58 protein-coding genes and 1 pseudogene (2 of these 59 only partly in view) are annotated in these 57511 nt (G+C 51.9%); 31 read left to right on the forward strand and 28 right to left on the reverse strand.

Annotated elements, in window-relative coordinates; genetic code table 11:
• Nucleotides 1–84 carry the 5' portion of a 6-phosphofructokinase gene (gene pfkA, locus OGV85_RS00785; protein ID WP_003028778.1) on the reverse strand. The gene continues 879 nt to the left of window position 1, outside the view, so only the first 84 of its 963 coding nucleotides appear in the window; the start codon lies at nt 82–84; its stop codon lies off the left edge, out of view.
• 183 nt (nt 85–267) lie between these two features.
• The gene (gene fieF / locus OGV85_RS00790; RefSeq protein WP_003028775.1) at nt 268–1170 is read right to left on the reverse strand and encodes a CDF family cation-efflux transporter FieF; all 903 of its coding nucleotides are present in this window, start codon (nt 1168–1170) and stop codon (nt 268–270) included.
• Between the two features lie 327 nt (nt 1171–1497).
• Between fieF and OGV85_RS00795 the strand changes: the two genes are divergently transcribed.
• Together OGV85_RS00795 and OGV85_RS00800 are read left to right on the forward strand one after the other, a co-directional pair.
• Entirely contained in the window at nt 1498–2061 is a 564-nt protein-coding gene (locus OGV85_RS00795) for a type IV secretion protein Rhs (protein ID WP_181522675.1), read from the forward strand.
• Complete coding sequence (locus OGV85_RS00800; RefSeq protein WP_032950704.1) at nt 2058–2417, forward strand: putative T6SS immunity periplasmic lipoprotein; 360 nt, start codon at nt 2058–2060, stop codon at nt 2415–2417. Before OGV85_RS00795 ends, OGV85_RS00800 begins: the two co-directional genes overlap by 4 nt.
• A 206-nt stretch (nt 2418–2623) precedes the next feature.
• On the opposite strand, the gene cpxP is transcribed toward OGV85_RS00800, so the two are convergent.
• On the reverse strand, nt 2624–3124 hold the full coding sequence (cpxP, locus tag OGV85_RS00805; protein WP_003028767.1) for a cell-envelope stress modulator CpxP: 501 nt from the start codon (nt 3122–3124) through the stop codon (nt 2624–2626).
• Nucleotides 3125–3274: 150 nt separating this feature from the next.
• Between cpxP and cpxR the strand changes: the two genes are divergently transcribed.
• Together cpxR and cpxA are read left to right on the forward strand one after the other, a co-directional pair.
• Complete coding sequence (cpxR, locus tag OGV85_RS00810; protein ID WP_003028763.1) at nt 3275–3973, forward strand: envelope stress response regulator transcription factor CpxR; 699 nt, start codon at nt 3275–3277, stop codon at nt 3971–3973.
• On the forward strand, nt 3970–5343 hold the full coding sequence (cpxA, locus tag OGV85_RS00815; RefSeq protein ID WP_003028758.1) for an envelope stress sensor histidine kinase CpxA: 1374 nt from the start codon (nt 3970–3972) through the stop codon (nt 5341–5343). Before cpxR ends, cpxA begins: the two co-directional genes overlap by 4 nt.
• A 43-nt stretch (nt 5344–5386) precedes the next feature.
• Here the strand turns inward: cpxA and OGV85_RS00820 are convergent, their stop codons facing one another.
• The 4 genes from OGV85_RS00820 to yiiM all read right to left on the reverse strand — a co-directional run bounded on the left by OGV85_RS00820 (nt 5387) and on the right by yiiM (nt 9327).
• The gene (locus tag OGV85_RS00820; protein WP_156485350.1) at nt 5387–6637 is read right to left on the reverse strand and encodes an MFS transporter; all 1251 of its coding nucleotides are present in this window, start codon (nt 6635–6637) and stop codon (nt 5387–5389) included.
• 117 nt (nt 6638–6754) lie between these two features.
• Complete coding sequence (locus OGV85_RS00825) at nt 6755–7711, reverse strand: sugar phosphate isomerase/epimerase family protein (protein WP_061548026.1); 957 nt, start codon at nt 7709–7711, stop codon at nt 6755–6757.
• Between the two features lie 8 nt (nt 7712–7719).
• On the reverse strand, nt 7720–8424 hold the full coding sequence (locus tag OGV85_RS00830) for a GntR family transcriptional regulator (RefSeq protein ID WP_003028751.1): 705 nt from the start codon (nt 8422–8424) through the stop codon (nt 7720–7722).
• 228 nt (nt 8425–8652) lie between these two features.
• Nucleotides 8653–9327: a 6-hydroxyaminopurine reductase gene (yiiM, locus tag OGV85_RS00835; RefSeq protein WP_046671344.1), complete on the reverse strand. Its 675-nt coding sequence runs from the start codon at nt 9325–9327 to the stop codon at nt 8653–8655.
• A gap of 152 nt (nt 9328–9479) precedes the next feature.
• Here yiiM and OGV85_RS00840 point away from each other — a divergent pair, with 152 nt between their 5' ends.
• Nucleotides 9480–10376 carry a dihydrodipicolinate synthase family protein gene (locus tag OGV85_RS00840; RefSeq protein ID WP_003028746.1) on the forward strand — a complete coding sequence of 299 codons (897 nt, stop codon included), beginning with the start codon at nt 9480–9482 and terminating at the stop codon, nt 10374–10376.
• A 41-nt stretch (nt 10377–10417) separates the two neighbouring features.
• Here OGV85_RS00840 and kdgT read toward each other — a convergent pair whose 3' ends face one another.
• Together kdgT and sodA are read right to left on the reverse strand one after the other, a co-directional pair.
• A complete protein-coding gene (gene kdgT / locus OGV85_RS00845; protein WP_003028743.1) occupies nt 10418–11401 on the reverse strand; it encodes a 2-keto-3-deoxygluconate transporter in 984 nt (327 codons plus the stop codon).
• A gap of 233 nt (nt 11402–11634) precedes the next feature.
• Nucleotides 11635–12255: a superoxide dismutase [Mn] gene (gene sodA / locus OGV85_RS00850; protein WP_003840480.1), complete on the reverse strand. Its 621-nt coding sequence runs from the start codon at nt 12253–12255 to the stop codon at nt 11635–11637.
• Between the two features lie 289 nt (nt 12256–12544).
• Here sodA and rhaT point away from each other — a divergent pair, with 289 nt between their 5' ends.
• Complete coding sequence (gene rhaT / locus OGV85_RS00855) at nt 12545–13579, forward strand: L-rhamnose/proton symporter RhaT (RefSeq protein WP_003840477.1); 1035 nt, start codon at nt 12545–12547, stop codon at nt 13577–13579.
• 89 nt (nt 13580–13668) lie between these two features.
• Here the strand turns inward: rhaT and OGV85_RS00860 are convergent, their stop codons facing one another.
• The 4 genes from OGV85_RS00860 to rhaS form a co-directional block, all read right to left on the reverse strand.
• Nucleotides 13669–14148, reverse strand: a complete 480-nt coding sequence (locus OGV85_RS00860) for an Hcp family type VI secretion system effector (protein ID WP_061548027.1) — start codon at nt 14146–14148, stop codon at nt 13669–13671.
• 186 nt (nt 14149–14334) lie between these two features.
• Entirely contained in the window at nt 14335–15048 is a 714-nt protein-coding gene (locus tag OGV85_RS00865) for a hypothetical protein (RefSeq protein ID WP_181522676.1), read from the reverse strand.
• A 182-nt stretch (nt 15049–15230) separates the two neighbouring features.
• On the reverse strand, nt 15231–16070 hold the full coding sequence (rhaR, locus tag OGV85_RS00870; protein WP_061548029.1) for an HTH-type transcriptional activator RhaR: 840 nt from the start codon (nt 16068–16070) through the stop codon (nt 15231–15233).
• 157 nt (nt 16071–16227) lie between these two features.
• Nucleotides 16228–17076 carry an HTH-type transcriptional activator RhaS gene (gene rhaS, locus OGV85_RS00875; RefSeq protein ID WP_057063173.1) on the reverse strand — a complete coding sequence of 283 codons (849 nt, stop codon included), beginning with the start codon at nt 17074–17076 and terminating at the stop codon, nt 16228–16230.
• A 303-nt stretch (nt 17077–17379) separates the two neighbouring features.
• Here rhaS and rhaB point away from each other — a divergent pair, with 303 nt between their 5' ends.
• The 5 genes from rhaB (at nt 17380) to rhaM (ending at nt 22544) form a co-directional block, all read left to right on the forward strand.
• The gene (rhaB, locus tag OGV85_RS00880) at nt 17380–18849 is read left to right on the forward strand and encodes a rhamnulokinase (RefSeq protein WP_061548030.1); all 1470 of its coding nucleotides are present in this window, start codon (nt 17380–17382) and stop codon (nt 18847–18849) included.
• The gene (rhaA, locus tag OGV85_RS00885) at nt 18846–20105 is read left to right on the forward strand and encodes an L-rhamnose isomerase (RefSeq protein WP_003028731.1); all 1260 of its coding nucleotides are present in this window, start codon (nt 18846–18848) and stop codon (nt 20103–20105) included. The genes rhaB and rhaA overlap by 4 nt, the downstream gene beginning before the upstream one ends.
• Nucleotides 20106–20248: 143 nt before the next feature.
• A complete protein-coding gene (rhaD, locus tag OGV85_RS00890; protein ID WP_046671346.1) occupies nt 20249–21073 on the forward strand; it encodes a rhamnulose-1-phosphate aldolase in 825 nt (274 codons plus the stop codon).
• Between the two features lie 11 nt (nt 21074–21084).
• Nucleotides 21085–22233, forward strand: a complete 1149-nt coding sequence (gene fucO / locus OGV85_RS00895; RefSeq protein WP_032950685.1) for a lactaldehyde reductase — start codon at nt 21085–21087, stop codon at nt 22231–22233.
• A complete protein-coding gene (gene rhaM, locus OGV85_RS00900; protein WP_061548031.1) occupies nt 22230–22544 on the forward strand; it encodes an L-rhamnose mutarotase in 315 nt (104 codons plus the stop codon). Before fucO ends, rhaM begins: the two co-directional genes overlap by 4 nt.
• A 57-nt stretch (nt 22545–22601) precedes the next feature.
• Here the strand turns inward: rhaM and OGV85_RS00905 are convergent, their stop codons facing one another.
• Nucleotides 22602–23150 carry a helix-turn-helix domain-containing protein gene (locus tag OGV85_RS00905; protein WP_003028726.1) on the reverse strand — a complete coding sequence of 183 codons (549 nt, stop codon included), beginning with the start codon at nt 23148–23150 and terminating at the stop codon, nt 22602–22604.
• 101 nt (nt 23151–23251) lie between these two features.
• On the opposite strand from OGV85_RS00905, the gene OGV85_RS00910 reads away from it, so the two are divergent.
• Both OGV85_RS00910 and OGV85_RS00915 read left to right on the forward strand, forming a co-directional pair.
• Nucleotides 23252–23911, forward strand: a complete 660-nt coding sequence (locus tag OGV85_RS00910; RefSeq protein WP_048220089.1) for an AzlC family ABC transporter permease — start codon at nt 23252–23254, stop codon at nt 23909–23911.
• Nucleotides 23911–24234, forward strand: coding sequence for an AzlD domain-containing protein (locus OGV85_RS00915; RefSeq protein ID WP_003028717.1), 324 nt, complete (start codon nt 23911–23913; stop codon nt 24232–24234). Before OGV85_RS00910 ends, OGV85_RS00915 begins: the two co-directional genes overlap by 1 nt.
• Nucleotides 24235–24276: 42 nt before the next feature.
• On the opposite strand, the gene OGV85_RS00920 is transcribed toward OGV85_RS00915, so the two are convergent.
• Complete coding sequence (locus OGV85_RS00920; protein WP_003825262.1) at nt 24277–24489, reverse strand: YdgH/BhsA/McbA family protein; 213 nt, start codon at nt 24487–24489, stop codon at nt 24277–24279.
• Between the two features lie 104 nt (nt 24490–24593).
• Nucleotides 24594–25454: a formate dehydrogenase accessory sulfurtransferase FdhD gene (gene fdhD, locus OGV85_RS00925; RefSeq protein WP_072291313.1), complete on the reverse strand. Its 861-nt coding sequence runs from the start codon at nt 25452–25454 to the stop codon at nt 24594–24596.
• A gap of 192 nt (nt 25455–25646) precedes the next feature.
• Here fdhD and fdnG point away from each other — a divergent pair, with 192 nt between their 5' ends.
• From fdnG to fdhE, 4 genes are read left to right on the forward strand one after another with little or no spacing between them, the layout of a single operon-like run.
• Nucleotides 25647–28697: a formate dehydrogenase-N subunit alpha gene (fdnG, locus tag OGV85_RS00930; protein WP_156485351.1), complete on the forward strand. Its 3051-nt coding sequence runs from the start codon at nt 25647–25649 to the stop codon at nt 28695–28697.
• 12 nt (nt 28698–28709) lie between these two features.
• Nucleotides 28710–29612: a formate dehydrogenase O subunit beta gene (fdoH, locus tag OGV85_RS00935; protein ID WP_003028691.1), complete on the forward strand. Its 903-nt coding sequence runs from the start codon at nt 28710–28712 to the stop codon at nt 29610–29612.
• Nucleotides 29609–30244, forward strand: a complete 636-nt coding sequence (fdoI, locus tag OGV85_RS00940; protein WP_003028686.1) for a formate dehydrogenase cytochrome b556 subunit — start codon at nt 29609–29611, stop codon at nt 30242–30244. Before fdoH ends, fdoI begins: the two co-directional genes overlap by 4 nt.
• Nucleotides 30241–31170: a formate dehydrogenase accessory protein FdhE gene (fdhE, locus tag OGV85_RS00945; RefSeq protein WP_286552912.1), complete on the forward strand. Its 930-nt coding sequence runs from the start codon at nt 30241–30243 to the stop codon at nt 31168–31170. The genes fdoI and fdhE overlap by 4 nt, the downstream gene beginning before the upstream one ends.
• 36 nt (nt 31171–31206) lie before the next feature.
• Here the strand turns inward: fdhE and OGV85_RS00950 are convergent, their stop codons facing one another.
• Nucleotides 31207–31581 carry a type II toxin-antitoxin system VapC family toxin gene (locus OGV85_RS00950; RefSeq protein ID WP_061548034.1) on the reverse strand — a complete coding sequence of 125 codons (375 nt, stop codon included), beginning with the start codon at nt 31579–31581 and terminating at the stop codon, nt 31207–31209.
• Nucleotides 31581–31823: a ribbon-helix-helix domain-containing protein gene (locus OGV85_RS00955; RefSeq protein ID WP_162009218.1), complete on the reverse strand. Its 243-nt coding sequence runs from the start codon at nt 31821–31823 to the stop codon at nt 31581–31583. Before OGV85_RS00955 ends, OGV85_RS00950 begins: the two co-directional genes overlap by 1 nt.
• A 205-nt stretch (nt 31824–32028) precedes the next feature.
• Between OGV85_RS00955 and OGV85_RS00960 the strand changes: the two genes are divergently transcribed.
• Nucleotides 32029–32937, forward strand: a complete 909-nt coding sequence (locus OGV85_RS00960) for an alpha/beta hydrolase (RefSeq protein ID WP_003028676.1) — start codon at nt 32029–32031, stop codon at nt 32935–32937.
• Between the two features lie 150 nt (nt 32938–33087).
• Here OGV85_RS00960 and fabY read toward each other — a convergent pair whose 3' ends face one another.
• From fabY to OGV85_RS00990, 6 genes are all read right to left on the reverse strand, one after another.
• Nucleotides 33088–34029 (reverse strand): fatty acid biosynthesis protein FabY, encoded by a 942-nt coding sequence (gene fabY / locus OGV85_RS00965; protein WP_003825286.1) that lies wholly within the window; start codon nt 34027–34029, stop codon nt 33088–33090.
• Nucleotides 34030–34073: 44 nt separating this feature from the next.
• Complete coding sequence (gene dtd / locus OGV85_RS00970) at nt 34074–34511, reverse strand: D-aminoacyl-tRNA deacylase (protein ID WP_003840439.1); 438 nt, start codon at nt 34509–34511, stop codon at nt 34074–34076.
• Nucleotides 34508–35380 carry a virulence factor BrkB family protein gene (locus OGV85_RS00975; RefSeq protein WP_286552916.1) on the reverse strand — a complete coding sequence of 291 codons (873 nt, stop codon included), beginning with the start codon at nt 35378–35380 and terminating at the stop codon, nt 34508–34510. The genes dtd and OGV85_RS00975 overlap by 4 nt, the downstream gene beginning before the upstream one ends.
• A complete protein-coding gene (gene yihX, locus OGV85_RS00980; protein ID WP_003028663.1) occupies nt 35374–35973 on the reverse strand; it encodes a glucose-1-phosphatase in 600 nt (199 codons plus the stop codon). The genes OGV85_RS00975 and yihX overlap by 7 nt, the downstream gene beginning before the upstream one ends.
• A gap of 105 nt (nt 35974–36078) precedes the next feature.
• Entirely contained in the window at nt 36079–36882 is an 804-nt protein-coding gene (locus OGV85_RS00985; RefSeq protein ID WP_003847907.1) for a DeoR/GlpR family DNA-binding transcription regulator, read from the reverse strand.
• A gap of 33 nt (nt 36883–36915) precedes the next feature.
• Nucleotides 36916–37812, reverse strand: coding sequence for a sugar kinase (locus OGV85_RS00990; protein WP_061548035.1), 897 nt, complete (start codon nt 37810–37812; stop codon nt 36916–36918).
• 166 nt (nt 37813–37978) lie between these two features.
• On the opposite strand from OGV85_RS00990, the gene yihU reads away from it, so the two are divergent.
• The 8 genes from yihU to ompL all read left to right on the forward strand — a co-directional run bounded on the left by yihU (nt 37979) and on the right by ompL (nt 47618).
• On the forward strand, nt 37979–38875 hold the full coding sequence (yihU, locus tag OGV85_RS00995) for a sulfolactaldehyde 3-reductase (protein ID WP_008323155.1): 897 nt from the start codon (nt 37979–37981) through the stop codon (nt 38873–38875).
• Nucleotides 38876–38885: 10 nt separating this feature from the next.
• Nucleotides 38886–39761 carry a sulfofructosephosphate aldolase gene (gene yihT / locus OGV85_RS01000; RefSeq protein WP_003028656.1) on the forward strand — a complete coding sequence of 292 codons (876 nt, stop codon included), beginning with the start codon at nt 38886–38888 and terminating at the stop codon, nt 39759–39761.
• Between the two features lie 14 nt (nt 39762–39775).
• Nucleotides 39776–41017: a sulfoquinovose isomerase gene (gene yihS, locus OGV85_RS01005; protein ID WP_003028654.1), complete on the forward strand. Its 1242-nt coding sequence runs from the start codon at nt 39776–39778 to the stop codon at nt 41015–41017.
• Between the two features lie 18 nt (nt 41018–41035).
• Nucleotides 41036–41878: an aldose-1-epimerase gene (locus OGV85_RS01010; protein WP_061548036.1), complete on the forward strand. Its 843-nt coding sequence runs from the start codon at nt 41036–41038 to the stop codon at nt 41876–41878.
• A gap of 48 nt (nt 41879–41926) precedes the next feature.
• Nucleotides 41927–43963, forward strand: a complete 2037-nt coding sequence (locus OGV85_RS01015; protein ID WP_181522677.1) for an alpha-glucosidase — start codon at nt 41927–41929, stop codon at nt 43961–43963.
• Nucleotides 43964–44008: 45 nt separating this feature from the next.
• Complete coding sequence (locus OGV85_RS01020; protein ID WP_003028647.1) at nt 44009–45391, forward strand: MFS transporter; 1383 nt, start codon at nt 44009–44011, stop codon at nt 45389–45391.
• Between the two features lie 46 nt (nt 45392–45437).
• Entirely contained in the window at nt 45438–46859 is a 1422-nt protein-coding gene (locus OGV85_RS01025) for an MFS transporter (protein WP_003028645.1), read from the forward strand.
• Between the two features lie 66 nt (nt 46860–46925).
• The gene (gene ompL, locus OGV85_RS01030) at nt 46926–47618 is read left to right on the forward strand and encodes a porin OmpL (RefSeq protein ID WP_057064278.1); all 693 of its coding nucleotides are present in this window, start codon (nt 46926–46928) and stop codon (nt 47616–47618) included.
• Between the two features lie 70 nt (nt 47619–47688).
• Here the strand turns inward: ompL and typA are convergent, their stop codons facing one another.
• Complete coding sequence (gene typA, locus OGV85_RS01035) at nt 47689–49512, reverse strand: ribosome-dependent GTPase TypA (protein WP_003028641.1); 1824 nt, start codon at nt 49510–49512, stop codon at nt 47689–47691.
• 380 nt (nt 49513–49892) lie between these two features.
• Here typA and glnA point away from each other — a divergent pair, with 380 nt between their 5' ends.
• The 4 genes from glnA to OGV85_RS01055 all read left to right on the forward strand — a co-directional run bounded on the left by glnA (nt 49893) and on the right by OGV85_RS01055 (nt 54275).
• Entirely contained in the window at nt 49893–51302 is a 1410-nt protein-coding gene (glnA, locus tag OGV85_RS01040) for a glutamate--ammonia ligase (RefSeq protein WP_003028638.1), read from the forward strand.
• 281 nt (nt 51303–51583) lie between these two features.
• Nucleotides 51584–52633: a nitrogen regulation protein NR(II) gene (gene glnL / locus OGV85_RS01045; RefSeq protein WP_003028636.1), complete on the forward strand. Its 1050-nt coding sequence runs from the start codon at nt 51584–51586 to the stop codon at nt 52631–52633.
• Nucleotides 52634–52643: 10 nt separating this feature from the next.
• Nucleotides 52644–54053, forward strand: a complete 1410-nt coding sequence (gene glnG / locus OGV85_RS01050) for a nitrogen regulation protein NR(I) (protein ID WP_003028633.1) — start codon at nt 52644–52646, stop codon at nt 54051–54053.
• Between the two features lie 111 nt (nt 54054–54164).
• Entirely contained in the window at nt 54165–54275 is a 111-nt protein-coding gene (locus tag OGV85_RS01055) for a YshB family small membrane protein (protein WP_003028631.1), read from the forward strand.
• 89 nt (nt 54276–54364) lie between these two features.
• Here the strand turns inward: OGV85_RS01055 and hemN are convergent, their stop codons facing one another.
• The 3 genes and pseudogenes from hemN to OGV85_RS01070 form a co-directional block, all read right to left on the reverse strand.
• Nucleotides 54365–55738, reverse strand: coding sequence for an oxygen-independent coproporphyrinogen III oxidase (hemN, locus tag OGV85_RS01060; protein ID WP_061548037.1), 1374 nt, complete (start codon nt 55736–55738; stop codon nt 54365–54367).
• 188 nt (nt 55739–55926) lie between these two features.
• Nucleotides 55927–56436, reverse strand: a complete 510-nt coding sequence (gene yihI, locus OGV85_RS01065) for a Der GTPase-activating protein YihI (protein ID WP_003028627.1) — start codon at nt 56434–56436, stop codon at nt 55927–55929.
• A 168-nt stretch (nt 56437–56604) separates the two neighbouring features.
• A pseudogene (locus OGV85_RS01070) lies at nt 56605–56790 on the reverse strand (hypothetical protein).
• 209 nt (nt 56791–56999) lie between these two features.
• Here OGV85_RS01070 and yihA point away from each other — a divergent pair.
• Nucleotides 57000–57511, forward strand: partial view of a ribosome biogenesis GTP-binding protein YihA/YsxC gene (gene yihA, locus OGV85_RS01075; protein ID WP_003847926.1) — the 5' portion only. It continues 121 nt past the right edge of the window; 512 of the gene's 633 nt are visible here — the first part of the coding sequence; it begins with the start codon at nt 57000–57002; its stop codon lies beyond the right edge, outside the window.

Consider the following 57511-nt stretch of genomic DNA (forward strand, 5'->3'; position numbering starts at 1 on the left):
CGCTGCACGTACAACACCACGGATTGCTGCGTTCATGCCCGGCGCATCACCGCCGCTTGTCAACACACCGATTTTCTTAATCATGACTACCTCTGAACTTTGGAATGCAAAATGAAATCTGCTGCCGGAAGTCGATTCCGCATATCGAAACGATCCAACGAATATGCAGATAGTATAACAATCACTTCCTGCTGAATTGATTCAGGTCAGGCCAAATGGTGGTAATTTATACACAAAATGCTGGCCCGGTTCACTTTTTACAACGAATTATGAAAGCTCAAACACCTTGCCTTCCTTGGGTACGACTGAACAGGGATCCTGATGAATGATGACATCTGATCCCGGGAAACGCCGTAAAATTGCCTGCTCAACCTGTTCAGCCACTAAATGCGCCTGAACGAGCGGCAGATTATCTTCCATTTCCAAATGAATCTGAATAAAGCGGGTCGGCCCTGACTGCCGCGTGCGAAGATCGTGAGCGCCGCTGACCCCAGGCCATGACGTCACGATATCAATAATTTCCTGACGTTCCTCATCGGGTAAAGCGCGATCCAGCAAAGATTGCACTGCCTCATACCCCATGCGTAATGCGCTATATAAAATATAGATGCCAATCCCGAGCGCAAACAAGGCATCCGCACGATGCCAGCCGTACCATGCCAGCCCGAGCGCAATGAGAATCGCACCGTTCATCATAACATCAGACTGATAATGAAGCATATCTGCCCGAACGGCCTGACTTTGCGTACGCTTCACTACCCAGCGCTGAAACGAGACCAGAATGATTGTACACACTAACGCAATGATGGTGACAACCACCCCAACGCCGGGATCTTTCATCGGCGTCGGTTGGATGAGATGCTGAATCCCGGTCAGGAATAAAAACAGCGCCGAACCGGAAATAAACATGCTTTGCGCCAGCGCCGCCAGTGATTCCGCTTTTCCGTGTCCGAACGTATGTTCATCATCGGCCGGTTGCAGCGAATAGCGCACCACCAACAGGTTGGTTAACGACGCCGCGATGTCCACCAGAGAATCCACCAGTGCAGCCAGAATACTGACCGATCCGGTGTACCACCACGCGAAAATTTTGATCAAAAGTAACAGCGATGCCATCACGGTCGCCGCGATTGCCGCCCGGCTCACCAGCCGCCCATAGGTATGATTCATAAACACTCCAGCCAGAATATGCCGCTAGTATAACGGATGAAGTAAAACAGTCAGGCAATAACCGAGTGACAAATTTTGGCCCCCCCTCACATCATGTGAGGGAAGACAGGGATGGAATGTTGTAGCAATACATAGCAACACTTAAATTAAAAATTTATTCTAATAAAAAATCTACATTACGGCCTATCTTACAGCCGGATCAGCATGACCATACGTCAGCTGAATACGTTTTATTCTGAGTTTTTAAGACCTCTCTATAACTCTTCCAATGCTGATTTACTTTAGGTGTACGATAAACACTCAATCAACATATCTTGAGGGATTAAGATGACGTATTACCCTAATTCTATTGACTGGAAACCGATTCAAGAAGGAGGGCTGCGTAGGTTAAGGCTTGGCGAGATAAATCTTGCAAACTCGCTCTTTGGCTTCAGCATTCTTTACCATCAAGTTTGGGTTCATCTGGAAAGTTATCTTCCTTTTGATAGTCAAAACCCCGGCCAGGCGATGACGCCCAACGGCGAAATGTGGTTTAGAAAAATAAAATACGAAGATGATTTCTCGATGCCAACAAAACAGCAAACTCCAAATGCTCAGCATCTTTTTTTACATGAAATGATGCATGTTTGGCAGCACCAATATGGAATGTGGGTACGAACACGCGGGGCGTTCTCATGGGCAGCTGATTATACATACAGCCTAAATGAAAAAAACTTACTTGATTACGGGCTGGAGCAGCAAGCATCATTAGTCAGCGATTACTGGTTGTTAAAGCATTATGGGTTTGATGGACATAGCGATCTGTATGTTTACCGTGATTATGACCCAGAAGAACCTGAGCTGGAGTTAATACAGAAATATGAAAAGGTATTAGGGTATTTTCCGATATGAAGAAGTCGATCTTTTTTCTTCCTATACTTTTATTTCTGGCCGGATGCCCAGGGAAAGGTAGAGAGGGTGCAGAGTCCGGCGAACGACGGGCGATCTACGTAGATGGCAGTCGCGTTTGCTTTACCATAGATAAAAATGATGTATTAACCCGCTATATTCTATCAACTAATGGTAGAGAATATAAAAAATTATTAGTCGGCGATTTTAAGTATCTCACCTACCCAAGTACCTGCTTTACGGTAAATTTAGAAAAAGGGTTAGTGTATGGCGCAAGCTATACCTTAAATGGAAAAAACCACTACTACACCTTTATCATTACCAATGATGGTACTGTGTTGGATTTAGGAAAAAGCTAAGCATTATTATCAGATTACACGGCTCTACATAAAGGCAGTCAGTTACATTGAGGTCAATCACGCATAACAAAAGCGTTTATAAGCTCCAAATATCTTCTGTAAGTAGCTGCTTATCTTTGGTAATCCGATTTAATATGGGCAAAAAAAACCCCCACATCATGTGGGGGAAGACAGGGATGGTGTCTATGGCAAGGAAAACAGGGTTACTACTGGGAACGTGAGTTGCTACTACTCAATAAATTCAACGATGAGCTTTTTTTCCAGTGCGCTACGTCGCGCAGTTGCTCCATTCGTTGTTCATGTTTCTCATTTAAAACCGCTTGCTGCTCGGGCGTTAACAGGCGATACATCTGGTTGCGGATCCTGGCTATTTCAACCTGGCGGGCAACCTGTTCTTGCGCCATTCTTTCTGCCTGAGCGCGCACTGCGCTTTCATCAAATTTCTCTGCGGTGACAAGGCGATGCATTGTCTCCATTTCGCTAACATTAACAGGAGGCTGTTCGTGTCTTGCCTGCTGCATTAAATCTCGCATCTGTTGACGTTGATGTTCGGTTAAACTGATACCGTCAAACATGTGGCTCTGAACGCTACGTTGCGATGAGCCTTCACCCAGGTGCCAGTGATCGCCTGTGACGACTTCAGCTGCATGGCTAAATGTACTGAGTGCCAGCGTTGAGGCCATGACGGCAGCGCTAACTTTGCCCATCACTTGCTCCCAAAATCTTTTCTGTCGCGATTCAACGAGAGACAGTTTACGATTCGGGCTGCAAACATGCGTCAGGGGGTGTAAAACAACGTAAAGTCATAGATTAGCGACGCCTGATGACGTAATTTCTGCCTCGGAGGTACGTAAACAATGAATAAAATCCTGTTAGTTGATGATGACCGAGAGCTGACTTCCCTGTTAAAGGAGTTGCTCGAAATGGAAGGTTTCGATGTGCTGGTTGCCTATGATGGGGAACAGGCGCTTGAGCTTCTGGATGACAGCATCGATTTACTTTTGCTCGACGTCATGATGCCGAAGAAAAACGGCATTGATACGCTGAAAGCACTTCGTCAGACACACCAGACACCCGTAATCATGCTGACCGCTCGCGGCAGCGAATTGGATCGCGTACTTGGCCTTGAGCTGGGCGCGGACGACTATTTACCCAAACCGTTTAACGACCGTGAACTGGTCGCGCGCATCCGCGCTATTCTGCGTCGCTCACACTGGAGCGAACAGCAGCAGAACAGCGATAACGGCTCGCCGACTCTGGAAGTAGATGCGTTAAGCCTTAATCCGGGTCGCCAGGAAGCCAGCTTTGACGGGCAAATCCTGGAGTTAACCGGCACCGAATTCACCCTGCTTTATTTGCTGGCACAGCATCTCGGTCAGGTGGTTTCGCGTGAGCACCTGAGCCAGGAAGTGCTGGGTAAACGCCTGACACCTTTCGATCGCGCTATCGATATGCATATCTCGAACCTGCGTCGTAAGCTGCCAGAGCGTAAAGACGGACACCCGTGGTTTAAAACCCTGCGTGGTCGCGGCTACCTGATGGTTTCCGCTTCATGATAGGGAGCTTAACCGCGCGCATCTTTGCCATCTTCTGGTTGACGCTGGCACTGGTGTTGATGTTGGTACTGATGTTACCCAAGCTCGACTCACGCCAGATGACCGAGCTACTGGACAGCGAGCAGCGCCAGGGGTTAATGATTGAGCAACACGTTGAAGCTGAACTGGCGAACGATCCACCCAACGATTTGATGTGGTGGCGTCGCTTGTTTCGGGCGATAGACAAGTGGGCGCCGCCAGGACAGCGGTTATTACTTGTTACGACGGAAGGACGCGTGATCGGCGCAGAACGCAATGAAATGCAGATCATTCGTAACTTTATTGGTCAGGCCGATAACGCCGATCATCCGCAAAAGAAAAAATACGGTCGCGTTGAGATGGTCGGGCCTTTCTCCGTCAGAGACGGTGAAGATAACTACCAGCTGTATCTCATTCGACCAGCCAGCAGCTCACAATCTGACTTTATCAACCTGCTGTTTGACCGACCGCTGTTGTTGCTGATCGTCACCATGTTAGTCAGCTCTCCGCTATTGCTCTGGCTTGCCTGGAGTCTGGCGAAACCAGCGCGTAAGTTGAAAAACGCGGCGGATGAAGTGGCCCAGGGCAACCTGCGTCAACATCCGGAGCTGGAAGCCGGTCCGCAGGAGTTTCTGGCGGCAGGTGCCAGCTTTAACCAGATGGTGACGGCGCTGGAACGGATGATGACCACGCAGCAACGTCTGCTGTCGGACATCTCTCACGAGCTGAGAACACCGCTAACGCGTCTGCAACTGGGCACCGCTCTGCTGCGCCGTCGTAGCGGTGAGAGCAAAGAGCTGGAGCGCATTGAAACAGAAGCACACCGACTAGACAGCATGATCAACGACCTGCTGGTGATGTCACGTAATCAGCAGAAAAACGCGCTGGTCAGTGAAACGGTGAAAGCTAATCAGCTTTGGGGCGAAGTGCTGGATAACGCCGCCTTTGAAGCTGAGCAGATGGGTAAATCGCTCACGGTGAATTTCCCGCCGGGTCCGTGGCCGCTGTACGGTAACCCAAATGCGTTGGAAAGTGCGCTGGAAAACATTGTGCGCAATGCCCTGCGCTATTCACATACGAAGATTGAAGTTGGCTTCGCGGTGGATATCGACGGGATTACCATCACCGTGGACGACGATGGCCCAGGTGTAAGCCCCGAAGACAGAGAACAGATTTTCCGTCCGTTCTATCGTACCGATGAGGCGCGCGATCGCGAGTCTGGCGGAACAGGTCTGGGTCTGGCGATTGTTGAAACCGCAATCCAGCAGCATCGTGGCTGGGTGAAGGCCGAAGACAGCCCGCTGGGTGGTTTACGGCTGGTAATTTGGTTACCGCTGTATAAACGCGCTTAACAGGCTTCCCCGGTACGACATGATTACCGGGGAAGCATTCACGTTATGCCGCCGCAGCTGCAGCCGCTAGCTTTTGATTTTTAATTCGCTTCACCAGAATGGTCGAGCAGATAAAGCCCATTAAGCTGAACGCAATCATCACGCTAAAGACATAGTTGTAGCCAGTGATGCCGCTATTGGTATCCAGCAAATAGCCGTACAAGGTGTACGCAAACATCGCTGGCATATAACCGATGATGCAACCAAATGCCATTGCCGAGCCCGCATACTCACGTGGGGTACCGATCTCATCCATCGGCGCGAAGAAAATGGCGCGCTGTGAGAAGATAATAGCTCCGAACCCTAATGTCGCCGCCATACCGATATACACGTTCATTGTTTGATGCGGTAACTGCATGAACACAAGCATCGCAACAGCAGAGATCAGGAACGTCCACTTCAGATACACTGTCGGTGATTTAGCAACTTTATCTGCCAACATTCCACCAATCGGCCCACCTACCATTTTTAACGCATACTGGTTGATGATGCCGTACGCACCAACGAGTGCTACCGGCAGCATATAGATATCTTTTAAGAACGGAATAAAGTAAGTCAGTCCACAGTACGCGGCGTAAACGAAGAAAATACCCAAAGAAGCCAGCCAAACGTTAGGGCAGGATAAAACATGTTTGATACCCTTTAACACTTCCATGTTGGCACTGGTTTTCTCGCCGCCTTTAACTTCGTCATTATCGACAATAAAGTAGGTCACAATACCTGCCGCAATGGTGATGAGCGTATAAAACAGCAGCCCCGCCTGCATGCCCGCTTTCCCCTCACCAAAATGGACGAAGACAAACAGGGCACCAGAAGCGACAATGACGTCTACCACACCGCGTCCAGCCTCCAAAAAGCCAAACATGCGCCCTTGTTCTTCTTTCGTTCCCAGCAGACGTACGGCTTTCAGTAATACCGGCCAATAAACCACATCGGCAAAGAAAGCCATCGCGGCAAAGCAAATGAGATAGCCGGTAAATGACGGTAGCGTTGCCAGATATAAGCCACATAACCCAACACCAATCAGACCTAACGGTAATAATATTTTCTTGGAGTAACGATCTGCGATATAGAGCGAAAGAAAAAGCCCGGTTGTCTGAACAATCGTATAAACCGTAAAACTCAAGCCAATTTGCGTATTGGTTAAACCCCAGTCATTTTGCATTGGCACATAGAAGACATCTTTCATACTTGAAAGCTTGAATATCGTGCCGCCGCCTAAAATTAAAAAGCAGAGCCTTGCCCATTTATTCATGAACATAATTAAACCCTCATTGCTTGTTGAGAGAAATATTTAATTAAAATATTTAATCAATAAAACATATAGACTATTTGCATAGTCATTCTTACATTTAATAATATTTAAAGAAATTTATTGATTAGTTATAAATTTATCGCATAAATCGCGAATATATTTTATTTGCGCAAGAGCATGCTCTTTTTCCTGCGCCAGTCGCGCATCAATCATGTTACTGTCAGGCAGCGGCGTATAACTTGCATCGCGCCATGGGATCCATGGATTATCACCCTCATCGTCGAAGCGAAATGCAGGGGCATAATATTCAACTTCTTCTTCCAGACCAAAAGCATGTACTTGCGGTTTATCTTCACCTAAAAGTAATAATGCCTTGAGCATCTCTTCCATGGGTAAATCGCCGTGTCCTGAACGACAAGCCTCATGCCCCCAGCCTTTACCTTCTTTAATAATTTTGGCGTCTTTGATATGTACCTGAGTGATTAATGGAGACATAACCTCTAACGCAGAAAGCGGCTGTTCATTAGCATTAATCATGTTGCCAAAATCAAACAGAATAGAGAGATTTTTCATCCCGCTATTGTTAACCAGCGTCACCAGCTCATGGCCTTGCAGATCTTCATGCTGTTCGATAGTAAAGCTTAGTCCGCAATCGTCATACTGAGACAGCCACGCAATATCATTGGCAATCTTCGCCATAACATCGTTCAGATGTCCTTCATAACGCGGGTAGAAACGCACTGAAGTTGCACCAGTAGCAACAGCAATACGGATTGCATCCGTCAATGTCGCCTTATCCGATGCGCTCGTTTCGATATGCACATCCAGATTATATTTTTTGGCCTTCTCTTTAAAATCGTGTAGCTGCTGATCGTTTAGTTTCTGCAGTGATTGGGACTCACCATCCTCAACATGTAATTTTACACCCTTCAATTTTTGCTGATACGCAATATCCAGAAGATCCCCCGGCAGGACTCTCTCGTAGCGCATATTCAGATGAAAAGCATAAGCATGTAGGTACAGCGGTATATTTCTCGCGCGTTCGGCAAGAAGTTCTTTGTTATATTTTCCCATTATTTTTCTCATTCATCACGAATAACAAGTTCCACTGATTCAAGTCGCCAGTATTCGAAATCAACCTGAACCACTTTTTTATCTTGGGTAGCCCGATGTTTTTCTACTAAAATTCCATACGTATTAGGCGCAACTCCCAGCTCTTTGCAGGCCACTTCTGGCATATTGACCGGTTTAAAAATCATTTCTTTGATATTTAAAACATAGCCAAATGCATCTTCCCAGACGCTGGCAAAAGACTGATTGCCCAATTTATTAATGAATCCTGGCGCAACATCGGCATCAATATAGGATTCATGGTAAAACACTTTATGTGAATCAAGACCGCACCAGCCAGTAACTAAATAGCGATCGCCGGAGGAGAGAAAAACATCATCAACATGATGCGGGGCTGTTTCAATGGTTTCTTTGGTTAAATAATCCCAAAAAGGTTCACGTCCCTGAGCACAGGCTTCAGCATTGAAGCTGGAAAGTGATTTAGGGTTATAAATAAATCGCTTCGACGAAATAAACCAACCACTGCGGTTCTTGCGGAAAATACGCGCATCGATCTCGAGCTCAATCAAAACCTGACGTAAGGTCATACGCTTTGCATCCAGAAGCTCACATAACTCCCTCTCCGAAGGCAGTTTGGACCCCGCTGGTAAATTCTTCTCGTTTAACCAGCTTTCAAAGCGCTCTCTGAGCACATCAACATTGTTTTTCTTTTTCATTTCGCTCATCTGGTTTAAACCAATTTAAAGCTAAGATATTTGAGTGCAGGAAATACTCAAGTTTTTTTTCAACGCAGAGTTTCTTTTTGTGGACCAGGTATCAAGAATGGCTTTGAAGCAAACCGTGACCGGCAGGTTTTTGCCCGGTTTTGTATGCAGGGAAATGAACCGCGGGGGAGAGGTAAATCAGGTGTCGCCACCTGATTTAATTGCAGAGACTGAGGTGGGCTATTTCCCCCACAAACGGCGGGAATTGTCTTCGATCTTGCCGCTTAAACGACGCTTTTGCATCGTTCTGGTCCAACTTTTTGATAACCCTGCAGCCGACAGTAAACGGTGATATTGCGAATCATCAAACGGCATATGCCAGGCAATGGCAATCGCCTCCCGCACGCTGACGTCGCTCACGCGTGACGCCAGGATCAACGGCGCATCTGCAGATACCAGCCCTGCCGCGATGACGCTGCACAGCCAGCCCGTCTTACCTGCATCCTGCATCTGGCAGGCCATATCGCTGATGCCAAAATGGAAATTCAACTTAAAGCACGGCGAGCGCGGCTGTGTGACCTGAATCAACGCCTCTCCCCACTGGAAAATGTCACCAATATACACATTCTCTTCAGTCAGCCCCTCAGTAGAGAGGTTCTCACCAAACGCGGGCGCGACAAATAGCTCCGCCTGCTCCGGAAACGCTTGTCTCCAGTGCTGATAGTGTTCACGCGGATAGTGACACAGCGCGCGATCCGGCCCGCCATGAATTTTCGCTTCCGCCTGTTCATCTCCCGTCAGCCCCAGTTCGGTCAGCATCAGCTCGCCGTCAATCTGGACTTTAGCAATCGCGCTGGGACGGCTTCCCGTGTAGTCCCGAACTTTGCCCGTAAAAACATCGACCGGATATCGCATCTGTTCCCTCTCCCGATAAATTTCCCCCATTACACCACATTTATTTTACCCCAGTCGCTCAAAATGAGAGCACGGTTCACATGAAACTTAGGGACACATGCTATCAATGTAAGCTGGTTTTGAAACATCATTTCAAATAAGGAGTCGACAACGTGACTGATCAATCGCAATTTGCTGGCGTCTGGTGTCCTTCCATTACGCCAATGGACAATGACGGTAAGATCGATCTCAACGGTCTAAGCCAGCATCTCAAACGCCTTACCGAGGCCAAAATCGACGTGATTTTGCTGATGGGCAGCATCGGGGAATTTGCTTCCTTTACGCTCGAAGAAAGGCTGCTGCTGATCCGCGAGGCCCGCGCCATGAGCTCGCTGAAGATGGTCGCCAACGTCTCATCCACCTGCCAGAATGATGTATTGTTGATGGCGCAGGAAGCGTATCGCTCAGGTTACGATGCCGTGATGATCCTGCCGCCCTACTACTACGGACAAACGGCGAAACAGCTGCTGAGCTACTTCCGTCAGCTGGGGCAGAAACTCAGCGGCAAATGGTTTGCCTATAACTTCCCGGCACGCACCGGCTGCGATTTAACCCCCGAGCTGGTTGCCTCCCTCGCCGCTGAATTCCCGAATTTCGCTGGTATCAAAGACACCGTCGACTGCCAGTCCCATACCCGCAGTATGATTCAGACCACCCGCGCCGTGCGGGAGGATTTTGCCGTGCTGTCCGGCTACGACGAATACTATATTCCCAACCTGTTGGCAGGTGGCGCAGGGATTATTTCAGGGTTGAACAACGTCATGCCGGAACTGTTTGTCAGCGCGCGGGAAGCGTTTAAACAGGGCGACCTGGCAGCGCTTCGCGATATTCAGGACCAGATTGGCACCTATATGTCCATCTATGCCATCGGCGAAGATTTTGTCACCACCATCAAAACCGTGGTATCGCGTAAGTTTGGCTATTGCTCCGGCGTGTCACGTAATGCCGGTGGAGAGTTGAACGAGAGTGAGTGTAGAACAATCGATGAGGTGTTTGTCGTCAAAGGGTAAATAATTAAGCCGGATGGTGCAGACCATCCGGCTTAAGAGACTTACTTCACGGTGCCACGAAGATCAATTTCTGCCGCCCTTGCTTTGGCCCTTTTCGACCAGATAGACGTGATAATCGGCACCAGAATGGAGGTCACAATCACCGACGTGGCGACCAGAGAAGTTGCTGCCGGTGCCATCGGTTTAAATGCCGGAACCATTTCAGCAATCAGCACAGGCGTAGCAACCGCTGCCCCCGCAGAACTGGAAGCCGCAATCCCCGCCGTACCATCGCCACCACCAATCAGTTTATCGGCGATAATCAATGGAATACCAGTGATGATAATCACTGCCACGCCCAGCAAAATACCCAGCACGCCGGTCTGAGCAATCACGCTCAAATCAATAGTGTTACCTAATGCGAAGGCAAAGAACGGGATCAGTGTCTGCACCGCTTTGCTGAAGAACTCCCGCAGTTCAGGGTCCAGATTCCCCAGCGCAAAGCCAATCAGGAACGGCAATACTGCGCCAACAAATACGTGCGGTTCAAACGACGCGATCCCGGCAGTTCCCAGAATCACCATGGTCATCAGCGGGCCAGACTCCAGCGACATAAGGACAAACGCCCCAGCCTCTTCTTTGGTGCCGTACTGCTGCATAATCGAGGCATACAACCCGCCGTTGGTCATATCCATGGCGGCCACCAGCGCCAGCGTAGACAACCCAGCGAAGAATCCGACCTCTACGCCATGTTCCGGCAGAATGCGTGAGGCAATCGCTGCAACCACCCACGCCACCAGAATCTTGGTTATGACTAACGTACCTGATTTACGCAGCACGGTGCCGGTGGCGCTTAGCTTGATCGACGCCCCCATGCAAAAGAACCAGACAGCCAGGATAGGTACCGTACCGGTGATCATACCGTTGGTAAAGGAGCCGAAGTATTTCCCGGCGCCGGGGGAAAAGGTGTGACACAACGCGCCCAGGAAAAGCGGCACCAGCATCATACCGCCTGGGATTTTCTCTATCGTACGTTTGATCTGCATTTCCATCACCTGTAGACATAAAAATGGGGCAATTTTTATGGGCGATTGCATCTTGCTTTGAGATGCGCCCGTCTTGATGAAAAGAAGATAGACATTCATAGAGACTATAAAAGTGATCCCACTCGCATAATAAAACCTTGTTTCAATTTAAGTGGATCATTGTTTTTATATTGAGTTTGATCACAAAAAAACCCCACAAGCATCGCTTGCAGGGCTTCGTTAAAGCATAGAACTTATTTTTTTGCTGCGAAACGCGCGGCAGCTTCGTCCCAGTTCACGACGTTCCAGAACTCTTTGATGTAGTCCGGGCGACGGTTCTGGAATTTCAGGTAGTAAGCGTGTTCCCAAACATCCAGGCCCACGATTGGGAAACCGGAAGCGCCAGAGATAGCTTCACCCATCAGCGGGGAATCCTGGTTGGCGGTGGAAACAACAGCCAGTTTGTCACCTTTCAGCACCAGCCACGCCCAGCCGGAGCCAAAGCGGGTTGCCGCTGCTTTTTCAAATTCAGCTTTGAAGTTGTCAACGGAGCCGAAGTCACGTTCGATAGCCGCTTTCAGGTCACCCTGCAACGTAGTACCGGTTTTCAGGCCTTTCCAGAACAGGCTGTGGTTAGCGTGACCGCCTGCGTTGTTACGCAGTACGGTTTTCTTGTCTGCTGGCAGTTGATCCAGTTTGGTGATCAGCTCTTCAGCGGACAGGCTGGCGAATTCTGGCAGGCTTTCCAGCGCAGCGTTCGCGTTGTTTACGTAAGCCTGGTGGTGTTTGGTATGGTGGATTTCCATCGTCTGCTTATCGAAGTGCGGTTCAAGGGCATCATAAGCGTACGGCAGGGATGGCAGTGTATAACTCATAATCATCTCCAGTATTGTCGGGCGGCCTGTGTTAACGCCGCGTAAGCAGTTGGGTCATTATAGTTAATTAAATGATATTGAAAATGATTATCAATGCCGTACTTTTTACAAGGTTTTAATAGCGCATGTTGATTGCTAAAGATGTGAACCGAATCACCCAGTTAACGTGATGATTGCCAACATGCGCAAAATGGCGGCAATCGTTAAAAGGTTAACACCCTGCGTAATTTTTAAACTCGTTTGGTCGGAGGGGTCATTACCGACGATAAAAAATAACGAGGATTAAGTCATGAGTAACGCGATTACGATGGGTATCTTTTGGCATTTGATAGGCGCAGCCAGTGCCGCCTGTTTCTATGCCCCGTTCAAACAAGTCAAACATTGGTCATGGGAAACGATGTGGTCGGTTGGCGGGATCGTCTCTTGGCTTATCCTGCCATGGACCATTAGCGCCATGTTGCTTCCCAATTTCTGGGCCTATTTCAGCTCCTTCAGCCTTTCCACACTGGCCCCGGTATTTCTTTTCGGCGCGATGTGGGGGATTGGCAATATCAACTATGGTCTGACCATGCGCTATCTCGGTATGTCGATGGGGATCGGCATTGCGATTGGGATTACGTTGATTGTCGGCACGCTGATGACCCCAATTATCAACGGCAACTTTGATGTGCTGATCAATACTTCCGGCGGACGCATGACGCTGCTTGGCGTACTGGTCGCGCTGATTGGCGTCGGTATTGTGACTCGGGCCGGTCAGTTAAAAGAACGCAAAATGGGCATCAAAGCGGAAGAGTTCAACCTGAAAAAAGGGCTGGTTCTGGCGGTCATGTGCGGCATTTTCTCCGCCGGGATGTCATTTGCGATGAACGCCGCTAAACCAATGCACGATGCCGCCGCCGCGCTGGGTGTCGATCCATTGTATGTCGCCCTGCCCAGCTACGTGGTTATCATGGGCGGCGGCGCGTTAGTCAACCTGGGCTTTTGCTTCATTCGTCTGGCAAAAGTGAAAAACTTGTCGATAAAAGCCGACTTCTCGTTAGCCAAACCACTGATTATCACCAACGTGCTGCTGTCTGCGCTTGGTGGCCTGATGTGGTATTTGCAATTCTTCTTCTACGCCTGGGGCCACGCGCGTATTCCGGCTCAATATGATTATGTAAGCTGGATGCTGCACATGAGCTTCTATGTTCTGTGCGGCGGGATTGTCGGGCTGGTGCTGAAAGAGTGGAAAAACGCGGGTCGCCGTCCAGTCAGTGTGCTAAGCCTTGGCTGCGTGGTGATCATTGTCGCGGCAAACATTGTTGGTCTGGGAATGGCCAGTTAATCATGTTGGTTGCTGAGATGACGCCACTGGCTGGGCGTCATCTATCGTTAGTTTGATACACACAAATTTTTATTTGCCAGATTAATTTTTTAATAGGTAGTACGGTGATTCCATTCATCGGTATAGATGATATTACCATCGCAATGCTTCCAGGTGATTTTCTCGTAGCGAAGCAGTACCGTTTCAAGATGTGTACCTGTTGATGAGCCGGGATACAAATCAGGCGTGATGGACGTAAGCTTTACGTTGTGAAGAATGATGTTGAAATATTCCTTTTCAATCCCTGCTTCATTAATTGAGTACATTTTGATCGTCGCTGATTTGAGCGTAGCTCCGGTACTTAATGCTCTGTAAAAAAAAGGTGTAACCCGGTCGAATTCTTTTTGAAACATGATGGGTGCATGAATTCGCGTACCCGTTAGGCGCCTTGTATTACTATCAACCGGGATATTGACGTTGTGAGTCAGTGACTTTATTTCAATAGCTCCGACACATCCGACAACCAGAGAGGAGCCTGACATAGGAGAACCATTTTCATCTGTTAGCCACAAATAAGCTGGGTTAGAAATTTAAACTCCTTTTATTTAAACTTGGTGAACCGTGAAGTCAATCGGGGAAACAACCACATCAGAATAATAAGTGTAATTAATGTTAGCAATAAACAACATTTAGGGAACAGATGAAGCCATAATAAACCAAAGCCTATTAACAGAACTGGAAACACTACACCTTCTAATAAAAGTGTTATCTAACTCTTAAACACTAAAATCCCCCTGTAAAAAATCAGCTAAGTCATCAAGATTTGAGAAGAGTTGAGACTTTGCTCTGCTAATCATTTTGGAAATTGCTGGTTCGACAAAATAATAGAGCATTTCAAGCTTTGCCTGATATAAAATCCAATAATAATCTGAATCCACTGCTTTTAGATGACGGGCAGCAAGCGCACACTTTTGTTGAACGCCGAAAAACTGAAGCACGAATACTGCTTGTGGTAGCTTTGTAGATAGACGTTCAACAATGATTTTAGACATGAAACCAGACTGAGACAACGTAAGAGAAGCCGCGGAAGCAAAAGCGTACCTGGTCCCTCCTGCAATATTCATATGAGAGGCTATTGCTGACATTTTTCTGATTAACTGCCGCGCCGAACCTTCTGGATTACCTTCATCAACATCATCACTTATCATTTTGAAGTACAAATAGAGCATATATGCAATTACATCACGATATCTATATATAGACTCTATGGAATAGAGTGTTCTTATTTCTTCAGTCTTTAACTCCTGACAAACATCATTATATTGCGGTATAAAGCATGATGAATACCAACTAGCTCGCTCCATACCCGAATATATATCTGAAGCAACTCCCCAGGCTGACTGCAAAACTCCACCAACCGCATTCTGAGTGGTTAGCGCCAGCCGCCTGTCATTTTGAAATTTCATTCTTAAATAGTCAGAAGCCTGCATTGTTTAACGCCCAATAATTTCTGGTAAATTATTTCAACATACGCTCATCATTCTCTCCTGATAATGGTCGTCATTCCTATTTTAGGCTTTATTTACAGAAGTGAGCCATCGCGAAATTTTCAATTTTTGGAGGGATCGCGGTCAGATTTTATCATCTTGATATCCGACGTAATCATGGTTACTCACTCAGCCAGATGACGCCACTGGCTCGGCGTCATCCCGGTTTCGCGCGTGAACACCACCGAAAAGTAGTTACTGTCCTCAAAGCCGCAGCGCATGGAAATCTCACTAATCATCAACCGACTATGCTTGAGAAGATACTGCGCATGGCAAACCCGCACCTGGCGGAGATACTGGTTGATGGTCATGCCGGTCTGGCTGCGAAACTGCTGGCGCAAAACGCGCTCGCTGCACCGTTCGCGCTCGCAAAACTTATTCAGTTCGAACGCATGCTCATGGCTACCGGCTAACGCGGTGATCAGTTTATCCAGCAGCGTTTCGCTCGACGTCGCCGGGAGCGTATCCGTGGCATAACGATGCCGCTTAAGGTGGGTCACCAGTTGCCCGAACAGCAGCTCAGCCATGGTAAAAGCCTGCGCATCCCGTTGATTACTTTCATGCTCAAGCTGGCTTATCACCTGTCTGACCTGGCTCATGCCAACGCTACCGAGTCGCCAGTGCGGGTGCCTTGGCGCACCATCAAATCCGGGGATCGCCCCTTGCCAGTCAACATTCAGCGTCAACCGCTCCGGGCAGTAGATGATATTTTGCAAAACAAGGTCGTTTACGGAAGTGTAGGAGTGTTTATCTTCGGCGCGAATGTAAAACAGATCGCCACGGGTTATCCGGTACGGGCGATCGTTAAGGACATGCAGGCCATTACCGCGCCAGACCAGAACCAGCTCGCAAAACTCATGGGTATGCTCAGCAAAGACATCCTGCGGATAACGATCGGCCACGGCGACAGCCTGCTGCTCATGCGCAAAAAAGTCTGATTTCAGAAGGACCAGATGGTTCGCCATCACATCACCTCAACCTGAACGCTTGCCGGATGCGCTGCGCTTATCCGGCCTACCGGGCAGGGCATCTACGTAGGCCGGATAAGGCGCAGCCGCCATCCGGCATGAAAGGGTATGATTATCAGCAAACGGGCGGTAAAAAACGGTGATAGCTTTCGCGTTACTGCAGGCTGCTTCCCGCCATGAGATCGCGCCCCTGACGAATATCGCGTGGCGACCACTTGAACTCACGGCGAAAAAGCGTCGAAAAGTGGTTACTGTCGCCGAATCCGCAGAGATAAGCGATGTCTGTCACGCTATCATCACTGTGACGAAGCAGATGCCGAGCCTTGATCAGCCGCAAGCGGTTAAGGTAGCGCTGCGGCGTCAATCCGGTTTGCTGTTTGAGCTGGCGATGCAGAGTACGCAAAGAGAGGGAAAACTTCTCGGCCAGCGCCTCCCAACATACCTCGTCGGCAAAGTTATCCTCCAGCCACGCCATCAGCAGGTTAAGCCGCGCGTCGTTATCGGTCGCTGCTTCCATCAGGCTGCTTTTACGCAGCAGCACCAGCAGCTGCATAAACAGGATCTCGCGATTTGCCGCCGTTGGTGTATCCATCCCCTCACCGAGCGCTTCCATCTGCCCCACCAGTTGTCGAACCTGCTGCAACACACCCTGATTCACCCGCCAGTGCGAAGGATACTGCCCATTCTGTTCCTGAGGTAAAAGTTGATTCAGCCCAGCCAGAAATTGAAACGCATCCGGGGAGCGATACAACACATTGGTCAGGCACAGATTGTCAGTATGTTCATATAAATGCCGGTCATGATCGCGAACGAAACACACCGTACCGCCGCTGATGGTGTAAGGCTGTCCGTTGAACACATGGATCCCCGTTCCATGTTCGACCACCACAATTTCATGAAAATCATGATGATGTTCTGGAAACGCAGGTTGAGGAAGCCGCGGTTCAATAGCCACTGGCGCTTTACCTGTCGGAAAAAAATCCACGCAATGCAATATCGTCATGATGACATCCTTCCCGATCAAATGAACATGGCTGAATAGTAATTAAGGGTTATCACCCTCACCTTAAATTTTTGACGCCAAAGTGCGTAAACACGGTCAATTCTTCAAGAAATGGCGGGAAAGATCGGGAATTGCGGAAGACGTCACATCCGCTAAAACCGACCCTATTAATAGAAATTGTGAACAGCATCACGTTCACCTTTGCCATGTTGCCAGCCGCTAATTGTGGCTGTCACTGTCAAGAAGGTACGCGTTATCTGGGGTTCTTAGACTGAGTGCAATAAAACTCAGAAGGACCTCGCTATGACTTTTCGCCATTGTGTCGCAGTCGATCTCGGCGCATCCAGTGGGCGCGTAATGCTGGCGCGTTACGACAGTGAACACCGCACCCTGACGCTGCGTGAAATCCACCGCTTCGTGAACTGCCTGCAAAAAACAGACGGTTTTGACACCTGGGACATCGACAGCCTGGAAAACGATATTCGTCTTGGCCTGAAAAAAGTCTGCGATGAAGGCATTCGGATAGACAGCATCGGCATTGATACCTGGGGCGTGGATTACGTTCTGATCGATAACGTCGGTCAACGTGTCGGTCTGCCGGTCTCTTACCGTGACAGCCGCACAACCGGCATTATGGCGCAGGCGATGGCGCAGCCGGGTAAAGGTGAAATTTACCGCCGTAGCGGCATTCAGTTTCTACCCTTTAACACCCTGTATCAGTTGCGTGCGCTGGTTGAACAGCAGCCAGAACTGCTCCCGCAGGTGGCCCATGCCCTGCTGATCCCCGACTACTTCAGCTTTCGCCTGACCGGCAAAATGAACTGGGAATACACCAATGCCACCACCACCCAGTTAGTCAATATTAATACCGACGACTGGGATGACACTCTGCTGGCGTGGACCGGAGCAGACAAAGCCTGGTTTGGTCGTCCGACACATCCGGGGAACGTAATTGGTCACTGGATTTGCCCGCAGAAAAATCAAATTCCGGTCGTAGCCGTCGCCAGTCACGACACGGCCAGCGCGGTCATAGCTTCTCCGCTGGCCGACAAAAACAGCGCCTATCTCTCTTCCGGGACCTGGTCGCTGATGGGCTTTGAGAGCAGAACGCCGTATACCAACGATGCGGCGCTGGCGGCGAATATCACCAACGAAGGCGGCGCGGAAGGGCGCTACCGTGTCCTGAAAAATATTATGGGGCTGTGGCTGCTCCAGCGCGTATTAAAAGAGCGCCAGATTTCCGACCTGCCAACGCTTATCAGCCAAACGCAAGCGCTGCCGGCCTGTCAATTCCTGATAAACCCGAACGACGACCGCTTTATCAACCCCGACGATATGAGTGCAGAAATTCAGGCAGCATGCCGTGAATCAGGCCACCCCGTACCCCTGCAAAACGCCGAACTGGCGCGCTGTATCTTCGACAGCCTGGCGTTGCTGTACGCCGACATCCTGCAAGAGCTGGCACAACTGCGTGGTGCAGCATTTAGCCAACTGCACATTGTCGGTGGCGGCTGCCAGAACACCTTACTGAACCAGTTGTGTGCAGATGCCTGCGGTATTCGCGTGGTATCCGGGCCAATTGAGGCCTCCACGCTCGGCAATATTGGCATCCAGCTGATGACGCTGGACGAGCTGAACAACGTTGATGATTTCCGTCAGGTGGTGCGCGCTAACTACGAACTGACCACCTTCATTCCCAATCCTGAAAGTGAAATTGCCCGCTACCAGGCGCAGTTTCAATCACTACGACAGACAAAGGAGCTTTGCGCATGACCACTCAACTTGAACAAGCCTGGGAACTGGCAAAACTGCGTTTCGCCGCGGTAGGCATTGATGTCGAGGCGGCCTTACGCCAGCTCGATCGTCTGCCGGTCTCCATGCACTGCTGGCAGGGCGATGATGTCGCCGGTTTCGAAAATCCGGAAGGTTCGCTCACTGGCGGTATTCAGGCTACCGGTAACTATCCGGGTAAAGCGCGTAACGCCACCGAACTGCGGGCCGATCTGGAGCAGGCGCTGAGCCTGATTCCGGGTCCAAAACGTCTGAATTTGCACGCGATCTATCTGGAATCTGATACGCCGGTTGCCCGCGACCAAATCAAACCTGAGCACTTTAAAAACTGGGTGGAGTGGGCGAAAGCGAATCAGTTAGGACTGGATTTCAACCCATCCTGCTTCTCACACCCGCTGAGCGCCGACGGTTTCACGCTGGCCCACGCCGATGACACCATTCGCCAGTTCTGGATCGATCACTGCAAAGCCAGCCGTCGCGTCTCGGCGTATTTTGGCGAGCAGTTGGGTACGCCATCAGTGATGAACATCTGGATCCCGGATGGCATGAAAGATATCACCGTTGATCGTTTAGCGCCGCGCCAGCGTCTGCTGGATGCGCTGGACGAAGTGATCAGCGAGAAACTAGACCCGGCGCACCATATCGATGCCGTCGAAAGCAAGCTGTTTGGCATCGGTGCGGAAAGCTACACCGTGGGCTCTAACGAGTTCTACATGGGTTACGCCACCAGTCGCCAGACGGCGCTGTGTCTGGATGCGGGTCACTTCCATCCGACCGAAGTGATTTCCGACAAAATCTCCGCCGCCATGCTGTACGTGCCGCGCCTGCTGCTGCATGTCAGCCGTCCAGTGCGTTGGGACAGCGATCACGTGGTGCTGCTGGATGATGAAACGCAGGCGATTGCCAGCGAGATCGTGCGCCACAACCTGTTTGACCGCGTACACATCGGCCTCGACTTCTTCGACGCCTCCATTAACCGCATCGCCGCGTGGGTGATCGGTACCCGCAATATGAAAAAAGCCCTGCTGCGCGCGCTGTTAGAACCGACCGAGCAACTGCGCCAGCTCGAAGCCAGCGGCGACTACACCGCACGCCTGGCTCTGCTGGAAGAGCAAAAATCGCTGCCGTGGCAGGCCGTCTGGGAGATGTATTGCCAGCGTCACGACACGCCAGCGGGCAGCCAGTGGCTGGACAGCGTGCGCACTTATGAAAAAGAGATTTTGAGCAAACGTAGCTAACCGTGACGCCAGGCTTGTAGGCCGGATAAGACGCCCCGCGTCGCCATCCGGCAATGAATGAAACACGATTGCCGGATGGTGCTTCGCTTATCCGGCCTACGTAAGACCCGATAACGTTCGGGCACTAAACAGGAACACCGAACATGCAAAACATTACTACTTCCTGGTTCGTCCAGGGGATGATAAAAGCCACTTCTGATGCGTGGCTGAAAGGCTGGGACGAGCGTAACGGCGGTAACCTGACGCTGCGTCTTGATGAAGCAGATATCGCGCCATTTAGCGCCGATTTCCACGAAAAACCACGCTATATCGCGCTGAGTCAGCCGATGCCGCTGCTGGCGAATACGCCGTTTATCGTCACCGGTTCGGGGAAATTTTTCCGCAACGTCCAGCTCGATCCAGCAGCCAATTTGGGCGTGGTGAAAATCGACAGCGACGGTGCGGGCTACCACATCCTCTGGGGCCTGACTCACGAGGCTGTACCGACCTCTGAACTGCCGGCTCACTTCCTCTCTCACTGCGAACGCATTAAAGCGACGAACGGTAAAGACCGCGTGATCATGCACTGCCATGCCACCAACCTGATCGCTCTGACCTACGTGCTGGAAAACAACACCGCGCTGATTACCCGCAAGCTGTGGGAAGGCAGCACCGAGTGCCTGGTGGTGTTCCCGGATGGCGTTGGCATTCTGCCGTGGATGGTGCCAGGTACAGATGAAATTGGTCAGGCGACCGCCGAGGAAATGCAGAAACACTCGCTGGTACTGTGGCCATTCCACGGCGTGTTCGGCAGTGGACCCACCCTCGACGAAGCGTTCGGTTTGATCGATACCGCAGAGAAATCTGCAGAAGTTTTAGTCAAAATCTATTCGATGGGCGGTATGAAGCAGACCATTACGCGTGAAGAGCTGATCGCACTTGGCAAACGCTTCGGCGTGACGCCGCTGGCCAGCGCACTGGCATTGTAAGGAGAATAATGATGAGCTTTATGTTGGCACTGCCAAAAATTAGCCTGCATGGCGCCGGCGCGATTGCCGATATGGTGAACCTCGTGGCGAATAAGCAATGGGGTAAAGCGCTGATCGTCACCGATGGTCAACTGGTAAAACTGGGCCTGCTGGATAGCCTGTTTGCCGCGCTGGATGAACATCAGATGTCTTACCACCTGTTTGATGAAGTGTTTCCAAACCCGACGGAAGAGCTGGTGCAGAAAGGTTTCGCGGCGTATCAGGACGCAGAATGTCACTACATTATTGCCTTCGGTGGCGGTAGCCCGATCGATACCGCTAAAGCGGTGAAGATCCTGACCGCCAACCCCGGCCCTTCTACCGCTTACTCCGGCGTAGGCAAAGTGAAAAATGCAGGTGTACCGCTGGTCGCCATCAATACCACCGCCGGAACGGCAGCAGAGATGACCAGCAACGCGGTCATTATCGACTCTGCCCGTAAGGTCAAAGAGGTGATCATCGACCCGAATATCATCCCGGATATCGCCGTGGATGACGCCAGCGTCATGCTGGACATTCCGGCATCCGTCACCGCCGCAACCGGTATGGACGCCTTAACCCACGCGGTGGAAGCCTATGTTTCCGTTGGTGCGCATCCGCTCACCGACGCTAACGCGCTGGAAGCGATTCGCCTGATCAACCTGTGGCTACCAAAAGCGGTCGACGACGGTCATAACCTCGAAGCTCGTGAGCAAATGGCGTTTGGTCAGTATCTGGCGGGGATGGCATTTAATAGCGCTGGCCTGGGTCTGGTACATGCGTTGGCACATCAGCCGGGCGCAACCCATAATCTGCCACACGGCGTCTGCAACGCCATCCTGCTGCCGGTAATCGAAAACTTTAACCGCCCGAACGCCGTGGCGCGCTTTGCCCGCGTGGCGCAGGCGATGGGCGTCGATATCCGTGACATGAGCGATGAAGCGGCAAGTATGGAGGCCATCAACGCGATTCGTGCACTCAGCAAGCGTGTCGGTATTCCTGCGGGCTTTAGTTCACTTGGCGTGACGAAAGAGGATATTGAGGGCTGGCTGGATAAAGCGTTGGCCGATCCGTGTGCGCCGTGCAACCCGCGCACCGCCAGCCGCGACGAGGTCCGCGAGCTGTATCTGGAGGCGTTATGATTCGCAAGGCCTTTATAATGAAGGTGAATGCCGACGCGCACGTTGAGTACCAGCGTCGTCATAACCCCATCTGGCCAGAACTGGAAACAGTGCTGAAAGAACACGGCGCCCATCACTACGCGATTTATCTCGACGAGGAGCGCAATCTGCTGTTCGCCACCGTTGAGATTGAGTCCGAAGAACGCTGGAATGCCGTTGCCAGCACCGACGTTTGCCAACGTTGGTGGAAGCATATGCGTGACGTAATGCCAGCAAACCCAGACAACAGTCCGGTCAGCGCAGAGCTAAAAGAAGTGTTTTATTTGCAGTAGTCTTGTAGGCCGGATAAGGCGCTAACGCGCCGCATCCGGCACAACGCAACATAACAGTTAGTTCTGCTCAGAAACCAGAATCGCCTGGGTGTCAGGCTCCAGCGCTTTAAAGATATGCGCCTGGTCAGCGGGGTAACAAATATAGTCGCCCTCGCCTAACTCCTCCGGTGCTTCCGTCAATCCCACCATCGCCTTACCCTGCGTCACGATGATGTGTTCAACCGATCCCGGCGGATGCGGCTGTGAAATCCGATCCGCGCCCGGCTGCGTCAGCAGCAGATAGATATCCCGCCGTGCCCCCGGTGGGCAGGCGGCCAGTAAAATGGCCTGATAGTGGGCCTGCTCAGCCACGACTTTTGTTCCTTCGCCACGGCGAATCACCTGCGTTTTTTGTTCCTGTGGTTCCAGCAGGCGCGCAAAGGGAATATCCAACGCCACACACAGCGACCAGAGCGTTTCCAGGCTAGGATTGCCATTGCCCGCTTCCAATTGCGAGAGTGTCGATTTTGCAATCCCTGCGCGACGGGCAATCTCTGCCAGTGACAAACCGGTGCGCTGACGTTCACGCACCAGGCTTTTCGCGATCATACTGATGGGCTGGGTCATTCACGACTCCATGTTCTTTATATCGAACGAATCGTTCGACTTGTAATATTGACTGGTCGCGTTCATTATAATGGAAATTCGTTCGATATGGCTAAAATGGTATGCAACATTATTTTTCCAGTCTCAAAAGCGACACAATAAAAGCAATATTTTTAGTCTGTCTGGCCGTCGGCGTAGTCGGCATGTCATACGGCTCGCTGGCAATGGCCTACGGCTTCCCGCTGTGGGTACCGTTTGTGCTCTCTATTACCGTGCTGGCGGGTGCATCCGAGTTTATGTTTATCGGCATCGTCGCCAGCGGCGGTAACCCACTGGCGGCTGCGGCTGCCGGTTTACTGGTCAACGCCCGACACGTCCCGTTTGGCGTCACGGTGCGCGATCTTGTGGGCTCCCGGGCTGCGAGTTTCCTCGGTTGTCATATCATGAACGACGAAAGCGTAGTATTCGGCCTGTCGCAAAAAACGCCCGAACAACGTAAAGCAGCCTATTGGCTGTGCGGTCTGGGCGTCGCGATTTTCTGGCCTGTTGGCACACTGATCGGCGCGGGCGTCGGCAAACTGCTCCCCGCCCCAGAAACCATCGGTCTGGATGCCGTCTTCCCTGCTATTTTATTGGCCTTAGTGGTCCCGGCCTTTAAAAACCGCACCACGCTGATTCGCGCCTGTAGCGGTGCCGGGTTGTCGCTTGCCGCCATCCCCTTTGCGCCGGTCGGTTTACCGGTTTTGCTCTCACTGTTTGGCTTACTGACGAGGAAAAAATAATGGGCAACATGACGCTGTTTATCATCGGTATCGCCATCTTATCTCTGGGAACCTATTTAATGCGTTTAGGCGGAGCGAAGCTTGGGGGTCGTTTAGCGTTCTCGGAACGCTCGCAGGCGCTGCTTTCCGACGCCGCAACGGTATTACTGTTCTCCGTTGCGCTGGCGACCACCTTTTACGAAGGCGAACACTTTGCCGGTATGGCGCGGGTTCTTGGGGTTGGCTTCGCGGTATTTCTCGCCTGGCGCAAGCTGCCGCTAATTGTGGTGATCGTTGCCGCCGCGGTGGTGACCGCATTGCTGAGAATAGCGGGCATAAACTAAAAAAGCGCCTCAAGGGCGCTCTTTCGACAGTACTGAGGTATCTTATTTCAGCAGTTCAGCAGTCATGTGCACGCGGTTGCCGGTGTAAGCCTGAGTGATTTTATAATCGCTGGCGCCTGCACGTTCAGCCTGGGCGGCAATTTTTGCTTCAGCACTTTCCAGCGTAGAACCGGTTGCGGTAACTGTCTGAGCAGCGAAAGAACCGAAAGAAGTAGCCAGAGCGATAACTGCGACAAAAGTTTTGATGCTTTTCATGATATAAACCCTTTAACTTAGTTGTTTGAGTAAGGCACCGTGCCTTGATGTGATAAATAATAGCCCTCACATCGCACAACTAAAAGCGGAAGGATTTGCCAGTCTTATTCAAAATAATTGAATGCTTGTTTTTCAGCTATCAGACGCTCGGGGTGTGTATAAATCGTCGCCCTGCCCGGTTTGCAAAAGCCCACCAGCGTCAGGTTGCAGCGCTCGGCAACTTCTACCGCCAGCGTTGTCGCTGCAGAAACAGCAAACAGGATCTCCACGCCGCACATCGCCGACTTCTGCACCATCTCGTAGCTGGCGCGGCTGGAGACTAATACCGCACCCTGTTGCCAGGTTTCGCCTTCGATTGCGCGTCGCCCCAGCAGTTTATCCAGCGCAACATGACGCCCAACATCTTCATGCCCGCCCGCCAGATGACCTGACGGCTGTACCCAGGCAGCCGCGTGCGTGCAGCCTGTCAGTTGCCCCACGGGTTGAAAATCATTGAGATGTCGTAAAGCGTGATCGAGATTCACCAGATCGAATGTCTGGGTAAACGGCAGCGGCTGGACTGGCTTGCCAATGTCATTGAGCTGCTCCACGCCACAAACGCCGCAACCGGTGCGACCGGCCAGCGCGCGACGACGCTCCTTCAGCCCCATAAATCGACGACTGGACAGCTCAACCTGCACTTCTAATCCGTTACAGGAAGGAACCACTTCCATTGCGTAGATATCCTGTGGGCGCTCAATAATGCCTTCAGAAAGTGAAAAGCCCATCGCAAAGTGCTCAAGATCTTTCGGTGACGCCATCATCACCACGTGCGAAATCCCGTTGTAAACCAGCGCAACCGGTACTTCTTCAGCGACGACATCCGGCTGAGGATGTTGCAAATCCTCGCGTTTCCAGAGGGTCAACTGGCGCGATCCTGTCAAAGTCGTCACATTTTTGATGTTTTCTCGAATAATCTTATTCACTTTCTTTTAACCATATTGGAACACGCATACCAACATTGTGGTATTCTTTACAAACCCCTCCTGGACGGAGGGAAATTCACCCAATTCTGGACCTTTGCGGTCCCGTCCGCAAAGAAAAATAACAACCACTTCCCTCACGCTCGAGTAACGGAAAAGTGAGGGAACGTGACAATGTCGAAAAAGGAGCAAACCATGCAGGTCAGCAGAAGGCAGTTCTTTAAGATCTGCGCTGGCGGTATGGCAGGCACCACGGCAGCGGCACTGGGTTTTGCACCCGGCGTAGCGCTCGCGGAAACACGGCAATATAAACTGCTGCGTACTCGCGAAACCCGTAACACCTGCACTTACTGTTCCGTTGGCTGTGGACTGTTAATGTACAGTCTCGGTGACGGAGCAAAAAACGCCAAAGCATCCATCTTCCATATCGAAGGGGACCCGGATCACCCGGTTAACCGTGGCGCGCTGTGCCCGAAAGGGGCAGGACTTGTGGACTTCATCCACTCCGAAAGTCGCCTGAAATTCCCGGAATACCGCGCACCAGGCTCTGATAAGTGGCAACAGATAAGCTGGGATGAGGCATTTGACCGCATCGCTAAGCTGATGAAAGAAGACCGCGACGCAAACTACGTTGCACAAAACGCCGAAGGCGTAACCGTTAACCGCTGGCTTTCCACTGGGATGCTGTGTGCTTCCGCTTCCAGTAACGAAACCGGCTATTTAACGCAAAAATTCTCCCGCGCGCTCGGTATGCTCGCGGTCGATAACCAGGCACGCGTCTGACACGGACCAACGGTAGCAAGTCTTGCTCCAACATTTGGTCGCGGTGCGATGACCAACCACTGGGTCGACATTAAAAACGCCAACCTCGTTGTGGTGATGGGCGGTAACGCCGCTGAAGCTCACCCGGTCGGATTCCGCTGGGCGATGGAAGCTAAAATTCACAACGGCGCGAAGCTGATTGTGATCGATCCGCGCTTTACGCGAACCGCAGCGGTGGCTGATTTCTATGCGCCGATTCGTTCCGGTACTGACATTGCTTTCCTGTCAGGCGTCTTGCTGTACCTGCTGAACAACGAAAAATTCAACCGCGAATACACTGAGGCCTATACCAACGCCAGCCTGATCGTGCGTGAGGATTACGGTTTCGAAGATGGCCTGTTCACTGGCTACGACGCGGACAAACGCAAGTATGACAAAACCAGCTGGAACTACGAGCTGGATGAAAAAGGCTTCGCCAAACGCGATGTCACCCTGCAACACCCGCGCTGCGTGTGGAACCTGCTGAAACAGCACGTCTCCCGCTACACGCCGGACGTTGTAGAAAATATCTGCGGTACGCCAAAGGCTGACTTCCTGAAGGTCTGTGAGTACATCGCAGAAACCAGTGCCAAAGATAAAACCGCGTCGTTCCTGTACGCCCTTGGCTGGACACAACACTCCGTAGGTGCGCAGAACATCCGTACCATGGCGATGATCCAGTTGCTGCTTGGCAACATGGGGATGGCCGGCGGCGGTGTTAACGCCCTGCGCGGTCACTCCAACATTCAGGGTCTGACCGACTTAGGCCTGCTGTCACAAAGCCTGCCGGGCTATATGACGCTGCCGAGCGAAAAACAGACTGACCTGCAAACCTACCTTGCCGCCAACACGCCAAAACCGTTGCTGGAAGGTCAGGTGAACTACTGGGGCAACTACCCGAAATTCTTCGTCTCAATGATGAAAGCCTTCTTTGGCGATAAAGCGACAGCGGAAAACAGCTGGGGCTTCGACTTGCTGCCGAAGTGGGATAAAGGGTACGACGTGCTGCAGTACTTCGAGATGATGAACCAGGGCAAAGTGAATGGCTATATCTGCCAGGGCTTTAACCCGGTCGCGTCATTCCCGAATAAAAACAAGGTCGTGGCTTCACTGTCCAAACTGAAATTCCTGGTCACCATCGACCCGCTCAACACCGAGACCTCCACCTTCTGGCAGAACCACGGTGAGTCGAACGATGTGGACCCGTCGAAAATCCAGACCGAAGTATTCCGTCTGCCATCCACCTGCTTCGCCGAAGAGAACGGTTCTATCGTTAACTCCGGTCGCTGGTTGCAGTGGCACTGGAAAGGCGCGGACGCCCCGGGGATTGCCGTTACCGATGGTGAAATCCTCGCCGGTATCTTCCTGCGCATGCGCAAGATGTATGCCGAGCAGGGTGGCGCGAACCCGGAACAGGTGCTGAGCATGACCTGGAACTACTCCACACCACACGAACCGGCTTCGGAAGAAGTGGCGATGGAGAGCAACGGTAAAGCGCTGGCCGACATTACCGACCCGGCAACAGGTGCAATCATCGTCAAGAAAGGCCAACAGCTTAGCTCGTTCGCCCAACTGCGTGACGACGGCACCACTTCCAGTGGCTGTTGGATTTTTGCCGGTAGCTGGACGCCGGAAGGCAACCAGATGGCACGTCGCGATAACGCCGACCCATCAGGCCTTGGCAACACGCTGGGCTGGGCATGGGCGTGGCCGCTCAACCGACGCATTCTGTATAACCGCGCTTCCGCTGATCCGCAGGGGAATCCGTGGGATCCAAAACGTCAGATCCTGAAATGGGATGGGGCGAAATGGAGCGGGATGGATATTCCGGACTACAGCGCCGCCGCACCTGGCAGCAACGTTGGTCCGTTCATCATGCAACCGGAAGGGATGGGACGCCTGTTTGCTATCGATAAGATGGCGGAAGGTCCGTTCCCGGAACACTACGAGCCGTTTGAAACGCCGCTGGGGACTAACCCGCTGCACCCGAACGTTATCTCTAACCCTGCCGCGCGCATCTTTAAAGGTGACGCGGAAGCACTGGGTAAAGCAGATAAATTCCCGTACGTCGGTACGACCTATCGTCTGACCGAGCACTTCCACTACTGGACCAAGCATGCGCTGCTCAATGCCATCGCACAGCCGGAACAGTTTGTGGAAATTGGCGAGAAGCTGGCGAATAAGCTCGGTATCTCTCATGGCGATACCGTCAAAGTCTCCTCTAACCGCGGCTACATTAAAGCCAAAGCAGTGGTGACTAAACGTATTTGCACGCTGAAGGCCAACGGTCAGGATATCGACACCATCGGTATTCCGATTCACTGGGGCTACGAAGGTGTGGCGAAAAAAGGCTTTATCGCTAACACGTTAACGCCATTCGTCGGTGATGCGAACACGCAGACGCCGGAATTTAAGTCCTTCCTCGTGAACGTGGAAAAGGTGTAACGGAGACGACCTATGGCTTATCAATCGCAAGACATCATTCGTCGTTCCGCCACTAACGGTTTCACCCCCGCGCCTCAGGCGCGGGACCATCAGGAAGAGGTGGCGAAGCTTATCGACGTCACCACCTGTATCGGCTGTAAAGCGTGTCAGGTGGCGTGTTCAGAATGGAACGACATCCGTGATGAAGTGGGCAACAACGTTGGGGTGTACGACAACCCAGCTGATTTGACCGCTAAATCCTGGACGGTAATGCGCTTCTCAGAAGTGGAACAGAACGACAAACTGGAGTGGCTTATCCGCAAGGATGGCTGTATGCACTGTGCCGATCCGGGCTGCCTGAAGGCGTGTCCGGCTGAAGGCGCAATCATTCAGTATGCCAACGGTATCGTCGACTTCCAGTCCGAGCAGTGTATCGGCTGTGGCTACTGTATCGCAGGCTGTCCGTTCGACGTGCCGCGCCTCAACCCGGAAGACAACCGCGTCTACAAATGTACGCTGTGCGTTGACCGTGTCGTAGTCGGTCAAGAACCGGCCTGCGTGAAAACCTGCCCAACCGGCGCGATTCATTTCGGTACTAAAGAGTCGATGAAAACGCTGGCAGGCGAGCGTGTGGCGGAGCTGAAAACGCGTGGTTACGAAAACGCGGGTCTGTACGATCCGGCAGGCGTTGGCGGTACGCACGTCATGTACGTATTGCACCATGCTGACAAGCCGAATCTGTATCACGGCCTGCCGGAGAACCCGGAAATCAGCGCCACCGTGAAATTCTGGAAAGGCATCTGGAAACCTCTCGCAGCCGTCGGCTTTGCAGCGACATTTGCGGCCAGTATCTTCCACTACGTCGGTGTAGGCCCGAACCGCGCGGAAGAGGAAGAAGACAACCTGCATGAAGAAAAAGACGAGGTGCGCAAATGAAACGACGTGACACCATCGTGCGCTACACGGCGCCGGAACGCATCAACCACTGGATCACTGCCTTCTGCTTCATTCTGGCGGCAGTGAGCGGGATGGGCTTTCTCTTCCCGTCTTTTAACTGGCTGATGCACATCATGGGCACTCCGCAACTGGCGCGAATTGTGCACCCGTTTGTCGGCGTGATCATGTTTGCCTCGTTTATCATCATGTTTTTCCGTTACTGGCACCACAATCTAATCAATCGGGATGATATCTTTTGGGCGAAGAATATTCGTAAGATTGTCGTCAACGAGGAAGTAGGTGACACGGGACGTTATAACTTCGGCCAGAAATGCGTATTCTGGGCGGCGATTATCTTCCTGGTCCTGTTGCTGGTGAGCGGAGTGGTCATCTGGCGTCCGTATTTTGCACCTGCTTTCTCAATCCCGGTGATCCGATTCGCGTTAATGCTGCATTCATTTGCCGCAGTAGCGCTAATTGTGGTTATCATGGTGCACATTTACGCCGCCCTTTGGGTGAAAGGCACCATTACCGCGATGGTGGAAGGATGGGTTACCAGCTCATGGGCGAAGAAACATCACCCGCGCTGGTACCGTGAAGTCCGCCAGAAACAGGAAAAGTCATCTGAATGAGTATTCGCATAATCCCGCAAGATGAGCTGGAGAAGAGCGAGAAACGCACGGCGGATATGATTCCGCCGTTATTATTCCCCAGACTCAAAAATTTGTATAACCGCCGTGCTGAGCGCCTGCGCGAGTTGGCCGAGAACAACCCGCTGGGCGACTACCTGCGCTTTGCCGCGCTGATCGCCCACGCGCAGGAAGTGGTGCTGTACGACCATCCGCTGCAGATGGATCTGACCGCGCGCATCAAAGAAGCGAACGATCAGGGCAAACCGCCGCTGGATATCCACGTCCTGCCACGCGACAAGCACTGGCAAAAGCTGCTGCAGTCGTTGATTGCTGAGCTGAAGCCAGAGATGAGCGGTCCCGCGTTAGCGGTGATCGAGAATCTGGAAAAAGCCTCAGAGCAAGAACTGGAGCTGATGGCCAGCGCGCTGTTTGCCTCTGATTTTGCCTCCGTCAGCAGCGACAAAGCACCGTTCATTTGGGCTGCCCTGTCGCTCTACTGGGCGCAGATGGCAAGCCTGATCCCCGGCAAAGCCCGTGCGGAATACGGTGAACAGCGTCAGTACTGCCCGGTGTGTGGTTCAATGCCGGTCTCCAGCATGGTGCAAATCGGTACCACCCAGGGTCTGCGTTATCTGCACTGCAACCTGTGCGAAACCGAGTGGCACGTGGTGCGCGTGAAGTGCAGCAACTGCGAGCAGAGCCGTGATTTGAACTACTGGTCACTGGATAACGAACAGGCGGCAATCAAAGCTGAAAGCTGCGGCGACTGCGGGACATACCTGAAGATTCTCTATCAGGAAAAAGACCCGAAAGTCGAAACCGTGGCCGACGATCTCGCTTCACTGATGCTGGACGCGCACATGGAGCAAGAGGGCTTTGCCCGCAGCTCCATCAACCCGTTCCTGTTCCCGGGTGAAGGGGAGTAAGTTCTTCGCACTACCGGGCGGCGTAAGTCGCCCGGGTTATAATGTATACGGTGTGACCACACCGGATAGGCCTGCAAAATCCTTAGTATTTCGCGTAACCAGCGTAAGACGATGAATCTGTGCTGTTGCCAAAATAATGGCATCCGGCAATTTCATCCCATATTCCTGTCTGATACTCACGCTTCGTTCAGCAATATCCTGTGAAACGCCGATCACGTTAAAAGCACCTAGCGCAACACGAGTACGGGCTTCCTGATGGTGTTTTTTTGCACCCACCATCACCTCCATCCATGTAATGAGGCTGATTGCATTCTGCGGCGGCCATGTTTCTATCGCTAGTTTTGCTTCATTTCTCCCACTAAACAGATCGATGAGGATGTTGGTATCAAAAAGCGCGGATCCTTTGACCATTACCATTCCTCACGGAGTTTACGCTGGTATTCAACACCATCTTCCTCACAGCCTTGCCACAGCCCAAGAGCACGTGAAATTGTGGTTTCAGCCTGATCCTGTCTCTCAAGATACTGTTCAACGGCCTCCCGTAAAAGTTCTGCTCGCGGCAGGTTGCGCTGCACCTTGAGATCATCAAGACGTTTAATCACTTCATCTGATAAATCGAGTAAAATTCTGCCCATATCCACCCCAGCCATCATACTCATATATACCTCCAGTATATCATCAGCGATTAATTTTCACACAACATACACCTGAAAAAAGCGAGAAAATAGCCTCCACGCGAACGATTTTTACTTTTGCGAGCCGCTTTCCAGATTCATTCCCACCCCTATTTTTCCCATTTTCATTCTTAGTAATCCAGGTTATAAACCTGTATATCCATACAGATAAGAGTATTTAAAAATGGCACTGGAAAGCGGGATTGCGCAGTTAGTTGAGGCATTTATCGCGGCGGGACGCCCTTCTTCCCGTGAGCAAAATATTGATGACCGGAGAGCGGCCTATATTGCCAGTACGGCGCTGGCCGGAGAAACTGAAACCCGCGTACAGGCTGAAGATATTGAACTCGATGCCATGGCATTTCGCGTTATTTCGCCGCGGGACAGCACGGGAAATCTCCCCTGCGTTATCTATTATCACGGCGGCTGCTTTGTCAGCGGTGGATTTGCCACACATGATAACCAGCTAAGGCAACTCGCCTGGTACAGCGGCTGTCGGGTCATTGCGGTGCAGTATCGTCTCGCACCAGAGCATACCTTCCCGGCAGCACATAACGATGCTGAAACCGGGGCCAACATTATCTGGAAGTATGCCCAGAAACTGGGAGTAGACCGGGACAACATTACGCTTGCTGGCGACAGCGCAGGTGGACACCTGGCGCTGGTCACCGCACTACGCCTGAAAGCTACCAGGCAATGGCAACCTACGCAGCTTATGCTGATTTACCCAATGCTGGACGCAACCGCCAGCTTTGCGAGCTATGACCATAATGGACGGGATTACATTATCACTCGCGACACACTGCTTTCGGGCTACGAAATGTATATGCCGAAAACCGATCCATTACATCCCGAAGTCAGCCCACTCTGGCGCAAAGACTTCAACGGTTTACCGCCCACGCACATCATTACTGCTGAATTCGACCCACTGCGAGATGAGGGTGAAGCCCTGTATCAACGGTTCCTGAAGCAAGGCGTGGAGTGCTCTTGCCAACGCTATCTCGGCGTCATCCACGGTTTTTTCCAGTTGGCAGGGGTGAGCCCGGCGGCACGAAATGTGATGCGAGATGTGGCCTGGCGGCTTGGCCAATAAGGATGTTCATGAGTTCTGAAATTAAGGAAGGTACCCGTCAATACAATTATCGACAGCATGCGATTTTTATCAAAATGCGGATTATGGCATTTTCATAATCCGCATTTTACATCAGCAAATGAACCCAACATTACATTTTAGCCAGAGGACCTACTCTTCCTCGTTACCGCCTTCTTCATATGCGCCAAACGGTTTCGCAGGTAGCACAATGTAAGTACCTTCAAACACGACGCCCGGAGTGTCATCGCCAAACACCCCGACCTGCATCTGAACGCGCGCCTTGCGACCTCTTGCCAGGCGGTCAAGGTCACCGCTCAACGACCCCAGATCGGCAATAGCAGTTGGTTTCCCGGTGATCGGCCTGCTGTATCGGATATGCGCGTCGGCCAGGATTATTGTCCCACCCAGATGACGCTCGCGCAGCATCAGCCAGATAAGTCCCCAGCCCGTTAGCGTAGCCAGTGAAAACAGGCTACCGGCAAACAGGGTATGGTGCGGATTCTGATTGCCTGTCTCGGGCATCGTGGTGATAAATTTCTGCCCAGTGTACTGCTGAATGCGTACGCCCATTTTCTCACTCAATGGAATATGTTCGTACCAGGCTTGTTGTAACTGTCCGCACCAGTCACCGCGATGGAGAATATCGTCCAGCGTCGCAATGGGCTTAATCATCAAAAAGTGGCGCACCGGCGTGGTTTGCGGCGTGGTGATTTCCCCCTGGCTCACAAAACCGAGCTTGGCGAAAAATTCGACCGCATCTTCACGGGCACTACAGGTTACGCGTTTGACCCCTTCCTGACGCGCCACAGACTCCAGAGTCATCGCCATCAGCGTGCCCAACCCTTTCTCTTGCACGGAAGGGTCTACGGCCATAAAGCGTATGGAAGCTTCATTATCCGCATTGATATACAGACGCCCTACCGCAACCAGATTCCCCTCTTCGTCCACCACCATCTGGTGATGCGCCATCGCGTCCCAGGCATCCCGTTCGGAGCCTTTTGGCTGGTGCAATGGTTTACGCAGCATCTCCCAGCGAAACTGGTAGTAACGCTCCAATTCTTCTTCTGTTTGCGGTACTCGAAGGTGATACATAGTCGTATTCTCTCTTGTTGTCCGCGGCCATACCGGTAGCTGGTTCATACTTGTAACCAGAACGTCACCGGGCCATCATTAACCAGTGAAACCTGCATATCCGCAGCGAATCGACCGGTTTGCGTATTCATTTCCTGTTGGCGGCAACGCTCAACAAAGTATTCATACAGCGCTTCTGCATGCTCGGGCGCTGCGCCTTTCGAAAACCCCGGGCGCATGCCACGCTCGGTATCTGCCGCCAGCGTAAACTGTGAAACCACCAGCACGCTGCCGCCTGACTGCTGCACGTTGAGGTTCATTTTACCTTCGGCATCGCTAAAGATTCGATAACCGAGTACACGCTCGCACAGGCGATTCGCTTTCTGTTCGTCATCATCCCTTTCGACACCTAACAGGACCAAAAGTCCTGGGCCAATTTCACCCGTCACCTCGCCCTCCACGGTGACGCTGGCACGGGTTACGCGCTGAATTAATGCAATCATGGTTGCTCTGCTTCTTCTTCTTTTGCGGCTTGTTTAAGTTTGCGGTATTCCCCGAGAGTGACAGTTATTTCCGCGCCTAGCAAGACGATACACCAGGTCCAGTATACCCAGACAAATAAAATGGGGATCACCGCCAGAACACCGTAAATGAGCTGATAAGACGGGAACATCGTGATATAGAGCGCAAATCCTTTCTTTCCGGCTTCGAACAACACAGCAGCCACAAAGGCACCAATAACCGCATCACGGTTGGGTACACGCGTAGTCGGTACAATGCTGTAAAGCAGCCAGAACGAGAGCCAGGAAAGCACCAGCGGGAAAATACGCAGGACGTTATCAATCACCGTGTTGAGATCGCTGGCCCAGCGCAATGACAACAGATAAGAGCTGATCGCCAGACTGGCCCCCGCCAACAGCGGCCCCAGCGTTAAAATCATCCAGTAGACGGCGAAAGAGTAAACTTTAGGGCGAGTACGCTTACTGCGCCAGATAGTATTCAACGCATTATCAATGGCATACATCAACAATAACGCTGTGACAATCAGCCCGCATGCCCCGACTGCCGTCATTTTGTTCGAGTTGGCGACAAACTGTTCGATATAACGTTGAATGACGTCTCCCGTCGCCGGGATAAAGTTTGCGAAAATAAAATGACGTAACTGGACACTGACGTCGGAAAACATCGGAAATGCGGCGAAAAGCGCAAATACGACGGCAATAAGCGGCACTAATGAGAGCAATGAAACGTAGGCAAGATTCCCTGCCAGCGTCGTCAAGTTGTCCTCATCAATCCGCTGCCATAGTAGCTTCAGCCAGTCTCGGACAGGACGCGTATGATGCCTGGCTTGCTGCTGAACATTTTTTAGCATAACAACGTCGCGAAATAGTCAGGAATGGTCTTTTTATCGACGACCTGGATACTGGTGATCCCTAACCGGTTAGCCCCTTCAATATTATCGGCGTTATCGTCAAAAAAGACCGCATCGTGCGCAGAAAAACCTTCAGACTGCAGGACGTGCTGGTAAATCCGCGCTTCCGGTTTACGCATGCCCAGTTCCTGGGAAAGGTAAATATGGTCAGCAGCCTGACGGATCTCGGGATATTCATCCGGCCAAAACGTGGTGTGCAGGCGGTTGGTATTCGACAAGACGACCACCCGATGCCCCTGCTCACGCAGCTTTTGCATGATGTCGATGACCTCAGGGCGCAAGGCGACAAAAACGGCCTGCCAGCCGTGAGAGAACTGCTCGTAACTTAGCGGCAGCGCCATCTCATGACATAGCGCCTCGGCAAAGGCTTCATCCGTTATTTCACCTCGCTCGTGCTGGTGAAAAGCCTCCCCCATGGTGAAACTTTGCTTTAGCGAAGCCAACGGTACACGACTTAGATCGCTCCATGTGCCCAACACGCGGTTGAAGTCGATATCGACAATCACATTACCCAAATCAAAGATATAGAGCATGCCCTTCTCCTTATTCGCCGTGGATGAATAACTGTAGCGGGAAAGGAGAAGTTTGACTATGCGAGAGTGATGGCTACGAACTTATCAAGCCATCATTAGAAGGAATTACACGGCCAGAGCATCATCCTGTGAAGGACTCACCTGCACAATTTCAACCTGCTGTGACTGGAGTAAATTGTGTAATGCCGGACCTGGGTATTCATCAGTAAACAACGCAGTCACCTGAGACACGTTACCAATTTCTACCGCGGCAGAAGCCGTATATTTCGTATGATCCGCTGCCAGCAGAATGTGTCTTGAATGGGACATCATCGTTTTCACTACGCTGGCTTCATTGACATCAAACTCCAGCAGCGCGCCATCACTTTCGATCGCACCAACGCTGGTAACCAAGTAGTCGGCCCGAAAATCAGCCACAAATGCTGAAGCAGAAGGGCCAATGATGCCGCTGTTGTGCGGGCGTAACGTTCCACCTGGTACCATAACTTCAAAACGTGGGTTGTTATACAGAATGTGCGCCACGCGTAGGCTGTTGGTAATAATGCGCAAATGATTATGGTTTAACAGCGCGCGGGCCACCTGCTCAACGGTGGTGCCAATGGTAATAAACACCGTTGATCCATCGGGAATGTAGTCAGCCACCGCTTCCGCGATGGCCTTCTTCTCTTCCGTCCAGGAAACTTCACGCTGCTCAAACGCCGTATTCACCACGCTGGAGGCTCTGCCCGCGCCACCATGATGACGCGTAATTAATCCCTGCTCGCTGAGTTTACGAATATCACGACGCACAGTTTGCGTGGACACGTCCAGCAGGCTCGCCAGCTCGTCGATATTCATATAACCGCGCTCGCTAATCAGCATCAACAGCTGATCGTGCCGCGGGTTACCGGTCAGTTCGGTAAGACTCATGAAATTTCCTCGAAAAACCATTGCCCTGGCATTTTATACAAAAAGTGACAGAAAAGATCGGGTTTGATCACAGTCAGGGATTCCGGCCCTTCCTCCCGGGCGAGTGCATTTTAACGCAGCAACCCCACTGGCAAACCTGACGGCCTCTTCTGGAGCATCGCCACCCGCCAGGCTGAATGCGAGCGCACCGTGGAAAACATCCCCAGCTCCCGTAGTATCCACAACATCGACTTTAAATCCAGATTGATGCTGCAACGTATTATTTTTTATCCAGTCACAGCCTTCGCTCCCTCGTGTCACATAGACATGACCATTTGTGAGCGTTTTTGCTTTTTTAAGTCCAGCTTCAGAATCATTTATCCCGGTTAAACGCGCCAGACCCGGTTCAGAGAACGCCGCATGATCGCTCAACGCCACCAGCTCACTGATATCTTGTGGCGTGACGTCACCATCCAGTACCGTCATCACTCCCGCCCGACGCGCCTGCGTGAACGCCTGCCTGGCGCCTTCGTGCCAGCGAACATCCGCCAACACCACATCCCACTGGGAAAAATCGATCTCATTCAGCCAGGCAGCATCCGGCAGTAAATCCGGGCTGGGATAGTTAACGATAATCCGTTCTCCTTGCGCATCAACCATAATTGCCGATTGCGAAGACTTTGCCCCCGCATAGCGCCGGGTGTAGCGGGTGTTTACCCCCAGGGATTCCAGCTCTGCCAGCAGGCTATTTCCGGTGTCGTCATCGCCCACACGGCCAATAAAGTCCACCTGCGCGCCCAGCTTCGCTGCAGCCACTGCGGCCGTTGCAGCAGGCCCGCCGCCCACTTCCGTATAACGCTTCGCCACATACTTACCTCCTTCGGTCGGTAAACCTTCCACGTAATAGATGCGATCCATCACGGCAATACCTACACAAGCAATACGAATCATGGTCATTCCTTAGGCGTTTCAAGATGGGATCATTTTAATTTCACAAAATGTTTAAAAAGTGACGGCTGTCAATTTTTTGACCATAAATTACAAATACGATCAAAAACAGACAAAAACAAACGACCTTAAATGACAAAAAATGACATCCACGTCTCAGGAGAACGTTATGGCAGTTATAGCATTTATCGGATTAGGTCAGATGGGTTCACCCATGGCGAGCAACTTGCTGAAGCAGGGTCATCAACTCAGCGTCTTTGACGTTAACCCGGATGCCGTTCAGCGCCTGGTGGAAAAAGGAGCCCAACCTGCCAGCAGCCCGGCTCAGGCAGTAAAAGGGGCAGAATTTGTCATCACAATGCTGCCAAACGGCGATCTGGTGCGCAGCGTACTGTTCGGCGAGCAGGGTATCTGTGAAAGCCTTTCCCCACAGGCATTAGTGATTGATATGTCGACTATTCACCCACTGCAAACCGACAAACTGATCGCCGATATGCGTGACAAAGGCTTCGACATGATGGATTGCCCGGTTGGACGTACCTCCGATCACGCTATCGCAGGAACGCTGTTGCTGCTGGCAGGTGGAACGGCACAGCAGGTAGAACGCGCCACACCGGTTCTGATGGCGATGGGTAATGAATTGATCAACGCAGGCGGTCCCGGCATGGGCATTCGCGTCAAGCTCATCAACAACTACATGAGCATCGCGTTAAACGCCTTGTCTGCTGAAGCCGCCGTGTTGTGCGAAGCGCTCGGCCTCTCCTTCGATGTGGCCTTGCAAGTCATGAGCGGCACTCCCGCCGGGAAAGGCCACTTCACTACCTCCTGGCCGAACAAAGTGCTGAAAGGCGATCTTTCCCCGGCCTTCATGATCGATTTAGCTCACAAGGATCTTGGCATCGCGCTGGACGTTGCCAACCAACTACATGTGCCGATGCCGCTCGGTGCCGCATCTCGCGAAGTCTATAACCAGGCACGCGCCGCTGGCCGTGGCCGGGAAGACTGGACGGCCATTCTTGAACAGGTTCGCGCATCCGCCGGGCTAAATAAACACACAGATAAGTAAGGACTGAACAATGACGAAGTACACCCTGAAAGATATCACCCGAGCTTCCGGCGGTTTTGCCATGCTGGCGGTCGATCAGCGCGAAGCCATGCGCTTAATGTTTGCCGCTGCGGGTGCAAAATCCCCGGTCAATGACAGCGTGCTGACCGATTTCAAAGTCAATGCGGCAAAGATCCTGTCCCCCTATGCCTCCGCCATTCTGGTCGATCAGCAGTTCTGCTACCGCCAGGTTGTAGAGCAAAACGCGGTAGCCAAAAGCTGCGCCATGATTGTGGCCGCTGATGAGTTTATTCCGGGTAACGGAATTCCGGTCGATAGCGTAGTGATTGATAAAAAAATCAACCCGCAGGCTGTGAAGCAAGATGGTGCTAAGGCTCTCAAACTGCTGGTGCTGTGGCGTAGCGATGAAGATGCCCAACAGCGCCTGGACATGGTGAAAGAATTCAATGAGTTATGCCATTCCAATGGGCTGCTGAGCATCATCGAGCCGGTTGTTCGCCCACCGCGTCGTGGCGATAAGTTCTGCCGTGAACAGGCCATCATCGATGCCGCGAAAGAGCTGGGCGACAGCGGTGCCGATCTCTACAAGGTCGAAATGCCGCTGTACGGCAAAGGAACCCAACAGGAATTGCTTAGCGCCTCTCAGCGCCTGAATGAAAACATCAACATGCCGTGGGTCATTCTCTCCTCTGGTGTGGATGAAAAACTGTTCCCACGCGCGGTCAGCGTAGCAATGACCGCAGGCGCATCCGGCTTCCTGGCCGGGCGTGCGGTCTGGTCATCCGTCGTGGGTCTGCCGGATACCGAACTGATGCTGCGTGATGTTTCCGCACCGAAGTTGCAGCGTCTGGGCGATATCGTCGACGAAATGATGGCCCGCCGCTAATAGAGGATCAAAGCATGAAATGGTTTAACACCCTAAGCCACAACCGCTGGCTGGAACAAGAAACCGATCGCATCTTTAACTTTGGTAAGAACGCGGCGGTGCCCACCGGGTTTGGTTGGTTAGGAAACAGTGGTCAGGTCAGAGCGGATATGGGAACACATCTGTGGATCACCGCCCGCATGCTGCACGTCTATTCCGTTGCCGCCTCCATGGGTCGCCCAGGTGCATATCAACTCGTCGACCACGGCATTAAGGCGCTGAACGGCGCGCTACGCGACACACGCTACGGCGGTTGGTACGCCTGCGTCAATGACGAAGGAGTGATGGATGCCTCCAAGCAGGGTTATCAGCATTTCTTCGTCTTACTTGGCGCGGCAAGCGCGGTCACTACCGGTCATCCACAGGCCAGAAAATTGCTGGATGACGCCATAGAGGTGATTGAGAAGTACTTCTGGAGCGAAGACGAACAAATGTGCCTGGAGTCCTGGGACGAAGCCTTCAGCCAGACAGAAGATTATCGCGGCGGCAACGCTAACATGCACGCGGTCGAGGCTTTCCTGATCGTGTATGACGTGACTCATGACCGTAAATGGCTCGATCGCGCACTGCGTATCGCTTCGGTGATTATTCACGACGTGGCCCGTAGCGGGGAGTACCGCGTCAATGAACACTTCGATTCACAGTGGAATCCAATCCGCGATTACAACAAGGACAACCCAGCTCACCGTTTCCGCGCCTACGGTGGCACGCCGGGTCACTGGATCGAGTGGGGCCGCCTGATGCTGCATCTACATGCCGCGCTGGAAGCTCGCTTCGAAACGCCTCCTGCCTGGCTGCTGGAAGATGCAAAAGGACTTTTCCACGCCACTATCCGCGACGCCTGGGCACCGGACGGCGCAGACGGTTTTGTCTATTCGGTGGATTGGGATGGCAAACCGATCGTTCGCGAAAGAGTGCGCTGGCCGATAGTCGAAGCGATGGGTACCGCCTACGCCCTGTACACCCTCACAGGCGACAGCCAGTACGAAGCCTGGTACCAGAAATGGTGGGATTACTGCATCACCTACCTGATGGATTACGAGACCGGTTCATGGTGGCAGGAGCTGGACACCGATAACAAGGTGACCACCAAAGTCTGGGACGGCAAGCAGGATATTTATCACCTGCTGCACTGCCTGGTGATCCCACGTCTGCCGCTGGCTCCGGGCCTTGCTCCGGCTGTTGCCGCCGGTCTGCTGGATATCAACGCTAAATAAGTAACAAGGTGGGCTGCCATGCATAGCGGTGGAAAAACCATTCATCTTCAGGCCGGACACTACCAGGCGAAAATCGTCACGGTTGGCGCTGGGCTAGCGGAATTGACGCACCGTGGGCGTCATATCGTTATTCCCCACAAACCGGAAGAAATGCCGCTGGCACACTTGGGGAAAGTGTTAATCCCCTGGCCAAACCGCGTTGTAGACGGCAGCTATCACTATAACGGCAAGGATTACCAGCTTGCCGTTAACGACTCGATTTCACATACCGCCATTCATGGGTTACTGGCCTGGCGGGACTGGCAGATTAACCAGCAGTCGGCATCGGAAGTGTCGCTGACGATTTTTCTGCCGCCTTCTTATGGTTATCCCTTTGCGCTGGTTTCAGAGGTGATTTACCGGCTGGAAGCAACCCGTGGACTGCACGTTTTTATCCACACACAGAATGTGGGTGACGAAATCGCGCCGTATGGCGCGGGAGCACATCCCTATTTGACCTGCAATCTGCAACCCATTGATGACTGTGAATTAACACTCCCGGTGAGTGAAGAAACATGTGATGAACGATATTTCACCAAGCCGCAACGCATTGCGCAGACCGCTATCGATCATACGTTCAGAACTATGCCACCTGACGCTGAGTGGGAAGTCAGGATGACCAGCCCATCGCAAAACATGTCCACTTTTTTACGCAGCCACCAGCCCTGGTTGCAAGTGTATACCGGCGAAAAATTAGCACGGCGTGGCCTGGCGGTTGAACCGATGACCTGCCCGCCTGACGCCTTTAACTCCGGAATTAGCCTGATTCATCTCGCGCCCGGAGAACAACATCAGATGCATTTTTTAATCGGCAGTGAATAACAGATTTCCGACAAATTACCGAATTACCCTATTTTTACGGAGACGACAATGAATTCGCTACAACAACGGTCAACCGCCTTAGAACTCAAATCATTACCTGATGGATTTGCTTTAACGTACCACCAACGCCTGATTTTACGCCACAGCACAGAAACGCCCTGCCTGTGGGTCGGTGCTGGCGTTGCCGACATTGACATGTTTCGCGGCAACTTCAGCATTAAAGACAGGCTCAATGAGAAGATTGCTCTAACTGGTGCCACTGTAAGCGAGTCCCCAGACGGCTGGCGGGTGCATTTCAGCCGCGGTGATACCATCAACGCCACGCTGCATATTTCCACCGATGAACAGGGTCGCCTGAAGCTGGATCTGCACAACGGCGATCTCAACCATAACCGCATCTGGCTGCGTCTGGCCGCCAGGGCGGACGATCATATTTACGGCTGCGGCGAACAGTTCTCTTATTTCGACTTACGCGGTAAGCCGTTCCCGCTGTGGACCAGCGAACAGGGCGTGGGCCGAAACAAAAACAGCTATGTCACCTGGCAAGCCGACTGTAAAGAGAACGCCGGTGGCGACTACTACTGGACCTTCTTCCCACAGCCGACCTTCGTCAGCACGCAGAAGTACTACTGCCACGTTGATAACAGTTGCTATATGAATTTCGACTTCAGCGCGCCGGAGTATCACGAACTGGCGCTGTGGGAGGACAAAACCACCCTGCGCTTTGAGTGCGCTGATACCTACATCTCTCTGCTGGAAAAACTGACTGCGCTGTTAGGACGCCAGCCGGAGCTGCCGGACTGGATCTACGATGGCGTCACGCTCGGTATTCAGGGCGGTACTGAGGTTTGCCAGAGCAAACTGGACACCATGCGTAACGCAGGCGTGAAAGTAAATGGCATCTGGGCGCAGGACTGGTCCGGGATCCGCATGACCTCCTTTGGCAAGCGCGTGATGTGGAACTGGAAGTGGAACAGCAACAATTATCCGCAGTTGGATAGCCGTATTAAGCAATGGAAAGAAGAAGGCGTGCAGTTCCTCTCCTACATCAACCCGTATGTTGCCAGCGATAAAGATCTCTGTGCCGAAGCGGCCAAACACGGTTACCTGGCGAAAGATGCCTCCGGCGGCGATTACCTCGTAGAGTTTGGCGAGTTTTACGGCGGCGTGGTCGATCTGACCAACCCGGAAGCCTACGACTGGTTCAAAGAGGTCATCAAGAAAAACATGATCGAACTGGGCTGCGGCGGCTGGATGGCAGATTTTGGCGAATACCTGCCGACAGATACGTATCTGCACAACGGCGTCAGCGCCGAGATCATGCACAACGCCTGGCCCGCACTGTGGGCGAAATGTAACTACGAAGCGCTACAGGAGACCGGCAAACTCGGCGAGATCCTGTTCTTTATGCGTGCGGGTTACACCGGCAGCCAGAAATACTCCACCATGATGTGGGCGGGCGATCAGAACGTGGACTGGAGCCTTGACGACGGTCTGGCTTCCGTCGTTCCTGCGGCGCTGTCGCTGGCGATGACCGGCCACGGTCTGCACCACAGCGATATCGGCGGCTACACCACCCTGTTTGACATGAAACGCAGCAAAGAACTGCTGCTGCGCTGGTGTGACTTCAGCGCCTTCACGCCGATGATGCGTACCCACGAGGGTAACCGCCCAGGCGATAACTGGCAGTTTGATGGTGATGCTGAAACCATCGCCCACTTTGCACGAATGACCACCGTGTTTACCACCCTGAAACCGTATCTCAAACAGGCCGTCGCGCAAAACAGCGCTACCGGTCTGCCGGTGATGCGTCCGCTGTTCCTGCATTACGAAGACGATGCGCGTACCTATACCCTGAAATATCAGTATCTGCTGGGACAAGATCTTTTGGTCGCGCCAGTTCACGAGCAAGGCAAATCCGACTGGACCCTGTATCTGCCGGAAGATAGCTGGATAAATGTCTGGACCGGGGAAACCTATCAGGGCGGTGAAATTACCGTGGATGCGCCGATTGGCAAGCCTCCGGTGTTTTATCGCGCGAAGAGTGAATGGGCGTCACTGTTTGCCACTTTACGCAACATCTAAAACGGCTCGCCCGTGGGGAGACTCACGGGCACATGGAGAATAATAATGAGTCAGACCTCTTCTAATCCGGCAACCCTACGCTTGCCGTTCAAAGAAAAACTCGCCTATGGGATGGGTGATTTAGGTTCCAATATCCTGCTGGACATAGGTACGCTCTATTTACTCAAGTTTTATACCGATGTTCTTGGTTTACCTGGAACTTATGGCGGTATCATTTTCCTTATCGCCAAGTTTTTTACCGCGTTTACCGATATGGGGACTGGGATTATGCTCGACTCGCGCCGCAAAATCGGCCCGAAAGGCAAATTCCGCCCGTTCGTTCTGTATGCCGCATTTCCAGTGACGCTGCTGGCGATTGCGAACTTTGTCGGTACACCATTTGAAGTCACCGGTAAAACGGTGATGGCAACGGTACTGTTTATGCTGTACGGACTGTTCTTCAGTATGATGAACTGCTCTTACGGTGCGATGGTCCCCGCGATCACCAAAAACCCGGACGAACGCGCCTCGCTGGCAGCCTGGCGACAGGGCGGAGCCACTCTTGGCCTGCTGCTGTGCACCGTCGGTTTTGTGCCAGTAATGAACCTGATCGAAGGCAACTCACAGTTGGGTTATATCTTCGCCGCCACCTTATTCTCTCTGTTCGGCTTGCTGTTTATGTGGCTGTGCTATGCCGGGGTTAAAGAACGCTACGTGGAAGTGAAACCCGTTGATGCCGCGCAAAAACCGGGATTGCTGCAATCCTTCCGCGCCATCGCAGGTAACCGCCCGCTGTTTATTCTGTGCGTTGCCAACCTTTGCACACTTGGCGCGTTTAACGTCAAGCTGGCGATTCAGGTCTATTACACCCAGTACGTACTGAACGACCCGATCCTCCTTTCCTGGATGGGCTTTTTCAGCATGGGCTGTATCTTCATCGGTGTCTTCTTGATGCCGGGAATGGTCAGACGTTTCGGCAAGAAAAAGGTCTACATCGGCGGTTTGTTGATTTGGGTCGCGGGCGATCTGCTGAACTACTTCTTTGGCGGCGGTTCCGTCAGCTTTGTCGCTTTCTCGTGCCTGGCGTTCTTCGGCTCAGCATTCGTCAACAGCCTGAACTGGGCACTGGTTTCTGACACGGTGGAATATGGCGAATGGCGTACCGGCGTACGTTCGGAAGGAACGGTATACACCGGCTTCACCTTCTTTCGTAAAGTGTCACAAGCGCTGGCAGGATTCTTCCCCGGCTGGATGCTGACGCAAATCGGCTATGTCCCCAACGTGGTGCAATCTGCCAGTACGGTCGAAGGATTGCGTCAGCTGATCTTTATTTATCCCTGCGCGTTGGCGGTGATCACCATTGTAGCTATGGGCTGTTTCTACAACCTTAACGAGAAGATGTATGTCCGCATCGTTGAAGAGATAGAAGCGCGTAAACAAACCGTTTGATAATAATAATGAATAGCGCTCTACGGGGCGCTATTGAGGAGCGATTATGTCTTTTCATGATCCGCTAACGCTAAAACTGAGCCTGCGTGAAAAATTCGCCTACGGAGTGGGTGACTTCGGCTCAAATTTGATGCTGTGTATCGGCACGCTGTATCTGCTTAAATTTTATACCGATGAACTAGGGATGCCGGCCTGGTACGGTGGGATTATCTTTTTAGTAGCGAAGTTCTTCACCGCCTTCACCGATATTCTGACCGGCGTGTTGCTGGACTCAAGGCGTAATATTGGCGCAAAGGGGAAATTCAGACCCTTTATTTTGTATGCGTCATTTCCTGTCGCCGTCGTCGCCAGCGCGCAGTTTTTAGCGACAGGATTTACGCTAACAGTGAAAACGGGACTGGCAACGGTGTTGTTCATGCTGTTCGGCCTGTTCTATAGCCTGATGAACTGTTCCTACGGCGCGATGGTGCCTGCAATTACTAAAAATCCACATGAACGCGCTCAGCTCGCCGCCTGGCGTCAGGGCGGCGCTACCGTAGGCCTGTTACTGTGTACCGTTGGCTTTATGCCAATTCAGGCGCTATTTGTCAGTTCGCCTTCGCTGGGTTATCTGATTGCCGCACTGCTCTTCTCTGTCTGCGGACTGTTCAGTATGTGGTGGTGCTTTAGCGGTGTGAAGGAACGCTATATCGAAATCGTACCGGATCACCATAAACCCAGTATTCTCAAATCGTTCTGCGCCATTTTCCGTAACCCTCCACTATTGGTGCTATGTGTTGCCAACTTGTGCACGCTGGCGGCATTCAACATTAAGCTGGCGATTCAGGTGTATTACACCCAGTACGTGCTGAACGATATACATCTGCTGTCGTGGATGGGTTTCTTCAGCATGGGATGCATTCTGGTTGGGGTACTGCTGGTTCCCACAGCTGTAAAACGCTTCGGTAAAAAACAGGTTTACCTCGGCGGTCTGGCGCTATGGGCAATCGGCGATGTGCTGAACTTTTTCTGGGGCAGCACGTCATTTTTATTCGTGATGTTTTCTTGCATGGCCTTCTTCGGAACCGCTTTTGTTAACAGCCTGAACTGGGCGCTGGTTCCGGATACGGTCGATTATGGCGAATGGAAGACGGGGATCCGTGCGGAAGGTTCGGTATATACGGGTTATACCTTTTCTCGCAAAATTTCCGCGGCGCTCGCAGGCTTCCTGCCTGGGATTATGCTGACACAAATCGGTTATATCCCCAACATAGCCCAGAGCGATGCTACCCTGCTCGGTTTGCGGCAGCTTATTTTTCTCTGGCCTTGCGGACTTGCAATTATTGCAGCACTCACAATGGGCTTCTTTTATAAACTCAACGAAACACGTTTTGCTTTTATTATTGAGGAAATCAGCCAACGGAAGAAAAACAACATCCAACCGGACCCTATTACCAATAAAAAGAATACCTCTGCTGTAAACGTATAAAAATAATAGCCGCCTATTCCATCCCAATGGATGGCGGCCTCCCTACGCTTAAAAAATGGATTTATCATGAAAAAATTAACGACAATAATTTTCTTATCCTCTGTGGTATCAACCTCTGCTTTCGCTGGAGCCTATGTAGAAAACCGGGAAGCATATAACCTGGCGTCCGATCAAATAGAGGTCATGATGCGCGTCGGCTATAACTCTGATATGGGCGCAGGTATCATGCTCACCAACACCTACACGATGCAACGCAAGGATGAGCTAAAACACGGCTATAACGAAATAGAGGGCTGGTATCCGTTATTTAAACCGACAGATAAATTAACAATCCAACCTGGCGGGCTAATAAACGATAAGAGTATTGGTTCTGGCGGTGCTGTTTATCTGGATGTTAACTATAAATTTACGCCATGGTTTAATCTTACCGTGCGTAATCGATATAATCATAATAACTACAGTTCAACCGACCTGAACGGTGACCTGGATAATAATGATACCTATGAAATAGGTAACTACTGGAACTTTGCCATTACCGATAAATTTTCCTATACCTTTGAACCGCACTATTTTATGCGAGTCAATGACTTCAATAGCAGCAACGGAAAAGATCATCACTGGGAAATTACCAATACCTTTAAATATCGGATCAATGAACACTGGTTGCCCTACCTGGAATTACGCTGGTTAGATCGCAATGTTGAACCCTATCATCGCGAACAAAACCAGATTCGTATTGGGGCAAAGTATTTCTTCTGATACTGCTGATGATAAAAAAAGCCGCTGATAATCAGCGGCTTTTTTATGCTTACCTGAGAAAGAGCGTTAATTACTCTTCTTTCGCGCCACGCATTGCACGGCGACGATCGTTTTCAGTCAGGTGACGCTTACGGATACGGATAGAGGTTGGGGTAACTTCTACCAGTTCGTCGTCATCGATGAATTCCAGAGCCTGCTCCAGAGTCATCTTAACCGGCGGAACCAGAACCGTTGCTTCGTCAGTACCGGACGCACGCATGTTGGTCAGTTTCTTACCGGTCAGGCAGTTTACAGTCAGGTCGTTAGAGCGGCTGTGAATACCGATGATCTGGCCTTCGTAAACTTCAGCACCGTGACCCAGGAACAGCTTACCGCGGTCCTGCAGGCTGAACAGTGCGAACGCAACTGCTTTACCCTGGCCGTTAGAGATCAGTACGCCGTTCTGACGCTGACCCACATCACCCGCACGAACATCGTCGTAGTGGCTGAAGGTGGAGTACAGCAGACCGGTACCGGAAGTCATGGTCATGAATTCTGAACGGAAACCGATCAGACCACGGCTTGGGATCACGTAGTCAAGACGTACGCGGCCTTTGCCATCTGGATTCATGTTTTTCAGGTCGCCTTTACGCTCACCCAGAGCCTGCATGACAGAACCCTGATGCTGCTCTTCGACGTCCAGCGTTACGTTTTCGAACGGCTCTTGTTTACGGCCATCGATTTCGCGGAAGATAACTTTCGGACGGGAAACCGCCATTTCGAAACCTTCACGACGCATGTTTTCAATCAGAACAGACAGGTGCAGCTCACCACGACCGGATACGCGGAACGCATCCGCATCTTCGGTTTCTTCAACGCGCAGCGCAACGTTGTGCACCAGCTCTTTGTTCAGGCGGTCAAGGATCTGACGAGAGGTAACATATTTACCTTCTTTACCACAGAACGGAGAGGTATTTACGCAGAAGAACATGGTTACGGTCGGTTCATCAACGGACAGAGCCGGCAGCGCTTCGACGTTCTGCGGATCGCAGATGGTGTCGGAGATGTTCAGTTCGCCCAGACCGGTAATCGCGATGATATCGCCGGCTTCGGCAATATCGCTCTCGATACGTTCCAGACCCAGATGAGTCAGAACTTTACCGACTTTACCGTTACGGGTTTTGCCTTCGCTATCAATGATAGTGATCTGCTGGTTCGGTTTAACTTTACCGCGTTTAATGCGGCCGATGCCGATTACGCCAACGTAGTTGTTGTAGTCCAGCTGAGAGATTTGCATCTGCAGCGGGCCATCAAGGTCTACGTTCGGAGCCGGTACACGATCAACGATGGTCTGATACAGCGGAGTCATGTCTTCAGCCATATCTTCGTGATCCAGACCTGCGATACCGTTCAGCGCGGAAGCGTAAACGATCGGGAAGTCCAGCTGTTCGTCGGTAGCGTCGAGGTTAACGAACAGGTCGAATACCTGATCAACAACCCAGTCAGGACGAGCGCCAGGACGGTCAACTTTGTTGATAACAACAATTGGCTTCAGGCCATGGGCAAAGGCTTTTTTGGTCACGAAGCGCGTCTGCGGCATCGGACCATCCATTGCATCCACCACCAGCAGCACGGAGTCGACCATGGACATTACACGTTCAACTTCACCACCGAAGTCGGCGTGCCCCGGGGTATCAACGATGTTGATGCGGTAGTCATTCCATTTGATAGCGGTGTTTTTAGCGAGGATGGTAATCCCACGCTCTTTCTCCAAATCGTTGGAGTCCATCACGCGCTCTTGGGTTTCAGCACGTGCATCGAACGTACCGGATTGTTGGAGCAGCTTGTCTACCAGGGTCGTTTTACCATGGTCTACGTGCGCGATGATGGCGATGTTACGCAAATTTTCGATCACAACTTTGCCTCAGGCATTTTAGAAATAGCGCGTTATTGTACACGGATTAATCGCAGTACAAAACAGGATCACAAACATCCTCCGCAAACAAGTATTGCAGAGTTTCTTTGTGATCACATTCACGGAGCGTTAAAAGGGGTAATCTGACATGCTTTGCACCAATATGGTGCTTAATGTTCACATTAAAGCACTATAATGGTGCAATACAACCTTCATGGTGCAGCCCCTTTGCACGATAGTGCGCATGATAACGCCTTTTAGGGGCAATTTAAAAGTTGGCACAGATTTCGCTTTATATTTTTTACGGCGACACGGCCAATTTTTTGCAGAATTGAAGACTTCGTTACCACGACGACCATGACCAATCCGGGAGAGTAAGTATGTCCGCTGAACACGTTTTGACGATGCTGAACGAACACGAAGTGAAGTTTGTTGATTTACGCTTCACTGATACCAAAGGTAAAGAACAGCACGTCACTATTCCTGCTCATCAGGTAAATGCCGAATTCTTTGAAGAAGGCAAAATGTTTGACGGCTCCTCAATCGGTGGCTGGAAAGGCATTAACGAATCAGACATGGTTCTGATGCCAGATGCGTCGACTGCACTCATCGACCCGTTCTATGAAGAGTCTACCCTGATCATCCGTTGCGATATCCTGGAACCCGGTACACTGCAGGGCTATGACCGCGACCCGCGCTCCATCGCAAAACGCGCTGAAGAGTATCTGCGTTCTACCGGCATCGCAGACACCGTTCTGTTCGGGCCAGAGCCAGAATTCTTCCTGTTTGACGACATCCGTTTCGGCGCGTCTATTTCCGGTTCCCACGTGGCAATCGATGACATCGAAGGCGCATGGAACTCCTCCACCAAATACGAAGGTGGTAACAAAGGTCACCGTCCTGGTGTGAAAGGCGGTTACTTCCCGGTTCCTCCGGTAGATTCTTCTCAGGACATCCGTTCTACCATGTGTCTGATCATGGAAGAGATGGGCCTGGTTGTTGAAGCGCATCACCACGAAGTGGCGACCGCTGGCCAGAACGAAATCGCGACCCGCTTTAACACCATGACCAAAAAAGCGGACGAAATTCAGATCTACAAATACGTCGTGCACAACGTTGCGCACCGTTTCGGTAAAACCGCGACCTTTATGCCAAAACCGATGTTCGGTGATAACGGCTCCGGTATGCACTGCCACATGTCCCTGTCCAAGAACGGTGTAAACCTGTTCTCTGGCGACAAATATGCGGGTCTGTCTGAGCAGGCGCTGTTCTACATCGGCGGCGTAATCAAACACGCTAAAGCGATCAACGCCCTGGCTAACCCGACCACCAACTCCTATAAGCGTCTGGTCCCAGGCTACGAAGCGCCGGTAATGCTGGCTTACTCTGCCCGTAACCGTTCTGCTTCTATCCGTATTCCGGTAGTTGCTTCTCCGAAAGCGCGTCGTATCGAAGTGCGTTTCCCGGACCCGGCTGCTAACCCGTACCTGTGCTTCGCAGCGCTGCTGATGGCTGGTCTTGACGGTATCAAGAACAAGATCCACCCGGGCGAAGCCATGGACAAAAACCTGTACGACCTGCCGCCAGAAGAAGCGAAAGAGATCCCACAGGTTGCTGGTTCTCTGGAAGAAGCACTGAAAGAACTGGATCTGGATCGTGAGTTCCTGACTGCAGGCGGCGTGTTCACCAATGAAGCGATCGATGCGTACATTACGCTGCGTCGCGAAGAAGATGACCGTGTGCGTATGACTCCGCACCCGGTAGAGTTTGAGCTGTACTACAGCGTTTAATCGTTTGAGTTGCCGTGGAACTTTTAGCCTGCTCAGGCAGGCTTGAGATCGATGGCGAATGATAGGACGCCTGATGGCGCAAGCTTATCAGGCCTACCGGTAACATCACCTTGTAGGCCGGATAAAGCAAAGCCGCCATCCGGCATCTGCGTTTGCCAGTCATCTGTAGCCCATCCCAGGATGGGCTTTTTTCTCCACTAACAACCTGCTTTCTCGCGCTTTTTTGATGTAAAAAGCTATAATGCACTAAATTGGTGCAACACTTTTCAGGAGACTGCTGAATGGCAACCGGCACGCTGCCCGATGCTGGGCAGATCCTCAATTCTTTAATCAACAGCATTTTGCTCGTCGACGATGAGCTGGCGGTACATTACGCCAATCCGGCGGCACAGCAGCTGCTCGCCCAAAGCTCCCGCAAACTGTTTGGTACACCGCTTCCCGATCTGTTGAGTTATTTCTCCTTAAACATCGGACTGATGCGAGAGAGCCTGGAAGCAGGCCAGGGCTTTACGGATAACGAAGTGACGCTGGTGATAGACAGCCACTCACATATCCTGTCAGTGACCGCTCAGAGGCTGCCTGATGGCCTTATCCTGCTGGAGATGGCGCCAATGGATAACCAGCGCCGTCTGAGTCAGGAGCAGCTCCAGCACGCCCAGCAGATTGCCGCCCGCGATCTGGTGCGCGGTCTGGCGCACGAAATCAAGAACCCTTTAGGTGGATTACGCGGCGCAGCGCAGCTACTCAGCAAAGCGCTTCCGGACCCGGCGCTGACCGAATATACCAAAGTCATTATTGAGCAGGCCGACCGCCTGCGTAATCTGGTCGACCGTCTGCTGGGACCACAACAGCCTGGCATGCATGTCACGGAAAGTATTCACAAGGTGGCGGAGCGCGTGGTGGCGCTGGTCTCAATGGAGCTCCCGGAAAACGTCACGCTGATTCGTGATTACGACCCGAGTCTGCCCGAATTACTGCACGACCCGGACCAGATCGAGCAGGTTCTGTTAAACATCGTGCGCAATGCTTTGCAGGCGCTGGGAGCGGAAGGCGGTGAGATCATTCTGCGTACCCGCACCGCGTTTCAGCTCACGCTGCACGGCGTACGTTATCGCCTGGCGGCACGGATTGATGTTGAGGACAACGGTCCGGGTATTCCCTCGCATTTGCAGGACACGCTGTTCTACCCAATGGTCAGCGGTCGCGAAGGCGGTACCGGGCTTGGATTATCCATCGCCCGCAATTTAATTGATCAACATTCCGGCAAAATTGAATTTACCAGTTGGCCGGGTCATACCGAGTTCTCGGTTTACCTGCCTATCAGGAAATAAGGTGACGTTTATGCAACGAGGAATAGTCTGGGTCGTTGATGACGATAGTTCCATCCGTTGGGTGCTTGAACGTGCGCTCGCAGGGGCAGGGCTAAGCTGTACCACATTTGAAAGTGGTAAAGAGGTGCTGGACGCGCTGGCCAGCAAAACGCCTGACGTACTGTTGTCGGATATTCGCATGCCGGGCATGGACGGTCTAACGCTGTTAAAACAGATTAAACAGCGGCATCCGATGCTTCCGGTCATCATAATGACCGCGCACTCCGATCTGGATGCTGCCGTCAGCGCCTATCAGCAAGGGGCGTTTGATTATCTGCCCAAACCTTTTGATATCGATGAAGCCGTGGCGCTGGTCGAACGCGCCATCAGCCATTATCAGGAACAGCAGCAGCCGCGCAATGTTCAGATCAACGGCCCAACAACTGACATCATCGGCGAAGCGCCGGCAATGCAGGACGTCTTTCGCATTATTGGCCGACTGTCCCGGTCGTCAATCAGCGTATTGATTAACGGGGAGTCCGGGACCGGTAAAGAGCTGGTCGCCCATGCGTTGCATCGTCATAGCCCGCGCGTCAAAGCGCCGTTTATCGCCCTGAACATGGCGGCTATTCCGAAAGATTTGATCGAATCTGAGCTGTTTGGTCACGAGAAAGGCGCGTTTACCGGGGCGAATACCATCCGTCAGGGGCGCTTTGAACAGGCTGACGGCGGTACGCTGTTCCTCGATGAAATTGGCGATATGCCGCTGGACGTGCAAACGCGTTTATTGCGCGTATTAGCCGATGGACAGTTTTACCGCGTTGGCGGCTATGCGCCCGTGAAGGTGGACGTACGTATTATCGCCGCCACGCACCAGAATCTGGAACTACGCGTACAGGAAGGCAAATTCCGCGAGGACTTATTCCATCGTCTGAACGTCATCCGCGTGCATTTGCCGCCGCTGCGTGAACGTCGGGAAGATATCCCACGTCTGGCGCGCCATTTCCTGCAGGAGGCCGCGCACGAACTGGGGGTTGAAGCCAAACAATTACACCCGGAGACCGAGGCAGCGCTGACCCGTCTGGCCTGGCCTGGTAACGTGCGTCAGCTTGAGAACACCTGCCGCTGGTTAACCGTCATGGCCGCCGGCCAGGAAGTACTGATTCAGGACTTACCAGCCGAGCTGTTTGAAACCACCGTGCCTGACGCACCGTCCCATATGCAGCCAGACAGCTGGGCAACCCTGTTGGCACAGTGGGCAGACCGGGCCTTGCGTTCCGGTCATCAAAACCTGCTTTCTGAGGCTCAACCTGAAATGGAGCGCACGCTGTTGACCACCGCGCTACGTCATACCCAGGGGCACAAACAGGAAGCCGCACGCCTGCTTGGCTGGGGCCGTAATACCTTGACGCGTAAGTTAAAAGAACTCGGAATGGAGTGACGATTCGTCACTGTGTAAAGATTGATAATTGAGCGCAAATTGCTGCTATTTTGCGCTTTACTGTTCCGATGAGTTAAGTATGATCGTGCCCGGCAAACGGGGGAAGTCATCATGCTGGAATCAATGATTAATCTGCTGTCGAGCGGTGCGGTCGAAAGCCATACGCCACAAACTGCGGTTGCCGCAGTGCTGTGTGCAGCGCTGGTTGGGCTGTTCAGCTGAAGGCGCGCCGGATGGCGCTAACGCTTATCCGGCCTACAGATTATTGCGACGTGTAGGCCCGGTAAGCGTAGCGCCACCGGGCAACCCGGTTAAATGACGCGGGAGAACTGCTGCATGCGTGCTTTCTGCCGCAGATAAGCATCAAAGCACATGCAAATATTACGGATCAACAGGCGTCCCTTCGGCGTAACCTGAATCCCCTTCTCATCCACATCCACCAGCCCATCTTTCGCCAGTGGTGCCAGCAGTTTCAGGTCTTCGGCAAAATAGTCAGCGAAGTTCAGATCCCATTGCTGTTCCACAGCGGCATAGTCGAGGCGGAAGTTACAGATCAGGAGCTTAATAACATCACGACGAATGCAGTCATCGCGGGTCAGGGCAATTCCGCGCCACAGTGCGTCCCCCTGCTCGTCTACCTGCTGATAATAGCACTTCAGCTCTTTCTGGTTCTGCGCATAGTTGTCACCAATCATACTAATGGCTGACACGCCCATTCCCAGCAGATCGGTATCACCCTGGGTGGTATAACCCTGGAAATTACGATGCAGCACACCCTTGCGTTGAGCAATCGCCAGCTCATCATCCGGCCGAGCAAAGTGATCCATACCAATGAACTGATAACCGGTTTCGGTCAGTGAAGAAATGGTTTCCTGCAGGATATCCAGCTTCTGCTGCGCGCTGGGCAGGTCGGCGTCTTTAATCTTGCGCTGAGCGGCAAACAGCGTCGGCAGGTGCGCGTAGTTGAAGACGCTCAGTCGGTCTGGATTCAGCTCAGCAACGCGTTTCAGGGTAAAGGCGAAACTTTCCGGCGTCTGTTTTGGCAAACCATAAATCAGATCGATATTCGTTGAGGTAAAGCCAATCTCACGCGCATGATTCAGCAGCGCAAAGATAAACTCCTCATCCTGCTCACGGTTCACCAGGCGCTGAACTTCTTTATTGAAGTCCTGCACCCCCATGCTCAGGCGGTTAAAACCTTCAGCGCGTAAATGATCGAGCACATCCAGCTCAATTTCACGCGGATCCACTTCGATCGAGATTTCGGCGTCGTCGTTAAAGTTAAAGTTGCCACGCAGCAGCGACATCAAACGGCTGATTTGCGCTTTATTCAGATACGTTGGCGTGCCGCCGCCCCAGTGCAGCTGACTGACATGACGTCCGGCAAACAGCGGTGCGCGATGAATAATTTCTTGTTCTAAGACATCGAGGTATTGATCGGCTTTATGCTGCTGGCGAGTCACGACCTTGTTACAGCCGCAGAAATAACACAGCTTGTGGCAGAACGGGATGTGAACGTACAGCGAGAGAGGACGCTCAGGATAACGCGCTACGGCCTTTAGAAATGCATCAGTGCCGTAGTCTTCAGAAAACTCCAGCGCGGTCGGGTACGAGGTATATCGTGGCCCGGAATAGTTATATTTCTGGATCAGGGCCAGGTCCCAGTCTATTAACTGCTCTGACATGCTCACTCCTTCCGATGGCGTCTCTGGCGGGTACGGCGTACCGACTTAACCCCAGTACGGGTGATAAGTCGGTTGCGCAGCCACTTCTGTCGCCGCGACAACCGCTGTAGTTTAACGAATAACCACACCAGATAACATATAACCGGAAGGGTTATAAGCAGGACGGGAAGACCCACGGTGTAAAACCGTTAGTTGCCGCCTTTCAGCAGGCGCATCATGTCTTCCTGCTTTTCTTCTTCTTCCTCTTCTTCCTCGTCATCGTAAGAAAGACCCAGCTTTTGCATCAGCTCATCAATGCGGTCCAGCTTAGCATCAACCCAGGACTGATCTTCCGCGCTCAGGGTCTCTCCTGCTTCAAGACGCTCCAGCAGCGCATCCAGGCGCTCATCCGTTTCCAGTAAATCCAACTCAGCCTGTGGTGAAAGCATAGGTTTCTCACTCTTCGGTTTGTGCTGTTTGGTGACTTTTTCGGTCACGCCCAATGGAATGGGGGTTTTGCTGCCAATACGAGGATCTTTTTGCTTATTTTGGTTTCCGCCACCAGATGCGCCTTCGCTACCGGACGCACGGCTACCTGCCGCATGACCACGGTGTTTTTTCTGGCGCTTACGGTCGCGGGCTTCCTGGTTAATTTCTTCGCGTGTTTTACGACGCGCTTTTGCAGGACCTTTACCGCGTGGTGTAGAAGTTGGTTTCATCATGATTCGTCTTTGGCTGTTTTATTCAGTATATAATTGCGCCGGAATCTAGCAGAAATAAAGAAAAAAGGCGACAGAGTAATCTGTCGCCTTTTTTCCTGACTCTCAACCCTTACGGGCTTTACAATCCCTGTTGGCTATCAACACACCCTGTTTTTCCCTTAGCCTCTAACATTCCGTGTTGTTTCCATTTCCTTTTACTAACGTCTCCGGACGTTTGTCTTCCTGACAATCCTGTGTCTTCGCCTCCTGGCGCTCCTGACCCTCATCCTGAGTTGTCTATCCTGTCAGCTTCCTCGCTATGGACGCTACTTTACCGTTTTGGTTTAAACGTACAAGTAACCTGGGTAACAATTTCTGATTTTAAGAATAGCGCCCAAATGTAACTCTATGATTTATTTTAGTTCTGTCATTTTTTACTCTGTCATCTCGTATAGAAACTGTCGGCAATGTCTCACAAAGCGCGGGGTTTTTACTCACACAGCCCACTCGTCGAAAAACCAGCCTTTTGCTGGGGTTCAGGTATAATCGCTGCAAAGCCCTGATTGATGGAGAGGACTGCTTTGACTAACTTGAATTATCAACAGACGCACTTTGTGATGAGTGCGCCTGATATTCGCCACTTACCTTCCGACACCGGTATAGAAGTGGCTTTTGCTGGCCGTTCCAACGCAGGCAAATCCAGTGCGCTAAATACCCTGACGAATCAAAAGGGTCTGGCACGTACATCTAAAACGCCAGGTCGTACTCAGCTCATCAACCTGTTTGAAGTCGTTGACGGCAAACGCCTGGTCGATTTGCCAGGATACGGTTATGCCGAAGTTCCAGAAGAGATGAAGCGTAAATGGCAGCGCGCGCTGGCTGAATATCTGGAAAAACGTCAGAGCCTGCAAGGTCTGGTGGTACTAATGGATATTCGTCACCCGTTAAAAGATCTCGATCAACAGATGATCCTGTGGGCGGTTGAGAGCAACGTTCAGGTTCTGGTACTGCTGACTAAAGCAGATAAGCTGGCCAGCGGTGCACGCAAAGCGCAACTGAATATGGTACGCGAAGCCGTACTGGCATTTAACGG

The organism is Citrobacter sp. Cf132, assembly GCF_030333885.1.
Lineage (GTDB): Bacteria > Pseudomonadota > Gammaproteobacteria > Enterobacterales > Enterobacteriaceae > Citrobacter > Citrobacter freundii.

Coding starts and splice junctions, on each gene's coding strand:
- rhaB (WP_061548030.1), top strand. CDS start 17,380: ATGACTTTTCGCCATTGTGTCGCAGTCGATCTCGGCGCATCCAGTGGG.
- rhaD (WP_046671346.1), top strand. CDS start 20,249: ATGCAAAACATTACTACTTCCTGGTTCGTCCAGGGGATGATAAAAGCC.
- kdgT (WP_003028743.1), bottom strand. CDS start 11,401: ATGCAGATCAAACGTACGATAGAGAAAATCCCAGGCGGTATGATGCTG.
- OGV85_RS00955 (WP_162009218.1), bottom strand. CDS start 31,823: ATGATGGCTGGGGTGGATATGGGCAGAATTTTACTCGATTTATCAGAT.
- glnG (WP_003028633.1), top strand. CDS start 52,644: ATGCAACGAGGAATAGTCTGGGTCGTTGATGACGATAGTTCCATCCGT.
- yihU (WP_008323155.1), top strand. CDS start 37,979: ATGGCAGTTATAGCATTTATCGGATTAGGTCAGATGGGTTCACCCATG.
- OGV85_RS00960 (WP_003028676.1), top strand. CDS start 32,029: ATGGCACTGGAAAGCGGGATTGCGCAGTTAGTTGAGGCATTTATCGCG.
- OGV85_RS00820 (WP_156485350.1), bottom strand. CDS start 6,637: ATGAATAAATGGGCAAGGCTCTGCTTTTTAATTTTAGGCGGCGGCACG.
- yihX (WP_003028663.1), bottom strand. CDS start 35,973: ATGCTCTATATCTTTGATTTGGGTAATGTGATTGTCGATATCGACTTC.
- sodA (WP_003840480.1), bottom strand. CDS start 12,255: ATGAGTTATACACTGCCATCCCTGCCGTACGCTTATGATGCCCTTGAA.
- OGV85_RS00950 (WP_061548034.1), bottom strand. CDS start 31,581: ATGGTCAAAGGATCCGCGCTTTTTGATACCAACATCCTCATCGATCTG.
- glnL (WP_003028636.1), top strand. CDS start 51,584: ATGGCAACCGGCACGCTGCCCGATGCTGGGCAGATCCTCAATTCTTTA.
- rhaT (WP_003840477.1), top strand. CDS start 12,545: ATGAGTAACGCGATTACGATGGGTATCTTTTGGCATTTGATAGGCGCA.
- cpxP (WP_003028767.1), bottom strand. CDS start 3,124: ATGGGCAAAGTTAGCGCTGCCGTCATGGCCTCAACGCTGGCACTCAGT.
- rhaR (WP_061548029.1), bottom strand. CDS start 16,070: ATGGCGAACCATCTGGTCCTTCTGAAATCAGACTTTTTTGCGCATGAG.
- rhaM (WP_061548031.1), top strand. CDS start 22,230: ATGATTCGCAAGGCCTTTATAATGAAGGTGAATGCCGACGCGCACGTT.
- OGV85_RS00825 (WP_061548026.1), bottom strand. CDS start 7,711: ATGGGAAAATATAACAAAGAACTTCTTGCCGAACGCGCGAGAAATATA.
- OGV85_RS00800 (WP_032950704.1), top strand. CDS start 2,058: ATGAAGAAGTCGATCTTTTTTCTTCCTATACTTTTATTTCTGGCCGGA.
- fucO (WP_032950685.1), top strand. CDS start 21,085: ATGAGCTTTATGTTGGCACTGCCAAAAATTAGCCTGCATGGCGCCGGC.
- ompL (WP_057064278.1), top strand. CDS start 46,926: ATGAAAAAATTAACGACAATAATTTTCTTATCCTCTGTGGTATCAACC.
- fdoH (WP_003028691.1), top strand. CDS start 28,710: ATGGCTTATCAATCGCAAGACATCATTCGTCGTTCCGCCACTAACGGT.
- yihI (WP_003028627.1), bottom strand. CDS start 56,436: ATGAAACCAACTTCTACACCACGCGGTAAAGGTCCTGCAAAAGCGCGT.
- cpxA (WP_003028758.1), top strand. CDS start 3,970: ATGATAGGGAGCTTAACCGCGCGCATCTTTGCCATCTTCTGGTTGACG.
- OGV85_RS00795 (WP_181522675.1), top strand. CDS start 1,498: ATGACGTATTACCCTAATTCTATTGACTGGAAACCGATTCAAGAAGGA.
- OGV85_RS00920 (WP_003825262.1), bottom strand. CDS start 24,489: ATGAAAAGCATCAAAACTTTTGTCGCAGTTATCGCTCTGGCTACTTCT.
- hemN (WP_061548037.1), bottom strand. CDS start 55,738: ATGTCAGAGCAGTTAATAGACTGGGACCTGGCCCTGATCCAGAAATAT.
- OGV85_RS01015 (WP_181522677.1), top strand. CDS start 41,927: ATGAATTCGCTACAACAACGGTCAACCGCCTTAGAACTCAAATCATTA.
- yihS (WP_003028654.1), top strand. CDS start 39,776: ATGAAATGGTTTAACACCCTAAGCCACAACCGCTGGCTGGAACAAGAA.
- yiiM (WP_046671344.1), bottom strand. CDS start 9,327: ATGCGATATCCGGTCGATGTTTTTACGGGCAAAGTTCGGGACTACACG.
- fdoI (WP_003028686.1), top strand. CDS start 29,609: ATGAAACGACGTGACACCATCGTGCGCTACACGGCGCCGGAACGCATC.
- OGV85_RS00975 (WP_286552916.1), bottom strand. CDS start 35,380: ATGCTAAAAAATGTTCAGCAGCAAGCCAGGCATCATACGCGTCCTGTC.
- OGV85_RS01025 (WP_003028645.1), top strand. CDS start 45,438: ATGTCTTTTCATGATCCGCTAACGCTAAAACTGAGCCTGCGTGAAAAA.
- cpxR (WP_003028763.1), top strand. CDS start 3,275: ATGAATAAAATCCTGTTAGTTGATGATGACCGAGAGCTGACTTCCCTG.
- fieF (WP_003028775.1), bottom strand. CDS start 1,170: ATGAATCATACCTATGGGCGGCTGGTGAGCCGGGCGGCAATCGCGGCG.
- OGV85_RS01010 (WP_061548036.1), top strand. CDS start 41,036: ATGCATAGCGGTGGAAAAACCATTCATCTTCAGGCCGGACACTACCAG.
- OGV85_RS00990 (WP_061548035.1), bottom strand. CDS start 37,812: ATGATTCGTATTGCTTGTGTAGGTATTGCCGTGATGGATCGCATCTAT.
- dtd (WP_003840439.1), bottom strand. CDS start 34,511: ATGATTGCATTAATTCAGCGCGTAACCCGTGCCAGCGTCACCGTGGAG.
- fabY (WP_003825286.1), bottom strand. CDS start 34,029: ATGTATCACCTTCGAGTACCGCAAACAGAAGAAGAATTGGAGCGTTAC.
- rhaA (WP_003028731.1), top strand. CDS start 18,846: ATGACCACTCAACTTGAACAAGCCTGGGAACTGGCAAAACTGCGTTTC.
- OGV85_RS00905 (WP_003028726.1), bottom strand. CDS start 23,150: ATGACCCAGCCCATCAGTATGATCGCGAAAAGCCTGGTGCGTGAACGT.
- OGV85_RS00830 (WP_003028751.1), bottom strand. CDS start 8,424: ATGAAAAAGAAAAACAATGTTGATGTGCTCAGAGAGCGCTTTGAAAGC.
- OGV85_RS00865 (WP_181522676.1), bottom strand. CDS start 15,048: ATGCAGGCTTCTGACTATTTAAGAATGAAATTTCAAAATGACAGGCGG.
- fdhE (WP_286552912.1), top strand. CDS start 30,241: ATGAGTATTCGCATAATCCCGCAAGATGAGCTGGAGAAGAGCGAGAAA.
- rhaS (WP_057063173.1), bottom strand. CDS start 17,076: ATGACGATATTGCATTGCGTGGATTTTTTTCCGACAGGTAAAGCGCCA.
- glnA (WP_003028638.1), top strand. CDS start 49,893: ATGTCCGCTGAACACGTTTTGACGATGCTGAACGAACACGAAGTGAAG.
- OGV85_RS00910 (WP_048220089.1), top strand. CDS start 23,252: ATGCAACATTATTTTTCCAGTCTCAAAAGCGACACAATAAAAGCAATA.
- OGV85_RS01055 (WP_003028631.1), top strand. CDS start 54,165: ATGCTGGAATCAATGATTAATCTGCTGTCGAGCGGTGCGGTCGAAAGC.
- OGV85_RS00985 (WP_003847907.1), bottom strand. CDS start 36,882: ATGAGTCTTACCGAACTGACCGGTAACCCGCGGCACGATCAGCTGTTG.
- OGV85_RS00915 (WP_003028717.1), top strand. CDS start 23,911: ATGGGCAACATGACGCTGTTTATCATCGGTATCGCCATCTTATCTCTG.
- yihT (WP_003028656.1), top strand. CDS start 38,886: ATGACGAAGTACACCCTGAAAGATATCACCCGAGCTTCCGGCGGTTTT.
- OGV85_RS01020 (WP_003028647.1), top strand. CDS start 44,009: ATGAGTCAGACCTCTTCTAATCCGGCAACCCTACGCTTGCCGTTCAAA.